Source organism: Flavitalea plasmicola (assembly GCF_030546645.1).
Taxonomy (GTDB): domain Bacteria; phylum Bacteroidota; class Bacteroidia; order Chitinophagales; family Chitinophagaceae; genus Puia.
On the sequence record NZ_JAUOTO010000008.1, the window covers coordinates 230686 to 287659 of the forward strand.

The following is a 56974-nucleotide window of genomic DNA, read 5'->3' on the forward strand; positions in this document are numbered from 1 at the left end:
CACGGTCATCGCGGCGCATTTCCTCGCTCATGGCCTCGCGTAGAGCCTCCCTGAAAGCAATTTGTCTCATTCGTAAAGATTTATGATCGACGGATTTTTCATCCATTTCGAGTCGCAAAATTATTGGTTGCCAGGCATATTATCAAATCAGTATTACGCCATTTGGATCCATGGTCCACTTTAGCTTTATTTTGTATATTTCCATGAGAATTTCAAAAAACCATGCAAGCCACCATTGAGCACCTCGGAAAGATCGTCAACAATTACAACCGGCGACTGGAAGCCATCCCGGAAGAAGAATACAGCCGGAAACCCGGTCCCGGAAAATGGAGTAAAAAAGAGATCCTGGGACACCTGGTCGATTCGGCTCAGAACAATATCCGCCGCTTTGTCGTAGCCCAATATGAAGACCTCCCCCGGATCGGGTATGACCAGGATAAATGGGTCGCCCTGGCCGATTACCAGCACTACCCTACCAAAGACATCCTTGCATTATGGAGGTTGCTCAACAGGCATATCTGCCGGATACTGGCAGGCATCACCCCGGAAGGTGCATTACGGAAGTGCGCAATGGGAAATGATCAGCAGTACACCATCAAATGGCTGGCGGCAGACTACTGTAATCACCTCCTGCACCATTTGCACCAGATACTGGAGCTCGATCCCATCGCATACCCGTAAATAGCTGCAAGCGACAAGCTTCAAGCTACCAGTATCGCCTAACTAAGTCCTGGCTTGCAGCTTGTAGCTAACAGCTTGCAGCTTAAGAGGCTTGCTCAAACACCAATATAAAGCTGGTACCCTCTCCCAGCTGGGAATTGACGTCGATCGACGCCCGGTGAGACTGCAAAATATTCCAGGTGGCGGCCAGGCCCAGCCCAAATCCATTGGTCTTGGAAGTAAAATAGGGCTCGAAAATGCGGGAAATATTCTCGTCAGGGATCCCCGCTCCATTATCGTTGATAAATACCTTGTAATAGGGGCCGTCCTCCCGGATGGTCACGATGATCCTGCCGGCCTCCTTCGGGACAGCCTCGACAGCATTGATGACGATATTCAAAAAGGCGATCTTTAACTTCTCAATATCGGCCATGATGTAAGCAGGCTGATCGGGATAGCTCAGCTCCAGCCCGATGCCTTTCAGGGAGATCCGGTCCGAGGCCGCCGCCAGGGTCGTATCGATAATAGCCTGCAGCGGCGCTTTTTGCAGCGAGATCTCCGCCGGACGGGATAAATCCAGTAATTCAGAGATCAGTCCGTCAATCCGGCCGCAATTCCTTGCTATGATATCCAGGTAAATATTCGCGTCCTCACTGTTGAGCTCCGGCTTCAGCTGTTCCACGGACAAATTGATATTCGTAAGCGGATTCCTTACCTCATGGGCCAGGGTCCGAAGCAGCGTAGCGGTACCCCGCAGTTTCTCGATCTGAAAAGTAGCTCGCTCGATCCTTTTTAAATTGGTGATATCATGTATGATCCCCTGAAAGTAAGTCCCCCCGCTGGAATCTGTTTGCCTCGAAATGGATAGTATACAATTCCTTTTCTCCTTGGTGCGGGTCAGCAATTCCACCTCTTCATCCTCTACCTCTCCCGTCTGGTGCAGCCGGGCCTTCAGCAATGCAGCGGCATCCTTCCTGGCAAAGAGATAATAGAGGCTCAGTTGCTGCAGGTCTTCCTTATTATATTTGAACAGGTCGCAGGTGGCGCCGTTCGCATCTCTGAATACCAGGCCCTCGTCCCCCAGGAAAACAGCATCTTTTGAACGTTCGAAAATGTTCCTGAATTTACGCTCATTGGCTTTCAGGGCCTTAATATTGGCGCTGCGCTCCAGGGCATAGCGGATGCTTCGTTCCAGCTTCTCCGTATTGATCTCCGACTTTACCAGGTAATCGACTGCGCCGATGGTCATAGCCTGTACATCCACCTCACGGTTGCCGATGCCGGTAAGCAACACCAGGGGATCTTCACAGCCCAGGGAAATGGCGTCCCGCAGCAGCTCCAACCCTGTCCTGGCCCCCAACAAATAATCGATGAAATAAATGTCATAGCGGCCCAGCTCGATTCGCTTCAGAGCTTCATCATATTCATAGCACCAGTCGATCAGGAACTCCTTTTCCGGGATGTCCCTGATGCACGCCTCTATAATAAGATAATCATCCTCGTCATCTTCAACGATCAGAACACGCGTCGGTAAACCGGATGGCAGCATACTATCCTTTGAATTAGCTGTTATATCTATATCTTTATTAATTCTTTCCAAAATAAACAAATTTTCCTACGCCAATATTTCTCTTTTTACCGTATTCAAAGGCAACGACACGATGAATACCGCCCCCTCTCCTGGCTTACCCCTGGCAGAAATAAATCCCTTATGCTTTTCCACGATCTTTTTACATAGGGCCAGCCCGATGCCCGTACCCTCATATTCAGCGCTGGGATGCAGCCGGCGGAACATGTCGAAGATCTGCTCGGCATACTTTTGATCAAACCCAATGCCATTGTCCTCGATCAGTATCCTGCAATACCTGGGGTCCGGATCCTTGGCGCCGGACGACATCACCTCGTGTCGTATGTGGATCTTCGGAAGCTCCTGCTTTTTGCTGTATTTCAGTGAATTATTGATCAGATTGGAAAAGAGTGGCACCATCAGCACTGCATTCACAGGCAGGACAGGCAAAGGATCCAGAATTATCTCCGCTTTTTTTTCCCGGATCGGACCGTCCATCTCCGAGATCACTTCTTTCACCACCTCGTTCAGGTCCACCTCCTGGAAGGATTCCTTTTCCCCCGAGATCTTGGAAAATCGCAAAATATCGTTGATAAGGTCCTGCATCCGCTTGGACACTTCCTGGATACGGGAAAGATACATCTGCCCATCCTTATTCATGTTCTGCCGGTGGTCGCTCAGCAGCCGGTCGCTGAACATCCGTATCTTCCGTAAAGGAGCCTGGAGATCATGGGAGGCCATAAAGGCAAAAAGATCAAGGTCCTTATTGGCCGTCTCCAGGCGCGCAATATTCTCCAGCAGCTCCCGGTTCAGCTCGATCACCTTCTCTTCAGAAACCTTTCTTTCATGGATCTCCAGTTCCAGGCTCTTATTGATAGCCACTAACTTCTGTTCCTGCGCCAATAACCGGTGGTTCTTCCGGTAGAGGTCCACAAAGACGCTCACCTTAGCCCGCAACAGCTCAGGGTTGACAGGCTTGTAGATATAATCGACGGCTCCCGCCCGGTAGCCTTTGAAAATGTTCTCCTCTCCATAATTATTGGCCGTGATAAAAATAATGGGGATATGACGGAGCCTTTCCCGTTCGTAGATCAGCGAAGCCGTCTCGAAACCATTCAGGTTGGGCATCTGCACGTCCATAAGGATAAGGGCGAAGTCGAAATCGGACAGTAATATCTTCAGGACCTGTCTTCCTGAATTGGCCTTGACAATCCGGTATCCATCCGGCTCCAGCACCGTCTCTATAGACAGCAAATTGTCCTCCCGATCATCTACTATTAAGATCTTAGGCTGCATTCACTGGTTTTTATGATTATTTGTAGAACCACACCCGCATTAAAGACAACAATTGATCGATCTTCAGAGGTTTGGTGATATAGTCTGAAGCGCCTGCCTCGATACATTTCTGGCGGTCGCCTTTCATAGCCTTGGCCGTCACGGCTATGATTGGCAGCGTGGAATTCTTATGTTCCCTCCTGATCTTCTGCGTCGTCTCATAACCATCCATCTCCGGCATCATGATATCCATCAGCACCATGTCGATCTTTTGCTTGTCGTCATTGATGATGCTGATCGCCTCTTTTCCGCTTTCCGCCGTTGTCACATTCATGTTATATCTTTCAAAAACGGTGGTAAGCGCAAACAGGTTGCGAACATCATCATCCACCACAAGGACGTTTTTCCCCGTGAGAATATCATCCTTCATCCGGATATGCTCGATGACCTTTCTCTTCTCGGCAGGAAGGTCCTTATGGTTGATATGCAGCTGCAGGATCGTCTCTTCCAGAAGTTGCTCCAGGGAGTTGACCCCCTTCAGCAGGATCGTATTGGAGCTGCGATTCAGATGATGCAACTCCTTTTTATCGAAATCCTTCGCGCTGTACACGATGATGGGCGTGAGCTTTTTCTTGATCTCGCTGACCTGGTTGACCAGGTCTATGCCGGAGATATCCGGCAGCGTATAATCCAGGATGATACAGTCATAGTCCTTGATATTGGTCTCCTGCAGCGCCTTCTTACCCGTGGTAGCCAAGGTTACATCGATATTCTCGCCTTCCAGCATCCGGGTGATCTGGGAATAGTCCACTTCGTTGTCTTCCACTACCAGGATCTTTTTAGTCTGCTTGGCAGCAAAGGAAACAATGTCTTCAAACAGCTCGTTGAGGGCATCGTTCTCCAGCGGCTTGAGCAGGAAGCTCCTGGCTCCCCGCTTCAGCGCCAGCATTTTATTCTCTTCCCCGGAAATAAGGTGAATGGGGATATGCCGGTAGTTCAGGTCGTTGCGGAGCAGGTCCAGCACCTTCCAGCCGCTGGTATCCGGCAGCTTCACATCCAGGGTAATGGCAATGGGCGTAAAGCGATTGATAAAATCAAACACCTCGATGTAATTTGTCGCCACAATGGCCTTCAGCTGGTAGCTGTGCGCCTTTTCAATAATGATCTTCCCGAAACGAAGGTCATCTTCCACGATTAGCACGATCTTGTCCCCCGCCTGGATGGAATGCCTGTCGTCACCCGCGTCATTGATCATTTCGCTGACGATCGTCATCTTACCCGCATCTTCATTCGTCACACGGAGGGAATTGAGGAGGGTATCGATCTCTCCGCTGTCATTTCCCAGCTGCAGCTGGTGATAGGCGTTCAGATTGTCGGAAGTTTCTTTGGAAATAACGCCCGGTGCGTTCTCAATCGGTACAAAGAGCGTAAAAGTGCTGCCTTTGGAAGGCGAGCTCTCCAGCTCGATGGTGCCTCCCAGCAGCTCGGCCAGCCCACGGCTGATGGAGAGACCCAGGCCCGTACCCCCGTATTTACGGCTGGTGGAACCCTCGGCCTGCTGAAACGCTTCGAAGATGATGTTCTGCTTTTCCTGCGGGATGCCGATGCCCGTATCGCTGATGGCGAAAGCCACTACTTTCTCCGCATTGTCCAGGTTGGCATTGCCTTGCTTCCAGTTATTGTCGGCCTGGTAGATCCTGAGCTTGACCTCTCCCTTCTCCGTAAATTTGAAGGAATTGGAAAGCAGGTTCTTCAGGATCTGGTTGAGACGCTGCAGGTCCGTCTCCATCGTATGCGGCAGGCGCGGGTCTGTCTCGATGGTGAACCGGAGATGCCTTGCCTCGGAAATGGGCTTGAACGTGGTCTCCACAAAAGAAGCGATCTCTCCAAACCGGACAGGAGAGATATTGGCGGAAATAAACCCGGACTCGATCTTGGAAAGGTCCAGGATATCGTTGATCAGCTGAATTAGGTCATCCCCGCAGGAGTGGATGGTCTTGGCATAACGGATCTGCTTGTCCGTAAGATTACCCTCCGCATTCTCATACAGCTGCTGCGCAAGGATCAGCAGACTGTTCAACGGGGTCCGCAGCTCATGTGACATATTCGCAAGGAACTCCGACTTGTATTTGGAGGTCAGGGTCAGCTGCTCGGCCTTCTCCTCCAGCGACCTCCTTGCTTCTTCCACTTCCTTGTTCTTGGCTTCCACCTCATTCTTTTGTTTCACCAGCAGCAGCGCCTTGTCCTGCAGCTCGTCGTTGGTCCTTCTCAGCTCCTCCTGCTGGATCTTCAGCTCTCCGGCCAGTGACTGGGATTGTGCCAGCAGCTCCTCCGTACGGGTGTTGGCTTCAATGGTGTTCAGCACGATCCCGATACTTTCCGTCAGCTGGCTGAGAAAGTCCAGGTGGGTCTCACTAAAGGCATCCAGCGATGCCAGCTCGATCACGGCCTTTACCTTGTTCTCGAAAAGCACCGGCAGGATGATGAGGTTGGCAGGCTTGGCGCGGCCCAGGCCGGAGCTGATCTTGATATAATTGCCAGGCACGTTGGAAAGGATGATCCTTTCCTTTTCAAACGCCACCTGCCCCACCAGCCCTTCGCCAATGAAGAACTCCGTGGGAATATTCTTTTCGGATTTGTAACCGTAGGCGGCAAAGAGCCGCAGCTTGTCCACCCGGGTGTCTTCATCCTGCTTGAGGATGTAGAAGGCGCCATAGTGGGCAATCACCACCTGCGCCAATTCCGAGAGGATCCGTTGTGTCACGGTATTGAGATCCTTCTGCCCCTGCAACATTTGGGTGAACTTGGCCAGGTTGGACTTGAGCCAGTCCTGTTCCTGGTTACGCAGCGTGGTCTCCTTCAGGTTCGCGATCATCTGGTTGATGGTGTCCTTCAACGCTTCCACCTCACCCTTCGCCTCCACACGGATGGTACGGGTAAGGTCACCCTTGGTCACCGCTGACGCCACTTCGGAAATGGAACGCACCTGCGTTGTAAGATTCTGAGCCAGCTGGTTCACGTTCTCCGTAAGATTCTTCCATATCCCGGAAGCGCCGGGCACACTCGCCTGGCCGCCCAGCCGCCCCTCGACCCCCACTTCACGGGCCACCGTCGTCACCTGGTCGGCAAAAGTGGCCAACGTATCGATCATCTCGTTGATGGTATCCGTCAGCTGCGCCACCTCGCCGCGCGAGACGATGGAAAGTTTCTGCTTTAAGTTGCCCGTAGCCACCGCCGTTACCACTTTGGCGATACCACGCACCTGGTTGGTAAGGTTGGAAGCCATCATGTTCACCGAGTCAGTAAGGTCCTTCCAGGTCCCGGCCACACCCCTAACTTCCGCCTGCCCGCCCAGCTTACCTTCCGTACCCACCTCACGGGCCACACGCGTCACCTCGAAGGCAAAGGAGTTCAGCTGCTCCACCATCGTATTGATCGTATTCTTAAGGTCCAATATCTCCCCTTTTACGTCGATGGCCACCGTCTTGGAAAGATCACCCGATGCCACGGCCTTGGTCACCTCGGCGATGTTGCGCACCTGGGCCGTCAGGTTGCCCGTCATCTGGTTCACCGAGTCGGTGAGATCCTTCCAGGTCCCGGCCACACCCGGTACGAATGCCTGCCCGCCCAGCTTTCCATCCGTACCCACTTCACGGGCCACACGTGTTACTTCAGAAGCAAAGGCCCGCAGCTGGTCCACCATCGTATTGAGGGTCTCCTTCAGCTGCAGGATCTCACCGCGTACGTCCACCGTGATCTTTTTAGACATGTCCCCATTGGCCACCGCAATAGCAACCTCTGCGATATTACGTACCTGCGCCGTCAGATTTCCAGCCATCTGGTTCACAGAGTCCGTAAGGTCTTTCCACGTACCGGCCACGCCCGGCACAAAGGCCTGACCGCCCAGCTTGCCTTCCGTACCCACCTCACGGGCCACACGCGTCACTTCCGAGGCAAAGCCCCGGAGCTGATCCACCATCGTATTAATGGTATTCTTCAGTTCCAATATTTCCCCTTGCACGTCCACCGTGATCTTACGGGAAAGGTCTCCGTTGGCCACCGCCGTCGTTACTTCTGCAATGTTACGTACCTGGGACGTCAGGTTCGAAGCCATCTTATTCACCGAATCCGTCAGATCCTTCCAGGTCCCTCCCACACCCGGTACGTCCGCCTGACCACCCAGCTTTCCTTCCGAACCCACCTCACGGGCCACACGCGTCACTTCCGATCCGAAAGAGTTCAGCTGGTCCACCATTGTATTAATGGTATTCTTCAGCTCCAATATCTCCCCCTTTACATCCACCGTGATCTTACGGGAAAGGTCACCCTTTGCCACCGCCGTCGTCACCTCGGCGATGTTACGCACCTGCCCGGTGAGGTTGCTGGCCATTCCATTCACCGAATCCGTTAGGTCCTTCCAGACACCCCCTACCCCTTCCACCGCCGCCTGGCCGCCCAGCTTACCCTCAGAGCCCACCTCACGGGCCACACGCGTCACTTCCGAAGAGAAGGAGTTCAGCTGGTCCACCATCGTATTGATCGTATTTTTCAGCTCCAATATCTCCCCTTTTACATCCACATCGATCTTACGGGAGAGGTCACCCGTGGCTACCGCCGTCGTCACCTCCGCAATATTGCGCACCTGGGACGTCAGGTTCGAAGCCATCTTATTCACCGAATCCGTCAGATCCTTCCAGGTCCCCCCCACGCCCGGCACGTCCGCCTGACCGCCCAGCTTACCCTCAGAGCCTACTTCACGGGCCACACGGGTCACCTCGGAAGAGAAAGAGTTCAGCTGGTCCACCATCGTATTGATCGTATTCTTCAATTCAAGTATTTCCCCTTTCACGTCCACCGTAATTTTACGGGAAAGATCCCCCTTCGCCACCGCCGTCGTCACCTCGGCAATATTGCGCACCTGCCCGGTGAGGTTACTGGCCATCCCGTTCACGGAGTCCGTAAGGTCCTTCCAGGTTCCCCCTACCCCTCTTACATGCGCCTGACCGCCCAGCTTGCCTTCCGTACCCACTTCCAACGCCACACGCGTCACTTCCGAGGAGAAGGAATTCAGCTGGTCCACCATCGTATTGATCGTATTCTTTAGTTCCAGTATCTCCCCTTTTACATCCACCGTGATCTTCTTGGAAAGATCCCCTTTAGCCACCGCCGTCGTCACTTCCGCAATATTGCGCACCTGCGCCGTCAGGTTGCTCCCCATCCGGTTTACCGAGTCCGTAAGGTCCTTCCATACACCGGCCACGCCTTTTACCTTGGCCTGTCCGCCCAGCTTGCCCTCCGAACCCACTTCCAACGCCACACGCGTCACTTCCATGGAAAAAAGGTTCAGCTGCTTCACCATATCGTTCACCTCCTTGGCAATGCGGGAGAACTCTCCCTGTAAAGTGTGACCGCCGATCTCCAGCGGCATCTCCTGGGAAAGATTGCCTTTCGCCACAGAGCTGATGACATGCGCAATCTCAATAGTGGGATGCACCAGGTCGGAAATAAGGGCATTGAGACTGTTCACGCCCGTGGCCCATGACCCCTTGGCATTAGGCACTTCTATCCGCTGGGTAAGCTTACCCTGCTTGCCAATGGTATTACCCGCCTTGGTAAATTCCCGCATCATCTCCTCGTTGAGAGAAATGATCTCATTCAGCGTGTCGCAGATCTTACCTTTCACACCTGTCTCGTCAATAGGCATACGAACACTGAAATTACCATTGCGCACCTGCATGAGGATGCGCAATAGCTCCTTATCGTTCAGAAGGGTTTCTTCCGGTGAGCTTTCCACCCATTGCAAAGCGGCATCTGCATCGCCATTACGGGATTGCGGTTTACGGGAGACGTTTTTGTTTTTTTTAACTTCCTTGGTATTTGTACCCATAGACAGGATATTTTGATTTAACGATCAAATTTATGGTTTATCGATCTAAAAAATATCGGTGTTTCACCTTATATTGTATCATAGTTTGGCAAGGTTCTAGTATAGGACTATGCAGAATTCACCCCCTTAGAACATCAGCCTGGATTTATCAACGTTTAGACTCATGATTATTTATGAAAAGCAACGAACAACCTCTTATTTTCATTGTTGATGATGATCCTGATGACCGACAGATCATCCTCGACGCGTTCCTGGAGAATAGTCCTCAAATCGACTATGTCTTCATCGAGAATGCCGAAACGTTGCTGGAGAACCTGCATTCTGACGAATCCGGGTTTCCAGCCCTTATCCTATTGGATCTGAACATGCCCGGGATGCTTGGGCTCCAGGCGCTCAAGGAGATCCGAAGCAACAAAAAGTTCAGTCAGATTCCCATTATCGTGCTTACAACCTCCACCCTGCATCAGGACCGTAAGACATCTTACGAATTAGGTGCCAGTTGTTTCCTTCACAAGCCCGATTCCTACGGCGAGCTGGTTGAGATCACAAATTCCATTGTAAAACTCTGGCTACACGAAAATTAATTTTTTTTCCCAGGAGGCTCGGTAAACGTAAGATTAAAAAAGTGTGGAAATATTTCCACACTTTTTTAATGCCCTAAACATTCTAATCCCAATATTTTGGTTCCAAGAGCAGAAACTGCCAGGAATGAGTTTTGAACCTCCTGATAAGGAACTCACCGTATTGCACCTCATTTAAATCGACAAAACATGAAAACGATCAAAAGATGTAAGCGTTATCTGCCGCTTTTCTTCGCATTATTTATGTTGCCGGCGTTGAACCTGCATGCAGCCGACGCCTCAGCCCCGAACTATGAAGTTCCTTCCAGAGAAGTCATTGCCCATATGACAAAAGAGCAAAAAGAAGCTCGCCTGGAAGCAATAAAGGCAAGAGTGGACGAGATCAAGGCAATGGATAGATCCATGCTTTCAAAAGATGAACGCAGGGCCCTTCGCAAAGAGCTGAGAGGCATGCACAAGGAAGCCAAAGTGATCACCGGCGTCTACATCTCCATTGGCGCGCTGATCATCATCATCCTGCTGCTGATCATTATCATTTAATTAAAAACCTCCCGGCCGTGCCGGGAGGTTTTTTGAAGGCGTCCTCAAATATCCGTCAGGACCTGGTCCCCGTGATCCTTTATAGAGATCTTTCTTATAAAATTATCGTATCCCTCCTCATCGTCGTGGTTGCTATAGACGCCATAAGCGTCCAGGCTGTAGCCGATGAGATGATCATTGGCTTCTATAATATATAAGATCGAAGAGTCGGAAGGATTCGATTCGCCCTCAAATCGATACGTCCTTAGTATCGACAGCTCCTCCGGCTGATAGGTCTTGCCTTTCCCTGCTGTAAATCCCTCGGGTGTCCATCGGAACTCATTATCAGCCTTACGCAGGCGCAGCTTCTCCAGCACAGTGGACAAGGTGGCCATGTCATCTTTAACATTTGCATCTGCCATACGAATTGGTTTTAGATTACCGGTTTAAATGCTCCAGATAATGGCGTTCAAAAGCCATGCCCCGTCTATTCATCCCTTCCCGCCGTCCAGACGTCAAAGAGATTTCCTCCCCGCCTTTCCGGCAGCTAGCTTTGGAATAATAAAACAACCATCATGCAAACACTGCTTTATAAGACTTCCAGACCCGCGCCACCACCTGTCCGCACCCCCTTGGAACCAGCCGGCCGCCTCCTGTATATCGACAATCTTCGCTGGGTGATGATCATGCTGGTGCTAAGTATGCACGCAGCAGTGACCTATAGCCACCTGGGAAGCTGGTATTTCATGGAAGACACCCACGTGAGCCTGCCCGAAACTTTTGTATTTGGTACTTACCAGGCCTGGCTGCAGTCATTCTTCATGGGCTTCCTTTTCTTCATTGCCGGCTTTTTCGTTCCACGCGCCTACGATTCAAAAGGGGCGATCAGATTCTTAAAAGACCGGGCTTTCCGGTTGGGCCTGCCCCTTCTTTTGTTCGTATTCCTGCTGCAGCCCGTTGCCATCTACTGCATTTATCTCTTCGACAGCCCTTCTTCCGGTGTTACTTTTAAAGGTATCTACAGCCATTATATCAGCGATGGCCGGTGGATGGGCGGCACAGGCCCCCTATGGTTCTGTGAAGCGCTGCTCATCTTTTGCGCCGTCTATACCCTTTATAGAGTGCTGCGGGGCAGGATGGGCACGGTGGGGTCATCCGCCAGCAAGATCCGCCGGCTACCGGGAACCAGCCTCATTTGGGTATTTATCGCCCTTATCGCGGGGTCATCCTTCCTCGTAAGGATTCCCTGGCCCAACGGCACCAATTTCTACAACCTTCAGTTCTGTTATTTCTCCCAATACGTTTTTTTCTTCAGCGCCGGCATTCTGGCCTATAGACAGGACTGGCTAAACAGATTCCCTTCCAGCATGGGTAAATACTGGGGGCGGGCCGCCCTATTCGGAGGATTGACTTTGTGGATCGCAGGGATCATCCTGGGTGGAGCCCTGAAAGGTGATCTGGCGCCTTACCAGGGCGGCCTTCACTGGCAGAGCCTTCTGGAATGCTGCCGGGAGCAGCTGGCAGGCGTAGGCATCTCTATCTTTCTCCTCCTCTGGTTCCGGGAACGCTTTTACCGACAGGGAAAGCTGGCCGGCTTCTGCTCCAGGAACGCATTTGCCGTATACGTGTTCCATACGCCTGTGCTGATAGCGCTCAGCAAGATGATGGTGGGCCTGCATTGGCCGCTGCTGCTGAAATTTCTACTGTTGACCCTGCTCAGCATCCTGGTCACCTATGTCCTCAGTGCGGTATTGCTGAGAAGGATTCCCTTGCTGAAAAATATCCTTTAACTTGTGCATATGCAGAACCGATTATGGAAATATTTTTTTCCTCCTTTGTATGGGATGATCGTCTATTTCACCATCCGCCTCCTGCTGGACTCCGTCACGGGTATGAAGTTCTGGGAAAGAAAAAGATGGGGACAGACTTCGTTGGAAGTAGTCTATTGCGTCCTGATCAGCTACCTCTTCGTATGGGTCTTCCAAAGCCTGTTCCGCTGGTTTGATAAACGCTGGCCCCACGAACGATACAGCAGCCGCAGGATCATCCGGGAATTACTCTACGTATTCCTGGTAAACTTCGTCTTCCAGAATGTATTTCTGACGACCTTCTGCGCGCTGACGGATGATGGCGCCCAATGGTACGACATCGCGGATATCAATACGATCCCTCTCCTGTATGTGCTGATCTATTACGGCATCATGCGCAGCCGTACCTTCCTGAAAGCTTATATTGACGGAAAGATCCAACTGGAAAAGATCACCAATGACAAGCTGCAGACGGAGCTGAAGTTCCTGAAAGCGCAATACCATCCTCATTTCCTTTTTAATGCATTGAACACCATCTATTTCCAGATGGATGAAAATGTTGGGGAAGCCAAGAAAAGCGTGGAGAAATTTTCGGAGCTGCTGCGCTATCAGCTATATGATCAACAGCAGACTGTACCCGTCAGCCAGGAAATACGGTATCTCCGGAATTTTATCGAGCTGCAGGAGATCCGTTCTTCGGAAAAACTGCGGCTCGACGTTCGCTTCGACGGCAAATTGAACGGACAGCAGATCTATCCCCTGCTGATGCTGCCGCTGGTGGAGAATGCATTCAAATATGTCGGAGGTGATTATTGGATCCGCATCGAAGCGACGGTCGATGAGAACCAACTTCTCTTCAGCGTAGCCAATGCAGTCCCGGAAAAAGTACCTATCCCGACCGAAAAGGCCGGAGGCATCGGACTGGAGAACCTCCGCAGGAGGCTGCAGCTGCTGTATCCGGAAAAACATCGCCTGCACATAGAAAAAAAAGACAATGAATTCCTTGCCAATATCGTCCTAAATTTAAATGCATGAACGACAAGATCAAATGCGTCATTACTGACGATGAGCCTTTTGCCCGTAAAGGTTTGCAAGGGTATATGGAACAGATAGATTTCCTGGAGTTGAAAGGCATGTGCGAGAATGCCCTGGAGCTGAATTCACTTCTTAAGAAGGAGCCCGTGGACCTGCTTTTCCTGGACATCGAAATGCCTTATGTCACAGGCATCGATTTCCTGAAAAATATTACGGCGCCTCCGAAGGTCATTTTCACGACAGCCTATGAGAAATATGCCTTACAGGGATTTGAGCTGGAAGTGCTGGACTACCTGCTGAAACCCATTTCATTCGAACGGTTTATGCGGGCGGCCAATAAGGCTTTCGACTATTTCCGGGGGCTGCAGGCCCCGGCGGCAGGGGCGGATTATATCTTTGTCAAGGCGGATAGCAAGCTGGAAAAGATCCACTTCTCTGATATCCTTTTTGTGGAAGCCCTGGAAAACTATGTAGCCATCCACACCGGGGAACGAAAGATCATCACGCACCTGACGCTTAAGATGCTGCAGGAAAAGCTGCCGGCAGGAGCCTTTATCCAGCCGCATAAATCGTATGTGGTCTCCATCGGGAAGATCAACTCCATCGAGGGGAATATCCTCCACGTATCCCAGCACCAGGTACCCATCAGCAAATATCAGAAGGATGAGATCATGGAGAAGATCGTTAACAGTAAGTTATTGAAACGGTAGGCCTTACCCGGGCATTCTATTTGCGGCTGATCCATGAAATCAGGTTTTTATGAAGAATCTATATTTTTCGGCCCTGATGTCCTGCGGTCTGCTGACAGCCGCAGCCGCTTTCGGCCAATCCGATCTCATGGTATTTAGAGAGAACAATCTGGTGATCATCCGCTGGCGGGCGGTCAATGAAAGCTTTACCACCCACTATACTGTCGAACGTTCCACCGACAACGTGAATTTTGAACCATTACATGATGTAGTGGCGCAAGGAGGCGATGATGGCGACTATTCCTACCAGGATGGTGACAGCTATCCTTCCGCCATCGTGAATTATTACAGGCTCAAAATAGTTGACCAGGACGGCAACGCCACTTATTCTCCTGTCGTGGGAACGGACAGGCCGGGTAGAAAACCACCGGTACTGCAGCCAACGGTCCTGCATATGGGCGGGACGCTGCATGTAGCGGATACGTACTATTCCCAGCCGCTGAGCATTAATTTTTTCAACCAGGGAGGCGTACGGGTAGGCAGCTTCATGGTCAACGGAACTGCCTTCGACATTCCCATCTCCGGCTGGAACAAAGGCATCTATTTCTATCGTATTTCCGATGCCACGCATCCCTTGATCGATGCGGGAAAGATCCTGGTCCTCTAAGATTTACTATCTTGGGAAGGAAAATCAATGTTTGCCAATATGAGCAGGTTTTTCCTTCTATTATTACTTACGTGTTTCCCGGCCATCCGCACGCTCTTCGCCCAATCATCCGTCATCGACCGGAAGATCGAAGCCCTGCTGAAAAAAATGACGCTGGATGAAAAGATCGGCCAGCTCAATCAGTACAATGGGGACTGGGAAGCCACCGGTCCCGTTACAAAAGACGTGGACGATAAGCTGGAAGCCATCCGGCAGGGGAAGGTGGGTTCGGTGCTGAACATTATGGGCGTGGCCCATACCAGGGCCTTCCAGGAGGCGGCCGTACAAAGCCGTCTTAAGATCCCATTATTGTTCGGACAGGATGTCATTCACGGGTATAGCGTCACTTTTCCCATTCCGCTGGCCGAAGCCGCCAGCTGGGATCTCCCGGCCATCGAACGATCGGCACGCATAGCTGCTACGGAAGCAGCCGCGGGTGGTGTGCACTGGACCTTTGCGCCGATGGTGGACATAGCCAGGGACCCCCGCTGGGGACGGATCATGGAAGGCGCCGGCGAAGACCCTTACCTGGGCGCTTGTATAGCCCGGGCCCGGGTAAAAGGTTTCCAGGGCAATGGCCTTGGCAACCTGGATGCGGTGATGGCCTGCGCCAAGCACTTTACTGCTTATGGAGCCGCCATCGGCGGACGTGATTACAACAGCGTGGACATGAGCCTGCGCACCCTGTGGGAGATTTACCTGCCTCCCTTTAAAGCTGCCCTGGACGCAGGGGCCGCCACCTTCATGAATTCATTCAACGATCTCAATGGCGTCCCCGCCACTGGTAATAGCTACCTGATGAGGAATATCCTTAAGGGGCAATGGCATTTTTCAGGCTTTGTCGTCAGCGACTGGGGCTCCGTCGGAGAAATGATACCGCACGGTTATGTGGCCGATAAAAAAGAAGCGGCGCGGGTCGCCCTCACGGCAGGCTGCGACATGGATATGGAAAGCAGAAGCTACATCGCAAATCTACCCCGCCTGGTGCAGGAGGGTAAGGTCCCTGTCAGCCTGATCGACGATGCCGTACGGAGGATCCTCCGGAAAAAATTCGAGCTGGGCCTTTTCGAAGACCCTTTCCGCTTCAGTGATCCCGCCCGCGAAAAAGCCGTCCTCAATAAAAAAGAGCATGTGGCAGCAGCCCGGGACATGGCAGAGAGAAGCATTGTCCTGTTAAAGAACGAGGGCCATCTGCTGCCTTTGTCCGGTGAGCTCCGGTCCATCGCGCTGATTGGCCCCCTGGTGCGATCTAAGAAGGACATGAAAGGCTTCTGGTCTCTCGACGTAGGGCCGCTGAACGATGTCGTCTCCCTGTATGAAGGGATGCAGCAGCAGGCGGGTAACACTATATTGTCGTATGCGAAAGGCTGCGATATCACGGACACCAGCCGGGCTGGTTTTGCCGAAGCCCTTTCAAAAGCCCGGGAAGCTGACGTCATCATCATGGCTGTGGGTGAAAGGGCCGATATGACAGGCGAAGCAAAAAGCAAGGCAGACATCCACCTGCCCGGCGTGCAGGAAGAGCTGATCAAAGCCGTACTGTCTACAGGACGGCCGGTCGTTGTGCTGCTGATGGCCGGTCGTCCCATGATCTTCAACTGGACCGCAGAACATGCACCCGCTGTCCTGTATACCTGGTGGCTGGGCAACCAGGCAGGCAACGCCATTGCAGATGTGCTCTACGGGAAGTATAACCCCTCCGGCAAGCTGCCCGTCAGCTTCCCCCGGGAAATAGGTCAGATCCCTCTTTATTATGATCATTTCAATACAGGCCGGCCGGCTAAAGATGAAAAGGACCTCAACTATGTTTCGGCCTATACCGATCTGTTAAACACCCCCCGCTATGCTTTCGGTTACGGCCTAAGCTACACCGATTTCAAATACAGCAACCTGCAGCTGGACAAAAGCTCCCTGCACGTCAATGGATCCATCTCCGTCTCCTTCGATCTGCAGAACACTGGTAAATATGCGGGGGAAGAGATCGTGCAGCTTTACCTCCGGGATATTGTTGCGCAGCCGCTGCGGCCCGTGAAAGAATTGAAAGATTTTACCAAACTGCGGCTAAACCCCGGAGAGATAAAAAAAGTCAGCTTTACCATCGACAGGAGTAAGCTGGCCTTTTACAATGACAAGCTGGAATACATCACCCAGCCTGGCAGGTTTCAGCTGATGATCGGCAGCGCATCAGACGATATAAGACTGGAAGCAACGTTCCAGCTGCTTCAATAAGAGCTGGCCTACTGGGTTTCTCAAAGCTGGCTCCCGCCCTTATTCCGCCAATGCGCTAAGTTTGGAAGATAAACCCTGCATATGAACAATATTTTCGCTTGCGACGGGACCCAAGCTTTGCTGAAAGGCAGCACCGTCTGCCTGGAACCCGCACAGGAAGAGGATCGCGAGCTCATCCGGCCGCTGGCAAAGGACCAACGTCTTTGGGAGTTTACCAAGACCCTCCTGATCGACGACACGTACGACAGGCAATTCGATCTTTATTTTGACGAAGCATTGCGACTCCCGCAGTTGGGCGGCCAGGCTTTTGTCATCCGTACCAACAATACCATCATCGGCATGACACGCTTCTTTAATGTCGAATGGAAGGACAGACGATTGGAGATCGGCCATACCTGGTATATTCCCGCAGTATGGGGTAAGGTCTATAATAAAGAATGTAAGCTGCTCCTCCTGCAATATGCCTTCGAACACCTGGGTTTTTTCCGGGTCGAATTCCGGGTAGCTCACCAGAATATACGTTCCCAACGGGCAGTAGAGAAGATCGGGGGCCTGAAGGAAGGTGTGCTGCGGAAATTTGCCATCCGCAATGACGGGTCCCGGCGCGATACCGTTGTCTTCAGCATCATCGATGACGAATGGCCCGAAAAAAAGAAGAGGTTGCAGGAAATGGTGCAGGCGGCGCTATAAAGGCTTTCTCATCCACCAGTCCGTCTGCGTATCGCTGCCAAGGATAAAAGGATGATCGCCGAATTTTTCAAATCCCCATTTGGTATAGAAGGCAATGGCCCGGTGGTTATGTTCCCATACCCCCAGCCATAACCATTTTTTCCCTTTTCCCCTGCCCAGATCTACCGCGGATTGCATAAGGGCGCTGCCCACTCCCTTCCCGATCGCCGATTGCTCAGCATAAAGACGTACGAGCTCAATGGCCGGCCCCTGCCCCATTTCCGGCGGCGCCTCATGCTCCAGCAATCGCGCATATCCCACAGGGTTAGTACCCAGGTAAGCCAGCAGGAAAATATTGCCGGGTCTTCCGACTTCGGCCATGAGGGATTCCCTGGTAAACTGGGTCTCCATATATTGCGCGATATCCTCGGGTGTATTCTGCGCCGCAAAACTGTCATAAAAAGTTCGCCTGCTCATGTCGGCAATGACTGCTGCGTCTTCGACTGTAGCCTGTCTTATCTGTATGGTTGATTCCATGGTTATGCAATCTAAGAAAAAAATCCCTACTGTCCTTTCGTATCCAGTATCACCGGAGCGCTGCCCTTGCCCATCACGATGATCTTTGTATTGGGGGATTTGGCGATCTCCAGCTGCGCCTTGATGCTCTCATACTGCAGCTGCCGGTCGGTCAGGCTTTCACTAATGATTTTCTGGTAATCTGCGATGCCCTGGGCCTCCACTCTTTTCCTTTCAGCCTCCTGTCTTTCTTTCTGCAATACGAATTGCATCTTCTGGGCATCCTGCTCGGCTGTGATCTTTTGCTCGATGCTCGTCTTGACGGCCTGAGGAAGCGTAATGTTGCGAATAAGTATCTGTTCCAGCAACAACCCCCTGCGGTGGAAATCGTCTTCAATACTCTTGTTGATCCGCGTCTGAAACTCATCTCTTTTGGTCGAATAAAGGGAGACGGCATCATAGTACACGGCGTTGTCCCGGATCTTGGTACGGGCGAGTGGCCTGACGATCTTATCTGTATAATCGGTCCCCGTCTGCCGGAGGATCTCGGGAGCAGCCGAAGGGATCACTTTATACAATACTGTAAGGTCGATAACGACTTCCAGCCCATCCGCGCTCAGCACCCGGATGGCATCATCACCTTCTTTTGCGCCTTCGTTGTGAATGGCGCTCATCGTATAGTTCTGGGTCTTGGTGTCCATATGCACGACATTCACCAGCGGATTGATGAAATGCAGACCACTGGGAAGAACGTTGTTCTGTACACTGCCGTATAACACCTGGACACCGATCTCCCCGGCCCCTATCTGAACGATACAGGCAGCCAATACACCAATAAGAGCAATGCCAAGTCCCGCCAGGCGCAGGATACGGGCATAAGGAGATAAAGAAGAAGGACGGCGTAACGCGAGGGCTCCCACGAGGAAAAAGATAAGCCCCAAAATAAGGAGTGCCATAAAAAAGGGTTTGGAGTAGTAAAATTACAATGTCCGGTAACGGTAGGCCCGAAGGAGTGTCCAACGGTCCCTAACCGTGATATTCCGGCGTAAACCCGATGCGGATGGTATGCCATCCATCCCCGTTGACGTATGACAAAGAGAAACCATAGTTGTCGCAGATCTGACGTACGATGGCCAGTCCTAATCCCGTGCCCTCGGATTGGGAGCTCTTCGTAAAGCGGTCGAAGATACTGGCAGGATCGAAGGGCAATGGAACGCCGGTATTGCTGATGCGCAGCTCATGCGGCCCCAGCTGAATGTTGATGGCGCCCTTTTCCTCATTATGCCGGATCGCATTGACGAGGAGGTTGCTCAGCAGGATATCGGACAAATAGGCATTCATTTGTACCAGGCAGGGCTGAAGGCCGACACGCAATGTCAGATGTTTATCCTGTATAAGGTCTTCCAGCTGCACCAGCTTTTCACTTATGAGCGTGTCCAGCGCCACCGGCCCTGCCTGAACGAATTGATGGTTTTCTATTTTCGTTAGCAATAGCAGGGATTGGTTCAACTGGCGCATCCGGCTGACGGCGTCATACATTGCCTGCAGTTGCCGGAGATGTCTTTCTTCCAATCCCTGGTCCTGGATCATCAGGTCCAGCTTGGAATTTATAATTGCCAGCGGTGTCTGCATCTCGTGGGAAGCATTGTCCGCAAATTCCTTCAACATTTCGTAATCTTTTCGGATCGTTCCCGTCATATGGTCCACCACGCGCTGCAGGTCCTGGAATTCCCTGATAGAGGTAGGCGCATGATGCAAAGGCTCCCTGTTGGTAAGGTTAAACTTTTTCAACGCTTCCAGGGTCTGATAAAAAGGCTGCCAAAGACGGCGTATCAGCAGGCGGTTTGCCAGGAAAAGGATCCCCAGCAGCAACAGGATCATCCCCGCCGTAACAAACATGATCCATTGCAGCATTTCCTCTGTTTCCACTTCCGACTTCCTGACAGACACGGTATACACCCGACCGCCCGCACTGACGGGGAAAAGCAGCTGACGAAATGGCCCGCGCTCATTATTGCGGTAGGGATCCCGCCGGGAAATATGCTGAAACTGGCGTTCGACTGCCTTGTCCGCCGGCTCAAACGCTATCTGCTGGTCGCGGTAATTGGCCGGTTCCGGCAGCTGGTCCTTCAGCCGCACATAATTCAGTATCTCCGCTTCCTCCACTTTCAGCGTATCGTCCAATTGATGAATGAGCACCGTACGGATGATGAAATAGTAGCTGACGCTGCCTAATGCCAGCGCCAGGATGCTGGCAAGAAAGTTAATGCGGCTGTAATGCGTGAATAGCTTCACGGAACCTGCAGTTTATATCCCATACCATACACGGATTGAATATAATCCCCGGCGCCCGCTTCCACCAGCTTGCGGCGCAGGTTCTTGATGTGCGTATATATGAAATCGTAATTATCCATTGCCCCTGTATCATCGCCCCACAGATGTTCGGCAATGGCGTTCTTGGAAACCACCCTGCCCTTGTTATAGGCAAAATACAACAGTAGCTGGTACTCCTTCCGGGTTAGGTCCAGCGGTCGGCTATCCACCATGACCGCCCGGGCCTGGATATCGATCAGTATGTCCGCCAGCCGTATGAAATTGCTCCCTGCCGAATGCCTCCGCCGGATAATGGCAGCCACGCGGGCCCCCAGCTCCGACAGGTGAAAAGGTTTGGGCAGATAGTCGTCGGCCCCCAACTTAAGCCCTGACACCTTATCTTCCAATGAGTTACGAGCAGAGATGATCAATACGCCATCTCCCTTATGATTGGATTTCAACTCTTTGAGCAATTCCAGGCCATTCCCATCCTGGAGATTGATATCCAATAAAATACAATCGTAATCATATTGCTCTATCTTTGCGAGTGCGCCCATATAGGTCTCGGCCTGGTCGCAGACGAAACTTTCCTGTTCCAGATAACTGCTGATGCTGTCGGACAAGGCCTTTTCGTCTTCCACAATCAAAAGCTTCATATCAGCAAGTTAAGATTTTCCACAGTAAGGGCCGGAATGTGCAAATTATTCGAAGGCTGACCCTCGTTTTTCATTATTTATCATTACCTTTGCAAGCTCTTTAAAAAGCACTCATGAGCAGCCGCCGGGAATTTGAAATAGCGTTTGTGGGCCTTAAGGCTGGTATGCATGAGTTTAACTATCGGATTACCGATAAGTTCTTTGAGGCTTATCAGCAGCAGGACTTCCGTAATTGCGACGCCAATGTGAATCTGTACCTCGACAAGAAGAACAGTTTCATGCTCCTGAAGTTCGAGATAGGGGGCCGGGTCGAAATTGCCTGTGACCGTTGTGGCAACATGCGCCCGCTGGATCTCTGGGACGAGTTCAACATACTGGTCAAGCTGGTGGAAGACCCGGAGATCATGAATCAGCAGGAGGAAGACCCGGATGTATATTATATATCCAAAGGAGAAAGCCACCTGCATGTATCCGATTGGATCTATGAATTCATCAACCTTAGTATTCCCATGCAGCGCATGTGCAATGAGAAGGAAATAGGCGGCCCCTATTGTAATAAGGAAGTGTTGGAAATGCTGAAAAAGCTGGATAGCGAAAAAAACCAGGCCTCCAACCCCCTGTGGAAAGGGTTGGAAAAGTTCAGGAATTTAGATAAGTAATTAGTTAAGTGTACATAAATTTGATTTGATATGCCAAATCCGAAACGGAGACATTCCCAGCAGCGGAGTGCAAAAAGAAGGACACACTACAAGGCTGAGAAAGTAACCTTGAGCAAGGACAGCACCACCGGAGAGACCCATGTACGCCATCGCGCACACGTAAGTGAGGGAAAGTTGTACTACAAAGGAAAAGTAGTAGCTGAGAACTCACCGGTCAAGTAGACAGCATGAATATTGGCTTAGACATGATGGGAGGGGACTTCTCACCGCTGGAAGCAGTCCGGGGTGTACAACAGTACCTGAAAACTGCTCCGGCCCCCGTCAAGCTGTACCTCGTGGGAGATGAGAACCAGATCAATCCCCTGCTGGAGGAGTATGCCATTCCCGCTACGTCGGTGAAAGTGATCCATGCTCCACAGGTGATCGAAATGAACGAGCATCCCACGAAGGCCCTGAAGGAAAAACAGCAATCCTCCATTGCCGTTGGCTTCCACCTGCTGGCCTCCGGCAAGATGGACGCCTTCATCAGTGCCGGCAACACCGGCGCTATGCTGGTAGGCGCACTCTACAGCCTAAAGCCCATCGAAGGTATCCAGCGCCCCACGATTTCCACCATCTTACCCAAGACGAATGGCGGCACGGGCGTCCTGCTGGACGTAGGACTGAATGCCGACTGTAAGCCAGAGAACCTTAACCAGTTCGCGGTATTGGGCTCCCTGTATGCCAGGCACATCTTAGGCATCGAACAGCCGCGGGTAGGCCTCCTCAACATCGGCGAGGAAGAAGGTAAGGGAAATATCCTTGCACAAGCCGCCTATCCCTTGCTGAAAGAAAATAGCCAGATCCATTTCATTGGGAACATCGAAGGACGCGACCTGTTGCTGGACAAGGCGGATGTAATGGTCTGTGAAGGCTTTACGGGCAACGTGATCCTCAAGATGGCCGAGTCCCTCTTCGGCATCAGCCTCGAAAAACATATCCGGAGCGAATACTTCGACCGGTTTGACTTCGAGCTGTATGGTGGCACTCCCCTCCTGGGCGTAACAAAGCCAGTGATCATCGGCCATGGCATATCCCGCAGCAAAGCCTTTCTGAATATGATCGTACTGGCGCAAAAAATGATCGCGACCGATCTGCTGGGGAAAATGAAGGAGAGCTTTCTTTCCTGACGGAGGGTAAAGCATGAAAGACTTCATCACCTACCTCAAAAATTATCTCCGTCAACTTTCCCTCCAAAGCGTACTCTTTACCGTTTTTTTCACAGGTGCGCTGGTCGCCTGTAATTATACTTTCGGCATCGAAAGACGGATCAGGGACCTTAAGCCCTGGTATCTTTCCCTCTCCAGCTTTTTCTTCTTTTATAGTTTTGTCTTCTATTTCACCTGGGGACTGGTGGGCCCTCCGCGCATGGCAACACGTACATCCCGGAGAAATTTTCTGCTCATCCTGCTGGCAGCCCCGCTGTACTTTTCCTTAAAGATGATCCATTGGGACCTGTCGCCTTTCCTGCCTGCATGGCGGTACCCATGGGACAAATATGCGCTCATCATACTACAGCTGCCCGCCAAACTGCTGCTGCTCTGCATGCTGCTGGGGTACTGCCGCAAAATCCTGAAACGGGATGATACTTCCATCACCGCTCAATTCGGCGTGACCATTGAGAACTTTAGGGCAGGCCCTTATTTCCTTCTCCTGGCATGCCTGCTCCCCCTCATAGCCCTTGCTTCTACCCGGCCGGACTTTCTTCATACCTATCCTAAAGTAAAAAACATCGCTTTCATCAATGCATATACCCCTTCTCCCCTGCCCTGGCAGCTGCTGTATGAGATATCCTACGGCCTGGACTTCTTTTCCATCGAACTTTTCTTCAGGGGACTGCTGGTAATAGGACTATCCCGCTATGCAGGAGAGAAAGCCATCCTTCCCATGGCCGTCTTCTATTGCACGATCCATTTCGGCAAGCCGCTGGGAGAATGCATTTCCTCCTTTTTCGGAGGCATGATCCTGGGCGTGATCGCCATGCGTACACGGACCATCGTCGGCGGCCTCATCGTACACCTGGGCCTGGCCTGGCTCATGGAGATGGGCGGATGGCTGGGAATAGAAGTACTGGGCGGGATCTGAAAAAAAGCTACCAACCTGTAAGCCGGATCCTGTTCCCCGCCGGAGGCGGGGTGGTCATCATTTATCTGGCCCCTGCATTACTGCAGGGATCTTGCTGCCTACCCTCCGGCATCGGACGGGCCGCCCTCAATCGCCGGTATACGTGGCATTTCAGCATGCAAGGTTTACCCGCCCCGGCAATTACTTGCCGGCGCCGTGGGCTCTTACCCCACATTTTCACCCTCATCCGCCGTAGCGGACAGTTATTTTCTGTGGCACTCTCTATTGGCGCTTGCGCGCCACCCGGCCGTTAGCCGGTGCATTGCCCTGTGCTGTCCGGACTTTCCTCCCCCTTTATGTGAACAAAGAGCGCGATGACCCGGTTGGTAGCCCTACAAAGATATATCTTTAATGAATGATACGCCTATTAGTCATCTGCCTGTTATCCGCCCAGATCTTACAGGCACAGAAAAAGTATGTGTTCCAACGGCCGGAGATGGGCTCTCCTTTTACCATCACGCTCTACAGTACTGACTCTGCGTCGGCAGCAGCTGCTGCGGAAGCGGCTTTCCATAAAGCCGAAGAGCTGAATGCCCTTCTCAGCGACTATATCGACAGCAGCGAGATCAATCGCCTGAGCGCCGCCAGTGGCCAGCATCGATGGATACCCGTCTCTCCTGCCCTTTTCGATATCCTCCAGCGCTCGATGCGGGCAGCCCGGCTCAGCGGAGGCAGCTATGATATCACCATCGGGCCCGTTGTGCGTCTATGGCGCCAGGCCCGTAAGACACACCAGTTTCCGGATTCTGCGACGCTCAGGGAAGCACTGGCAAGAACAGGCTACCAGTATCTCCGCCTGGATACCGTCACCCGGTCCGTATGGCTGGAGAAAAAAGGAATGCAGCTGGATGTAGGCGGGCTGGGAAAAGGATTCGTGGCGCAGGCAGCGATGGACCTTTTGGAACAACAGGGTTTCCCCATTGCAATGGTCAATGCAGGAGGTAAGATCGTCGTGGGGCAGACACTCCCCGGAAAAGCAGGCTGGCTCATCGGCATCAATGCGCCCGGAGAAAAAGAGACCCTCCTGCCCTCATTCCTGCTGCTGAAGAATATGGCAGTGGCGACCTCCGGCGATATCTATCAATACGTCGAGCTGAACGGTAAACGCTATTCGCACATCGTCGACCCTGCGACAGGCATCGGTCTCACCCGGCGGCGGAACGTTACAGCGCTCGCCGGGGATGGCACCACCGCCGACTGGCTGGCTACCGCCTGCAGCGTCCTCCCCTGGAGAAAGTCCCTCCGCCTGATCCGGATGCTCCCCGGGACCGCCCTGCTGGTCACAGAAATGAAAAATGGCAAAATATCCAGTAAATCCTCGCCAGGTTTTAGAAATTATCTACAGAAATAGTATGTAAATTGAGGGCATGAATCCCTTATTGATTGCCTGCCTGGTTTCTTTATTCGCCGGCAAGGTTGACCATCTTTCTGCAAAAGCTTCTTTTAGCGCAGAACGAATCGTAGATTCGTTATCACCGACATCAGATCACTCCGGAAAACGGGTTACATTTTCAGGAGAACCCGTTTTCCGGACTTATACACAACAGATAGCCGGCACTTCTGTCGCCTTCGTCATGGCGCCCATACCGGGCAATGGAAAAATTGACTCCTTCTGGATGGAAGAGCATGAAGTCACTTACGAAGAATATGTCCTCTTCCAGGACGAGGCGATGGACAAAGCGCCCATACCCGATGGGATCACCCGGCCAAGCCCTCCCTATATAGACTTTACGCTGGGCATGGGCAAGACCGGCGGCTTCCCTGCCAACAGCATGAGCCAGTATGCCGCCATCATGTACTGCAAATGGCTGTACAAAAAAACGGGCGTATTCTACCGGCTGCCTACGGCCGCCGAATGGGAATATGCCTGCCGGGCCGGATCGACCGCTGCCTATCCTTTTGGGGATGACGCAACGCTGCTGCCCCAATTCGGCTGGTTCAACAACAACAGCGGCAATAAATACCATGCAGTAAAAGAGCTGCGCCCCAATGCCTGGGGACTTTATGATATGCTGGGCAACGTTGCGGAATGGACGCAGGACCCGCTCACCCTGAAAGGAGGCAGTTTCCATGATCCTGCAGAACAGCTGCACTGTGAGACCATCCTCCCTTATGACCGCAAATGGAATGCGCGCGACCCGCAGATCCCCAAAAGCAAATGGTGGAATGCAGACGCGCCATTCATCGGCTTCCGGATCATACGACCCATGCAGCAGCCGGATGCAGCGGCAGCGGAAGGGTTTTACGACAAGCTATTGATCAGAAAATAACCATTGTCATTCATTTGTCATTCATTTTAAATTGCAGTTATTATGGATCAGAAACCAGGTTCACCTTATCGCACCAGAAGGGAGTTCGTTAAAGCATCTTCCCTGCTGGCAGGCAGCATCCTCACCGCACCATTGATCTCGCAGGCTAATTTCTTCTCAGGCGCGCCCGGCGCCATCAGGGTCGCGCTCATAGGCTGCGGCGGCCGTGGCACAGGAGCCGCGGTACAGGCCCTCAGCACCAAACAAAATGTACAGCTGGTAGCCATGGCAGATGCCTTTAAAGACAGGCTGGACACCAGCTACAACAACATCCTGGAAGCCCTGGAAGATAAAAAGTCCCGGGTGCAGGTGAAGGAAGAAAATAAATTCACCGGGTTCGACGCCTATAAAAAGGCCATGGCCCTCGCCGACGTGGTGATCCTCGCCACACCTCCCGGCTTCCGCCCCATCCACTTCGAAGAAGCCGTCAACCAGGGCAAACAGGTGTTCATGGAAAAACCCGTGGCCACCGATCCGGCAGGCGTACAACGGGTACTGGCAGCCGCCGAAAAAGCCAAAGCCAAAAAGCTCAACGTCGTGGTGGGGCTGCAACGCCGCTACCAGGCCTCCTACCGCGAGCTGATCAAACGCGTACATGATGGCGCCATCGGGGAAATAACGTCCGCCCAGGCCTGGTGGAACAACGACGGGGTCTGGGTACACCCACGTCAGGACGGCTGGACGGAAATGGAATACCAGATGCGCAACTGGTACTATTTCGTATGGCTTTGCGGCGACCATATCACCGAACAGCATATCCATAACCTCGACGTCATCAACTGGGCCATGGAAGCCTACCCCGTACGGGCCCAGGGAATGGGGGGACGCGAAGTGCGGAAAGGAAAGGATTACGGCCAGATCTACGATCATCACTTCGTGGAGTTCCAATATGGCAACGGCGTCATCCTCAACAGCCAGTGCCGGCATCAGAAAGGTACCATGAGCAAAGTGGACGAGCTCCTCATTGGTACCAAAGGCCGGGTCTACTGCGACGCCGCCCGCATCGTGGACAACAAAGGGAATGTCATCTATCAATTCGATAAGAAGACGGAGAACCAGCCCTACCAGAATGAACATGACGAACTGTTCGAAGCTATTGCAAAAGGGGAATATAAATTCTGGGACGCAGAAAGAGGCGCCCGGAGCACCATGACATCCATCCTGGGTAGAATGGCTACCTATTCCGGCCAGAACGTGGAATGGGATAAGGCTATCAACTCAGGCATCAATATCATGCCGGCAGCTTACGCTTTCGATGCGACGCCGCCTGTTTTGCCGGATGCCAGCGGGCTCTATCCGGTGCCCGAGCCGGGCCAGACGAAATTCTTTTAATAAAAAACGTCCGCCAGCTGGCGGACGTTTTTTTTATTTATTTAAAACTATCACTCTCCCTATACGCCTGTATCAACGCCATCTCCCCCTCCTTCCCCGGATGGGCATTCCCATGCTCCATGCCCAGTACACCCCGGTAGCCCTTCTCATAAATATGCTTAAAGATATTCTTATAATCCATCTCCCCCGTGGTAGGTTCGTTGCGCCCGGGGTTGTTTCCTATCTGGAAATAGCCGATCTCACTATACGTAAGGTCGATGTTGCGGATGATATTCCCTTCGTTCCGCTGCATATGATACATATCGAAAAGGATCTTGCAGGATGGACTGTTCACCGCCTTGCAGATCGCATAGGTCTGGTCGGAATGACGGAGGAACAGGTCCGGCGTATCGCTTAAGGGTTCCAGCACCATGACGATCTTGTGCGGCTCCAGGATCTCCACGCCCCTGCGTAAAGCATCGATGACATTCCCCGTCTGGATGCCCATCGGCAAATGCCTTTCGAAATCACCCGGCACCACGGTGGTCAGCACTCCTCCGCATCGTTTGGAGACTTCCACCGCCTCGCGGCATCCTTTCAGGAATATTTCCAGGTGCTCGGGTTTACCCGCAGCCAGCGTATTGGCGCCATTACCACCCTTATCCAATACGAAAACCCCCATCGCCATGCCCAGCCTGGCCAGGGTATCCCCTATCTTCTGTTGTTGCTCGGGCGGCCTGCGGGCCATGCCATTGTCTTCAATGCTGCGGAAGCCCTGGTCGTAGGCGAATTTGATCTGATCGATAAAGTCGGCGCCGGCGCTGTTACGGAACATACCGTCGTGCGTACCGTAATTAAGATTGAAAGGCTGACCAGCTGCTGATTTCCTGTTCTTCTCGGCCAATACACTGGCGCCCGACAGGACGGAGGCGCCGGCAAGCAATGAATGCCGGATAAAATGTTTGCGTTCCATAGATCGTTTTATGATGGACTAAGCTAGGGATTTTTTCAGAAAACCCGGTCTCCGAAAGGCTAATACTGAAAGAATATCTCCGTAGCCCCATAGCCATAACGGGGATGATAGCGGTTGACAAAGCTTTTCACCCTCCGTTTTGCCCTCAGCAGCTCATGGATCTCGTCACGGAGCTTACCGGAACCTACGCCATGGATGACGATCATGGAAGGCAGGTGATGCGCAAGGGCCAGGTCAAAGTACTTCTCGAAGGTCTGCAGCTGTAAGGTGAGGATCTCGAAGTTATCCAGGGATGACCATTTTTCGGTGAGTTTTTCAATATGAAGATCCAGCTCCGAACGGGCCGGCTCCAGGTGCTGACGCGCCCGGGAAGCTTCGTAGATCCGGAATCCGGAACCCGACAGGATGCCCGTGTCAACGACGGATTCCTCCACCTCTTTATTGGGATAAGTCTCGAAAAGCGGAAAGGAAAAAGTAGCCTCGCCCTTCTTTTTTATTTCCTCGATCCGGCTGAACACCTGTTTTGCCCTCGGCTTAAGCGAAGTCTCGTAATGATCCGCCTTGCCCTTATCCGGCGTGAGAAGGGAAAACTCACATTCGAAAACAGGGTTGTCATTGAGATTGGCAAAAGGAATATCATGGATATAGAAATCCTGGAAAGGATGGATCTGGTTGTCCAGGTCGAATTCACTGCTTCCAAAATAGTTCAGGTGATAAGAAAAATGATACCCTGCCTGCGTGTTGTTCACCAGGTGGACCTTCAGGCTTTCCACGACATCGTCCCCGAATTCGTCGTTGTCGAATACAGGCAGAAAGGTCAGCCACACACCATCCGCCAGTTTGGCGATACGCTCCTTTTTCTGGTTGGGCTGCAGTTTCTCCGGAGGCAGCTGGTCGACATATTTTTTTGGCTTCTTATCCGGCGGAGGGATTTTTTTTTCCGAGAACCGCTTGAAATAAGGGAAATCCAATTGATCGGTGTAAGCGGGAAAACGAACGCCACGAACGTCCACCAATACCATTTTGTCATTGAGGATCTCTACTACTTCCCCTTCATCGCTGGAATGCTGGATAACAACCTTGTCCCCTACCTGGAATTTCATGCTGCGAAGCTACGAAATTTTCAATCGGCTCCGCCGGTATCCATAGAGGAAATAGATCACCAGCCCAATGCCCATCCACACAAAGAACCAGATCCAGGCAATGGCGCCGATCTCGATCAGCAGGTATGCGCAGAAAAGCACACCCAGTACGGGAATGACAGAATATTTCTTCACTACAGTGGCAATGGTCGCTACGCCAGCCAGCAGGGTATAAATGATAAAGAGGACCTCCTGAAGATCCACACCGCGGAGATGCTGCAGGGCATTCTCCAGCCGGTTGCGAAAAAGGAACAGGAACAGCAGGTAGAGAATGGGCACGATCCATTGCCCGTTGATATAAGGCAAGCGGAAACCCTTTTTCGTACTACCCTGGATACGGGGAAGGAACAGTACCCCGCCCGACACCAGCACGAAGGCAAACAGGGTCCCGATGCTCGTCAGCTCCGTCATCAGGGAGCTTTCCAGGAAGAGCGTGGGTATGGCCACCAGCAGCCCGGTGATGATGGTGGAGAACCAGGGCGTTTTAAACTTGGGATGGATCTTCCCGAAAGCTTTTGGCAACAGGCCATCCCGGCTCATGCTCATCCATATGCGGGGCTGGCCCAGCTGGAATACCAGCAGCACGCTCGTAGTGGCGACCACGGCGCTGACGGAGATGAAATAACCGATCCATTTCTGATGGACCTCATTGAAAACAAAGGCCAGCGGATCGGTGACATTCAGCTTGAAAAAAGGTACCATCCCCGTCAGCACCAGTGCAATGAGAATATACAGCACCGTACAGATCAGCAGGGAATACAGCATACCCTTGGGAAGATCCCGCTGGGCATTGGTACACTCCTCCGCCGTGGTGGAGATGGCGTCAAAACCGATGTATGCATAAAAGACCGCCGACACCCCCTTCAATACCCCGGTGAACCCATTGGGCAGAAAAGGATTCCAGTTGGCTGTCTTGACAAAGAAAAAGCCGATGATGATCACGAGTATAATAACGGCGATCTTGAACATCACCATGAAATTGGTGGTCTTCTTACTCTCGGAAATACCGATGTAGGTGATGACGGAGATGATACATACGATAAAGAAAGCCGGCAGGTTGACAAAGATATGTTTACCCATGATGACGGGAGCGGAATTCCAGGCATCGATGGCCTCACGCCGCGCCTCGTCCAGTGGCAGGTGCGCAGCAAGGGCCTCCTGTGCTTTAAGATAAGCCGCATGCGCCGTGCTGGGATCTATCACCGTCCAGCCGGGAAGATGGATATTAAAACCTTCCAGCAGATTGTTGAAATAGCCGCTCCAGGAGATGGCCACGACGATATTGCCGATGGCGTATTCCAGGATAAGGGCCCAGCCGATGATCCAGGCCACCAGCTCGCCGAATGAGACATACGCATACGTATAGGCGCTGCCGGCAATGGGGATACGGCTGGCAAACTCAGCATAGCAAAGCGCGGAAAAACCACAGGTAATGGCCGTGAGTACGAACAGGAGGGCGATGCCCGGCCCGCCATTATAAGCTGCCGTACCGATGGTGGAGAAGATGCCCGCCCCTACGACGGCAGCAATCCCCATAAAGGTCAGATCACGTACGTTCAACACTTTTTTTAATCCCCCGCCACCATGGCCATCCGAGATCCCTTCCGCCGCATCCTTTTGAATTTTTTCCAGTGACTTTTTCCGCAATAATGAATTGGACATCCACCAGTAGTTTGATTACGGGCGGTAAAATAAGGAAAAAGGTTTACATTTACCCTTTACTCTTCTCCCTCCACCCGGGAATAAGTCGTCATCCTTTGTCACGTCTTAAATTTCCCGGTCATGAACATACCCATCAGCTATTTTCCCCGGTCGCTATCCCCTGCGCTGAATGATGCTTACCTGGAACGCATCCGGGCACGCTCCTTTGCTCCCCGTCAATTCCTGCTGAAAGCCGGCGAGGTATGCAGGCATATCTATTTCGTGGAATCCGGACTGCTTCGATCCTACTATCGCCGGGGTAACAAAGAGATCACTTCCTGTTTCGCGCAGGAAGGCGCATTCTGCTGGTCCGCGGAAAGCTTCCTGTGTCAGAAGGAGGGGATAGAATACATGCAGGCGGTGGAACCATCCATCGTCTGCATGCTTAGCTATGACAGCCTGCGCTGTATCTGTCTTGACTTTCCTCAGTTCGACCTACTGAAACAGGAAGTGACCACAAGGCACCTGCTGGACTGCGAAAGTAAAATGCAGGCCATGTGGATGCAGCAGTCTCCCCAACGGCTGGCCTGGTTTGTCCGGCGGTTCCCCGGGCTGCTGGAAAAGGCCAGGGGTAAACATGTTGCCTCTTACCTGGGTATCACCGAGGTGATGCTTAGCCGCCTGCGGCATCTTCCAGCTGATGACGGATAAACCGATGCATCAGCTCCTCTTCGACCTGCAGCACATCCGCCAGCCGTATGATCTCGTTGTAAGTAAATTCCTCCGGATGGACCGCCTTGCCGGCAAGACACTGGGCGGACAGCTGTATCAGCTTGCCTAGCGCAGGAAGAGGAAAGAGAAGGAAAATATCTCTAAAGCTGCGGATACAGCCGCATTCCAGGCATCTTCTTATGAAAGCGACCCGCGCTTCGTCCGTGCTGTCTTGCAATTTTTAGCTGAATATACCGGAACCGCCACGGGAAGCCGCGGCCTGATAAGGCCACTTCCTAATATTCCCTTTGGACGAGAAAAGCGGCCAGTTGCCGCAAAGGCTCTTTGCGGCGGTCAAGGACGGCGATATCCTCCAGTTGCTGATGAGCAGCCTCCATGTACTGCTCCTTCAATTCCCTCGCCCACGCATCGACGCCGCAATCTTCGAAGATCTGTAACATGCCTTCCACCTTCGTAGCTGCGTCGGCGTTTGTAAGCCGGATCATCTCCCGGCGCTGCGCATCCGTAGCCACTTCCAGCGTCTTGATAAGCAGGAAAGTCTTTTTCCCCGCCACAATATCCCCTCCCACCTGCTTGCCGAATTTTTCCGGGTCGCCGAATGCATCCAGGTAATCGTCCTGTACCTGGAAAGCCAGGCCCAGGTTCTTCCCGAATTCATAGATATGTTGCTGGTTACCCAGACCTGCGCCCCCCAGGATGGCGCCGATCCGGAGACTGGCAGCCAGGAGAACCGAAGTCTTGAGCCCGATCATCCGTTGGTATTCCTTCAGACCCACCCGTTCCATACGCTCAAAGTCCATGTCCAGCTGCTGTCCCTCGCAGACCTCCCTGGCCGTCTGGTTATAGATATGCATGATAGGACGGATATGCTGCGCCTGGATCTTGCTGAGATAATCATAAGCTACCACCATCATCACATCACCCGTCAGCAAAGCCGTTGAAGCGCCGTACTTCTCATGTACCGTGGGCTTGCCCCGCCGCAAGGGCGCTTTGTCCATGATATCATCGTGTATAAGGGTGAAATTGTGGAAGAGCTCAATGCTGGCCGCCAGATGCCAGGCATCGGGATCGATGTCACCAAAAAGCTCGTTGCCCATCAGGCAAAGCACGGGCCTTATCCGCTTGCCGCCAATGCCCAGGAAATAATTGGCAGGCTCATATAAAGTGGCGGGATGAGAAGGAAAATGCTGCGCCTGGAACCTGGCCGTGAATTCCGCCGATAAAGCTTCAAAACTGTGCATGGACGGCTATTTCTTTTTCTTTTTTGGTTTCTTTTCTTTTGCCTTTGCTTTCACCGCCTCCACGTCCTTAACCCCCGTCATTTCCCCGGCTCCTGCGGTGACGATCACCCACTCATAGTCCAGCTGCCGTTTGGCAAGATTGGCGGCCACGACCTTGATCGTGACTTTGTCACCCATCCGGAACTGCCGGCCACTGCGCCGCCCCACCAGGCTGTAGTCGCTTTCGACATGCCTGAAATCATCATATTCCAGCAGACTGTTGAGGCTCACCAACCCTTCGCACTTATGTTCGAGGGTCTCTACCCAGAAGCCAAATGAAGCCACCCCGCTGATGACCCCTTCAAACTCCTCACCCAGAAATCCCTGCATATACTCCACCTGCTTGTACTTGTTGGCGGCCCGCTCGCTATCCATAGCCGCCCGTTCCCGCTCGCTGGAATGCCGGCATTTGGCCTCCAGCTTCTTATCTATCTCTATTTTTTCTTGAAGACATTCGTATAATATTCTATGAACCAGCACGTCAGGGTATCTTCTAATCGGAGAGGTAAAATGGCAGTAATGCTCAAACCCCAATCCATAGTGACCAATGTTCTCGGTGGTATAAATAGCTTTTGCCATCGTCCGGATACCCAGCTGCTCCAATACATGCTGCTCCGGCCGCCCTTGCACATCCTGCAGCATCTGGTTAAAGCTGGCAGCTATCGCCTCCGGAGATTTCAGATCGAATACATGCCCATACTTTTTCGCAAATTCAATAAATGGAAGAAGCTTCTCCTTATCCGGCGTATCATGCACCCGGTAAGGAAAGGGTATCGGCTTCTTGTTCACTTTGATCTTGCCCACGTTTTCTGCCACCGTACGGTTGGCCAGCAGCATAAACTCTTCCACCAGCTGATGCGCCTCCTTGCTCTCTTTCACCATAATACCGATGGGCCGGCCTTTGTCATCCAGCTTAAAGCGGACCTCAGTGGAAGAAAAATTGATAGCTCCCTTCTTAAATCGCTGCTTTCTAAGTCGTTGCGCGATATCGTTTAATACCTCCACTTCTTTTTGATATAGGCCATCCTTCTGCTCGATGATCTCCTGCACTTCCTCATAGGTGAAGCGATGGTCCGAATGGATCAACGTCTTTCCGATCCAATAATGCTTCACCTCTCCTTTGGGGGTCATCTGAAAGATAGTGGAGAACGTCAGCTTATCCTCATGGGGACGCAGCGAACAAAGCTCATTGGAGATCCTTTCCGGCAACATGGGGTTGACACGGTCCGGCAGATATACGGAAGTGGCGCGGGTATATGCCTCCTTGTCCAGGGCCGTCTCGGGCTCTACATAATGACTTACGTCGGCAATATGCACGCCTATCTCCCAATTACCATTTTTCAGGGTACGGATGGAGATGGCATCATCAAAGTCTTTGGCATCCACAGGGTCGATGGTAAAGGTGAGGATATCCCGCAGGTCCTTGCGGATCTTTATCTCCGACGAGGGGATCAGATCCGGCAATCTTTCGGATTCCTCCAAGACGGGCTCGGGGAAGAAGATAGGGAAGCCGTTTTCCAGCAGGATCTCCTTCATTGCCTTGTCATTCCCATCCTCTTTGTCCATGATCTGGATCACTTCTCCCTGGGGCTTCTTGTTCTTCTCCCACTCCACGATCCTTACGATGACCCGGTCATTATTCACGGCGCCATTTAACTTTGAAAGCGGTATATAGATATCCGGCATGGGCTTATCCGTCTCTGCAATAAAGAACGCAAAGGACTGGCTCAGCTCGACATGCCCAAGGAATTCCATTTGCTTCCGGACGGCTACCTCGACCACTTCCCCCTGCTGACGGCCGCTGCGGTTTGGATTTCCGGTCAGCCGGACCCGTACGGTATCGCCGTGCAAGGCAGTATTAAAGTCAGAAGGGCGGACCAGGACATCCTGCTCCCGTCCTTCAATGATCACAAAGCCCATCCCGGAACGGGTGACGTCCAGCCGGCCTGTCAATAGATCAGGGGATTGCTCACCGGTTCTTTTCTTCTTTTTCTTCTTCGTCTTCATGTAGTCGATATTAGATAATTACTCAAACATGCACGCCGGCCTCGACGGATGGTTTGAAATTGGTAATGAATTTAATGATTAAATCAGTAAAACGCGGTTGCTCGCTGAATAAAAACCGCGGCTCGATAGGCAGCACATAGAAAGGCCATACCTCCAGTTCCTGCCGGAACTTGATCAGGCGGACAGCGTCCTTCTCCGTGGTCAGGATGATCTTATTCCGTTCTGCCATACTGCTGAAGCGGCGGATCATATAGTGCAGATCATCGATAGTGAAAATATGATGATCGCTGTAAGCCAGCTCAAAATAGCTCCCCGCCTTTTCACCCAGCCATTTTTTCAACGGCGCCGGATTGGCGATGCCCGTCACCAGCAGCACTTCCATCTGGTCGTTGATCACCATCGTATCCCCTTTCGTTATATGATAAGGCAGACCGTACTGAATCGAGGAGAAGAACACCTGCTGATGCTTCAGCGGGTTAATTTCCAGGATAGTGTCCCTTCGCTGGTCCTCCGAAAGGTCCTCAGGACATTTGGTGACAACGATCAGGTCGGCGCGCCGGTAGCTCCCCGGAGCATCCCGCAGATCGCCGCTGGGAAGCCACCAATCCCTGGTAAAAAGATTAGCGTACTCCGTGAGCAGGATATTTAGCCCGGCCCTGACCGCCCGGTGCTGAAAAGCATCGTCCAGGATGATAGCACGGGTCTTGGGACGGTCATGCAACAGCTGCGGAATGGCCACGATCCGCTCCTCTCCCACCGCCACCGCAACATCAGGGAATTTACTGTGGAACTGCATCGGCTCGTCGCCAATGTCAAGCGCGGTGGTCTGCCCACCGGCCAGCGCATAGCCCCGGGTCTTCCGTTTATACCCCCTGCTGAGCACAGCCACCGGAAACCTGTCTTTAAGCGTCCGAATCAGCAGCTCCACCATCGGGGATTTGCCCGTTCCCCCCACCGCCACATTTCCGACACAGATGATCGGCAGGTTGAAGGAGGTGGAAGAAAAGATCTTTCTGTCATAACACCAGTTGCGGAGCAAGATGATCAAAGCATATAAAAGAGAGAGGGGAAATAAGAGTATCCGAATAGGCTTAAGCAGCGGAAAATTAAAGTTCATAGTTATTGTTCACCCCCTAAAGGTACGTAAAAAATTCAGGCTGAGGCTAAAAGACATGCCTCCAGGCGGCCCCGGATACGCTCTGCCTGCGCTGCGACAAATGCTTCGTCAGGATCCTGGCGGAAAGGGATCGTTGCAATAACGGGTAATGCAGACCACGCCGCGATCTCCCGTTCATAATCAAGATACTGATCATTGAAGATCCAGCCGGCGACATCCAGGCCATTCGCCCTGCAGACAGCGGCCGTCAGCAATGAATGATTGATGCTGCCCAGGTAGTTACGGCTTACCAGTATCACGCGGGCATCCAGCCGCTTCACCAGGTCAAGGACGAACTCTTCCTCATTCAGCGGTACCAGCAGCCCTCCCGCACCTTCCACCACCAATGGACCGTCCGCCGGCATCGCTTCCACTATCCGGTCCAGGCTGATCCGGATCCCTTCCCTGCGTGCCGCAATATGCGGCGAAGCCGGAAAAGCCAGCTTGTAAGTTTCCGTCAACACCCTGGGATCGCTAAGCCTTCCAGCCACCCACTCCGTGTCCGTCCCCTGGTCAAACCCCGCCTGCACAGGCTTCCAATAGACAGCACCCAACGCCTCGGTGACAATAGCCGCCACCACCGTCTTGCCGACATCCGTACCTATACCTGAAATGAAGATAGGCTTCATAACTTATTGACAAATATGGAGAAAATTGTCGTTCCGTAGTTTCGTTGTGTCACAAACAAAGGGTAGGCTTCGTAGTTATTGCGGGGAGTATGCTCCAGGACAAACCACCCCTTTTCCCGCAACAGCTTCTTCTCCACTACCAGCCTGGGCAGCTCATCGATAGTGGCCAGCGCATAAGGCGGTCCCGCAAAAATGAAGTCAAACTGCTCCGTGCACTCCTGCATATACTTGAATACATCCATGCGGATTACCTTACAAAACGGTTCCAGTCCCAGCTCATGTACACTCTTCCGGATAAAGCTGAACATGGCAGGATCCTTCTCCACCACTGTCAGATCCTTTACCCCCCTCGAAGCCAGCTCATAGCTGATACTGCCCGTCCCCCCGAAAAGGTCGAGGGTACGCAGCCCCGCCAGCTCCAGGTTGTTCTCCAGGATATTGAACAACCCCTCCTTGGCGATATCCGTCGTGGGACGGGTAAAAGGCATCCTGGCAGGAGGATGTACCCTCCGGCCCCCCAGCTCACCTCCGATTATGCGCATACCGCCATTTTCAATATTGATGAGAAATAATGCAAGGGCAACTCCTTCAATTCATCCGTTACTTTGATGCTCTCGTCGATCATTTCGAAACTAACCTGAAGAAAATATTTATGTAACTCTTCGCTAAGGGCTGACTGCCTGTCTATTAGACCGCCAACTAGCACCTTTATTTTCAACGGGTCGATGTCCAGTTGACGGCAGGCGTTCAGTAAGTGGTAAACCACATCCCTGGCATCCTGGTAAGGAAACGTCTGCATCAGGTGCACCTTCCCCTTTTTAACCAACAGCGCCACCATCTTGTCAGGATAGAAGATCACTTTGAGACAATCCTGCCCATCGCTCGAATCAAACATCTTATAGCTCTTCAGCAGCAAACTGTAGTAATGCCAGTATTTGCCGGCCGTGAATTGCTGTTGCAGCAAATGATGCAATTCAGGAGAGATCCGGTATACATTGAACAATTCCCACCAGGGTATTTTCTCCGAGAGCACCAACCCCTTCTGAAGATTGCCATGCAGCATATCGATGACCTCCTTATTCGTGTCCATACTGAACAAAGGCTCGGGCACCAGGCTGCTCTCCGGGAAGTTATAGATCAGCAGGGTCTCTTTCACCGTCCTTTTGAACAAAGGCTCTCCTTCCAATATCTCCCGCAGCGTCTCGGTCAGCGGCTTGTTCTTTTCCTGGTCCAGCTGGAAGTATTTCACCACCATCGGTCCCATATTCCGCTGGTTCAGCAATGTATAGGTGAAAGAATGCGCATTGACCTCGACAAGCAGGCGACACTGCAGCAGATCCTCATCCGGGATCTCAGGAACTTCTATTTGAAAAGCTGGTTTTAGCATAGTTATAAGTGCTGCAATAATACTTAAAAGAAGTTTATCTTGCACTCCTTTTTTCATTATGGCGACAAAGGTAAACTATAAGGTTTCAATCACTACCAGGGACATCCTGCGCATGGCCTTGCCCATCAGCCTGGCCATCCTCGTGCCACAGATCAACTTTATCACCAATAATATCTTCTTGGGACACCTGGATGAGCATGCCGAATCGCTGTCCACCGCTGGTATCACCGGTGTCTATTATCTGCTGTTTGCCGTCATAGGCCAGGGATTGAACAACGGCCTCCAGGCCCTCATCGCACGGAGGGCGGGGGAAGATCGCATCGGGGAGATCGGTAAGCTCTTTTCACAGGGGATGATCATCGCCATGGGCCTGGCCTTCACCGGCATCCTCCTCACCTGGTTCCTTGCTCCCGCCGTCCTGTCTTTTTCACTGAGATCACAGGAACTGCGGGACCAGGCGGTACATTTCCTGCGCATCCGCATCTGGGGCCTGCCCTTTCTCTACATTTATCAAATGCGCAATGCCCTGCTGGTAGGCACCAACCAAAGCAAATACCTCGTATATGGTACGCTGGCGGAAACCATAGTCAACATAACCCTGGACTACGCATTGATCTATGGTCACCTGGGGTTGCCCGCCCTTGGATTCAATGGCGCCGCTTACGCCTCCATCGCCGCAGAAGCGGCCGGTATGTTAGTAGTGTTTCTCGTCATCAACGCAAAAGGAGTAAGCAAACAATTACAGCTGTACAAACACTGGCGCTTCGATGCCGCCAATACGCGGCTCATCCTTGTCCAATCCTCCCCGCTTGTGTTCCAATACTCCCTCAGCATCATGGCCTGGGTCTTTTTTTACATCCTTATCGAGCATCATGGCCGGCAGGCGCTGGCCATCAGCAATACCATGCGTAATATCTTCGGGCTCTTCGGTGTTTTCACCTGGGCCTTCGCTTCCACCACCAATGCCATGGTGAGTAATATCATCGGGCAGAAAATGGAAGACCGTGTCATAGAGCTCATCCACAAGATCCTGCGGCTAAGCGTTGGCTTTGCGGTGATCGTGGCGCTCCTGCTGAATATCTTTCCTACCGCCTTCCTCGCGGTGTATGGCCAGGACGCATCTTTTACAGCCGCCGCCATTCCCGTCATACGAGTGGTGTCCTCCGCCCTGGTAATGATGTCTTTCGCCACCATCTGGCTGAATGCCGTCACCGGTACGGCCAATACCCGTATCAACCTGCTGATCGAGCTGATCACCATCGTTTTCTATTGCTGCTATGTGTACCTGGTGCTGGAGCGGTGGAATATGTCCATCCTGTATGGCTGGATGTCGGAATGGGTGTACTGGCTTTCGCTCTTTGTTTTTTCTTACCTGTATATCCGCAGCGGGAAATGGAAAGGAAAGATCATCTGACGTGCTCAGCCGTCGAATTTCTTATGGAGGGTCATCCCCGCCTTGCCTTGAAAATTACCAATGGGAGCCTGTAATTTGTAAATGGAAATGATCACTTCCCGGATAAAAGGATATTGTACCTTGATCTTGCCGATGATCTCGTCCGCGATCTTTTCCAATAATGGGGAGGGTTGATGCATCCGCTGCTTGACGATGGCAAACAAGGTGACGTAATTGACGATCGTATCCAGGCTCTCAAATGGACGGTCCTTTTCATCGTAGAGCACATCCAGGTGCACTTCGAAGGTATTGCCCGTCGCCAACTCTTCCTTGAATACCCCGTGATTCCCTGAAAAGATCAGGTTATGTAGCCTGACTGTAACCATAATGGTTTTTTGTTTTAGCCTGGTCAGGCCAGGCCCTTGGCAGATAAATACCGTTCTGCATCCAGCGCGGCCATACAGCCGCTGCCGGCGGCCGTCACGGCCTGTCTGTATATCTTATCCTGCACATCCCCCGCTGCAAATACCCCTTCCACATTCGTACGGGAAGTGCCGGGCACGGTCTTTATATAGCCGGCTTCGTCCAGTTCCAGGAAATCCGAGAAGATCCCGGAATTAGGTTGGTGACCGATCGCTACGAAAAAGCCGCTTAAAGGCACCACCTGCTTCTCTCCCGTCCTGTTGTTGCGGATCCGCAGACCCTCTACCCTGCTCTCCCCCAGCACCTCGTCCGCTTCGCTATTCCAGTAGACTTTAATGTTGGGCGTTTGCTGTACCCTTTCCTGCATGATCCGGGACGCACGCATCTTCTCGCTGCGGATCAGCATATGAACGTTGGTAGCCAGCTTGGACAAATAGAGCGCTTCCTCCGCTGCCGTGTCACCGGCGCCGACGATAGCGACCTCCTTATTGCGAAAGAAAAAGCCGTCGCAAACCGCGCAGGCGCTGACCCCATATCCATTGAGCCGCTGTTCGCTCTCCAGCCCCAGCCATTTGGCGGTAGCCCCGGTGGCAATGATCACTGCGTCCGCCTCTATCAGTTTCTCCTCGTCGATCCAGACCTTGAAAGGCCGAACGGAAAAATCCACCTTCGTAGCCAATCCATACCGTATGTCAGCACCCATGCGGGTGGCCTGCTTTTCAAAATGCACCATCATCTCGGGCCCCTGGACACCGTCCGGATAGCCGGGATAATTCTCTACTTCCGTAGTGATGGTCAGTTGCCCCCCGGGCTGGATGCCCTGGTAGAGCACGGGCCGCAGGTTGGCACGGGCCGCATAAACGGCAGCCGTATAGCCCGCAGGACCTGAACCTATTATAAGACAATGTACTTTTTCACTTTTTGCAACATCCATGCTCATACAAAATTTAGGGATAGCAAATGTAACCCGAAATAGGGAAAATGAATGTCGTTTGCATGACCTCTTGCCTGAGTGTGAATAATATGTTTACTTTCCAGACTAAACGGTATGCCAGTGAGACACTATAACAATTACGCTGCTCTTCCTCGTACAGGGTCGTCATCGGCTTTGATATCTGTAAGTCGGAAAAATGCCATAAAAACAAGACCCCGGCGAATACCGGGGTCTTAATGAAAGGAAAATATCGGTGGATTATCCCAAATATGCTTTCAATGCATTGCTGTAGCGGGCTTTCTGCAGACGCTTAATAGCCCTTTCCTTGATCTGGCGAATGCGTTCCTTGGTCAGATCATATTTCTGCCCAATTTGCTCGATGGTAACACCATTCTCGCCATCCAGGCCGAAATATGCATTCACGATCTCAGCTTCACGGGGACTAAGCGATTTCAGCACACGGCGGATCTCCGCACGCAGTGAATCCTTCATCACATCGTCATCCGTTTCATCCCCACCTTCCAGCAAATCACCCATCGCCACATCTTCAGCCTCGTGTACAGGCGCGTCAAGCGAACTGTGACGGGTGTTGCTTTGGAAAATGTTGTTGATCTCCGTTTCGCTCATTTCCAATAACTCGGCTAACTCCTCTGTACTGGGCTCCCGCTCATGTTCCTGCTCGAAAGCCATATACGCCTTATTAGCCTTGTTGTACGTGCCAATTTTGTTTTGAGGCAGGCGGACTAATCTGCCCTGCTCTGCCAACGCCTGCAGGATGGACTGGCGGATCCACCAAACCGCGTAGGATATAAACTTGAAACCTTTGGTCTCATCAAAGCGTTGAGCCGCTTTAATTAAGCCGAGGTTGCCCTCGTTGATCAAATCACTCAGCGATAACCCCTGGTGCTGATATTGCTTTGCCACAGAAACCACGAAGCGCAAGTTGGCCTGCACCAACTTATCCAATGCCTTCTGGTCGCCCATCTTGATCCGCTGGGCGAGCACAGTCTCCTCCTCAGGAGTAATCATCGGAATCTTCGAAATTTCCTGCAAATACTTCTCAACCGCCTGAGAATCACGGTTCGTAATCTGTGTAGCAATCTTAAGTTGCCTCATATCAAATAATAAAAGATGACAAAAATACTGTCGGGTACTTAATTAATCAACAAGTATTGGACCAGGAGGGTTCACGAAAGTTGCAAAATAAGTGCAAAAGATAAGTTAAGCATCATTCCGTCCAGAACCGTTTGCAAAAATAGTCACGGAAGTTGGTACTTCATAGCGTTGGGGAATAAAAAAGGGGATTTTAATCTCTTTTTTTGATTTTTAAGTTGCGCCGTGTAACAGTAATGCCCCTTTCCAATTCTACCAAATCTTTTGCAGATAACAGATCCCGGTAGTTGTACACGATTTATTAACATTTCAGGCGGCGGAATGGTTCGGGAGAAAAAAAACCTGTCAAAAGTTTTATAACTAAACAAATAGTTATATTTTTATCGGCATAACTAAAAATTTAGTTGCAAAATGAGCTCCTACAAGCCGCTTACAAAAGCCGAAGAACAGGTGATGCAGGTCCTATGGCGACTGGGAAAAGGGTTCCTCAAAGACATCATCGACGAGACCCCGGACCCCAAACCCCATTCCAATACCATCGCCACCCTACTCAGGATCCTGGTAGAGAAAGGATACGTTCAATACGAAGTGCTGGGCAGGAATAATTATTACCAGCCACGGATCACCAAGGCGGAATACGGTAGAAAAAGCGTCAACCAGCTCGTCAAAGGCTATTTTGAAGGCTCTCCTGCCAAGCTGGTATCCCAATTTGTTAACGACAATAAACTAAGCCTGGAAGACCTGGAAGCACTGTTACAACAGATCCGTTCGTCCAGAAACAACTCATTATGAACTTTTTATTCAATAATCCGGCACTTTTATACGCACTACGTATCATCCTGATCTCGGCGGTGCTGTTTGGCTATTACCGGCTGCTCCTCCGCAACCGCAGCTTCCATCAATTCAACCGGTGCTTCCTGCTGGCAATCCCCCTGCTGTCCCTGGTCATTCCTTTCCTGCGCCTCCCCCTGGCCGGATACCTTTGGCCGGCAATGCAGGACCTCCCTGCACAGGCAGCCGCGTCTGCTGTCTCCAGTGGTGAATGGAAAGAAACAGATACGCTGATGCGGCCTTCGGCCCCAGGGTGGTCAACCCTGCCTTCCTGGCAGACACTCGCGCTCATAGCCTATGTCCTGGTGGTCATCCTCCTCTTGTATCAATTCTTCCGCCAGCTCCGTTATATCCATCAGCTCACGAAAAAATACCCGGGGAAAAGAATGGGTGATATTCATTTTTTTGGCACCCATGAGCCAGGCACCCCCTTTTCTTTCCTGAAGAATATTTTCTGGAACGATCAGCTGGATCTCCATAGTGTCACGGGCAAACAGATACTCCGCCACGAACTGAACCACGTACGACAAAATCATAGCTTCGACCTCCTGCTGCTGAAACCGTTGGCGGCAGTGGGTTGGTTCAATCCTATTTTCCATCTTGTATACCGTGAAATAAGAGCCGTCCACGAATTTCTGGCCGACAACGATGCGATTTCCGAAGGCGACCGGTATCAATATGCGGAATCGCTGCTGTGGCAGACCATCCGCCATCCGTCTCCTTCTCTACTGCATCCTTTTTTTCAATCACCCATAAAACGTCGGATCACCATGATCATCCAATCAAAAACCATTCGCCCCACCCTGCTTGGCCGGGTAATGAGCCTCCCGCTCCTGTTCCTCTTATTCAGTGCTTTTGGCAACAAACATCACCCCTACGCAAATGTCCGGATCATTACAAATGACCGGCCCATTACGGTCGTCATCGATGCGGGACATGGAGGCATCGACCCCGGCGCGATCAGCAAAAATGGCATAGAAGAAAAGAGCCTCAACCTGGCCATCGCTGCAAAAATAAAAAAGCTCAGCACAGAATATAATATACGCGTGCTGATGACCCGTGAGAACGATCAGCTGGCGGGCGGCAAATCCACTGCATACGAATCCTTATGCTACCGCGCTGACATGGCCAACGAGAATAAAGCCGATCTGTTCATCGCCATCCACACGGACATGCTCGCCTCGAAAGACGTCAGAGGGTTTAGTATTTTCGTTGCAAAAGACAATGCGCATTATCCCCAATGTGTTGCGCTGGGCACCGCGCTGACAGAGAGCTTAAAGAAAAGCTACCCCACCGAAGCCGCGCTCAAACAAAGAAAGGAACATATTTATGTGCTTGACAAAACGGAGATGCCCGCCGTATTGCTGCTATGCGGAAATATCAATAGCGAAAAAGACCTGGCCTACCTCAGCAAAGATGACCACCAGGAGCTCATTGCCAGAAATATATTACAGGGAATACGTAATTATGCCGCCAGCCAGGTCAGTAAATAATTTCTTCATTTCCTGCTTTCAGCAAAAGACTCTTCCTGTCGGCTGCTTCCACGCGGCCGACAATTTTTCCTTCAATGCCTAACTTTTTTGCAACCTGGATCATGTCCTCCGCAGCCCTGGCATCCGTGAAGATCTCCAGGCGGTGGCCCATATTGAATACCTGGTACATCTCCCGGTTATCCGAACCGGAAGCCCGCTGTATCAGCTGAAAGATTAAAGGAGCTTCGAAAAGATCGTCCTTGATGATTTTGAAATTGCCGGGCAGGTATTTCATGCATTTGGTCTGACCTCCGCCGCTGCAATGTATGAGTCCGTGGATCTTGTCGAACTGTTCTGTCAGCAGCTGCTTCAGCAAAGGAGCATAGGTGCGGGTAGGACTCAGCAGCAGGTGACCGATATCCGTAACGACGGCCGAACCCGGCACATCTATCTTGTCCGTCATCAAATGAGGCCCTATATACACGACATGCTCGTCAAGGCTGGTGTCGTAAGATTCATGGAACCTCGCGCCATAGGTCTTGTGCAACGTGTCGTGACGGGCGCTGGTGAGCCCATTGCTGCCGATGCCGCTGTTGTATTCCGTCTCATAAGTGGCTTGCCCGTAACTGGCAAAACCTACGATCACATCTCCCGCCCCTATCCTGTCATTGGTGACCAGCTTGTCCTTCGGCCATCTTGCCGCCATCGTGCCGTTGACGGCAATGGTCCTTACCACGTCTCCCACATCCGCCGTCTCCCCACCCAGATACCGGATGCCGACGCCAAATGGCTTCAGCTCGTCGAAAAACTCCTGCGAGCCATTGATGATGGCTTCCAATACTTCACCCGGTATATTCTTTTTATTCCGGTCGATCGTGGAGGAGAAAAGAAAATTATCATGGATACCCACGCACAACAGATCGTCCAGGTTCATGGCGATAGCATCCCGGGCAATACCTCTCCACACAGAAAGGTCCCCCGTCTCTTTCCAGTACAAATAAGCCAGAATACTCTTGGTGCCTGCACCATCCGCATGCATGAGATTGACCCAGTCTTTATCCCCTCCCAGGTAGTCCGGGTAGATCTTGCAAAAAGCATTCGGGTAAAGGCCCTTATCCAGCTTTTCGGTGGCCTGGTGAACTTCTTCTTTCTGGGCTGAAACTCCCCGTTGAGCATACAATGACATAGTGCGGCGAAGGTAATAAGATTTATGGCAATTGAATAAATCCATATAGATTTGCAGCCATCCTGGCCACAAAACCCAATGGCTATCCAAGATGCACATATATAAAAATACAGACCTCCTGCCTGCTTTTCGCCGTGCCGTCATCACTATCGGGACCTTCGACGGCGTCCACACCGGACACCAGCAGATCCTGGAACAATTGCGGCAGGAGGCGGCCCGTATCGATGGCGAAACAGTCATCATCACCTTCCACCCGCATCCCCGCAAGATCGTCAAAGGCGCTACGGCGGACATCCGCCTCCTCAATACCCTGCGGGAAAAGATCGAGCTCCTGTCCTGGAATGGAATAGATCACCTGGTCATCGTCCCTTTCACGGAAGCTTTCTCACAGCTGACCGCGGAGCAATACGTAAAAGAATTCCTCCTGGAGAAATTCCATCCCCATACCATCATCATCGGCTATGATCACCAGTTCGGGAAAGGAAGAAAGGGCGATTATCACCTGCTGGAAGATTTCAGCCGCCAGGAAGGGTTCAGGCTGCAGGAGATCCCCGTACACCTGCTGAATGAGATCTCCGTCAGCTCCACCCGGATACGGGAAGCCATCACCAGGGCAGACCTGGATACAGCCAATCGCCTGCTGGGCTATGACTTCTTTTTTGCCGGTCGTGTGGTGGAAGGCAATAAGCTGGGCCGCACCATCGGCTATCCCACCGCCAATCTCCAGGTAGAAGACGCTGAAAAGCTCATTCCCGGAGACGGCGTATATGCCGTCGAAGCAGCGGAAATACCCGATTGGGAAGACGACAGCACAGCGGCAGCCGCTCCCGGTAACAGCGCCACCCGTTGGAAAGGGATGATGAACATCGGGATGAGACCGACCGTAGACGGCACCCGCCGGGTCATTGAAGTAAATATCTTCGATTTCAACAGTGACATATACGGCAGGCTGCTCCGCGTCTTCGTGAAAAAACATCTCCGCGGGGAACAAAAATTTGCGGGGCTGGATGCTTTGAAGCAACAACTGGCAAAAGACAAAGTAGCAGCGGAAGAAAGCCTCAAGCTGCTAGCTGATAGCTACAAGCCAGGAACTTAATAAAACTCACTTGCAGCTTGTAGCTTGTAGCTTGCAGCTCACAGCTAAGACATGATCTTCACCGCCAGCTCCTTCAGCAACGCCCCATCCTCCGTACCCGCGCTGCCAACCCCCACGCTTTTCAGATTATAGGCATGCAGCAGCAATAACCCCTGCTCGATACCCGCATAACTGTAATTCCGGGCCGCCGCCAGGTAGTCCTTTACAAAATAAGGATTGACGCCAATGGCGGCAGCTACGCTCTTCTCATCCGATGCGGATTGCCCGAAGACCATATATGCCTTGCTGAAGAAATTGTAGAGACTGGGCAGGATCAGCTGGATCGGGGCGGCTTTGGGATTGCTCTCGAAATACTGGATGATTCGGATGGCCTTGACCTTGTCTTTCTTCGCAAAAGCATCCTGCAGTTCAAACACATTGTATTCCTTGCTGACGCCTACATATTTCTCGATGTCATCCTCCGTGATGTTATTCCTGCCGGTGAGGTTCACCAATAGCTTGTCCACCTCATTATCTATCCGGCTCAGATCATTGCCGATGTGATCCACCAGCAACAGCAATGCTTTCTGGGTGATGGTATATCCCTTCGACTTCACCAGCTCGCCGGTCCAATCAGGCAGCTGATTGTCATACATCTTCTTCGTGGTGAAAAGCTCTGCTTTATCCTTCAGCAGCTTAGCCAGCTTGCTGCGGCCATCTACCTTTTTTTCTTTATAGGAAACGACAAAGACCGTGGAAGCCAGCGGCTTTTCAATATAAGCCTCCAGCTTGTCGATGTCGCGCATCTGCTGCGCCTCCTTCAACAGCACCACCTGCCTTTCAGCAAACATGGGATAGCGCCGGCAGGCATTGATTACCGCCGTCCAATCTGCATCCTTGCCATAAAAGACGGTCAGGTTAAACCCTGCTTCGGCCTCGGAAAGGATATGATGCTCCGCATACTGTACCAACTGATCGATGTAGTATTCTTCGTCTCCTTCCAGCCAGTAAACAGGTTTGAATTTCGATTTTTTCCAGTCCCCAAGAATTTTTTCGACAGACATCCTATAGAATTTGTTCGATAAATGTACATAAATCTATAACAATCAATGCCTCCAACACAATAAAATGATTTTGGCACGGTTTTAGACTAATGGAGAATTAGAACCCAAAAATAGTATTCTCCAATTAGTAATCTTTATTTCATAACTATTGAAAAAACAATAAACCATGAGTACGACAACCAATTATCCATCAGCGACTCCCCAAAGTCAACCTCCTAAAAAGGACTATAAGAACCTGGTGATTGGCTTATTGGCCGCCGGTTTCTTAGGTACCTGGGGTTATTTGCTCTGGAACAATAACAAACAGGAGCAGGTGCAAACCCAACAGCAAGCTCAAATTTCTAAAGTAACAGACGAAAAAGGACAATTACAAAAGAATTTCGATGACGCGCTGGTAAGATTGGACTCCCTCACCGGCACCAACAACAAATTACAAGGCCAGCTGGCTGAAGGTAATGGCCAGATCGCCAAGCTGAAAGGCCAGATCCGGGGTCTGTTGAACAAACAGCATTTGTCCGAGGCCGAAAAGAAGAAAGCCGAAGACCTGATCAAGGAACTGAATGACAAGGTCAGCAGCATGGAACAGCAGATCGCTCAGCTTACGCAGGACAACCAGCAGCTGACAGCCGATAAGACGGCGCTCACCGCTGACAAGGAAAAGCTGACCACGGACCTGCAGACCACCACTACGGCCAAGCAGGACCTCGAAAAGAAAGTAGACGTAGCCTCTACCCTGAATGCTTCCAACATCTCTGTAACGCCGATGCACGAGCGTAAGGATGGCAAGGACAAAGAAACCACCACAGCCCGTAAAGTAAACAAGCTGGTAATTGGTTTCGACGTATCAAATCGTATCGCTCAGACAGGTCAGACCGATGTGTATGTTTGTATCACCGGTCCTGATGGCAAGCCCATCTCCGTACCTGCACTGGGTTCCGGCACTTTCTCCACCCGCGATGAAGGAGATAAGGTCTACACCGCTAAGGTTCCTGTAGATTTCGAATCCGGTAAGTCCAAGTCTGTACAGTTTGCCTGGAAACAGAACAGCGAGTTCTCTAAAGGCAACTACAAGATCGAGATCTACCACAATGGTTTCAAGATTGGAGAAGGCACTCGCGAGCTGAAGAAAGGTGGCCTGTTTGGCTAGAATAGGAGATCTATGAAAATAATATATCCAGAGAGGCTGTCCCGTAAGACAGCCTCTCTCTTTTTATAGCAACGCCCGCAATGCCGCCCGGCCCGTATGCACGACCCTCGTCTCGCCAGCCTTTCTCCCCTCGTACTGAAGGCTTAGCTCCAGGCTGCTGCCCAGTTTCTTCGTGAGATCAACATTCCACAAATAGTTCTTACCAGGTAAAAGCCCCTCCAGGATCACATAAGAAATGGATGAAGTAGTGCTGGCATTGCCATCCTTGATCTTGTAAGCGATCTCATTATAGGTGAATTTCGACTGGATGGAGGTGCTCTGGACGATGTTATATTTAAAATCCACATTGTAGGCCCCGGATGTATATTTCTGTCCCCCGAATTCCGGCTCGTTCAGCTTGGAACTAAACTTATAGCCCATGCCGATGCGTAAATTGGCGCCCCGGGTATAAGTGAGGCTGGGTTCGGAAGACCATTGCCGCAGGTGATAATTGCTGCTGTCGAAGTTCTGGCCGGTGTTGCTCAGCTGATTGGTCCCCTGCCTGAAGACTGTGGTCAGCGCAAGGCTCCGGCTGATATTCATCCGTATGCGTGCCATCCATTCGATCAGCTGGCGTGTCTCATATCCATAGGTCAGCAGTGTTTTAGCGCCATTGCGGGTATTGGTAAGATCGACGCCCCACCGGGGATCCGTCCTGTTGAATGAAAAAGTGTTGACGACGATCATCGTGCGGGTGATCAGGGACGTATCATCAATAGGAGCCTTAAATGGGTTGAGCTGGACAAAACCCTTGGCCTGTTGCTTCTGCGTCAGCTGCATCGAAGATTGAAGGATGATCCTGGCCAGCAATTTATGGAGAGGGACATCGTTCGCCGGGTTGATCACACTTCGCGGATTAAGGGTTACACTATAGTTAAATGTGTTGTAATTTGCCTTTATGTAATCGTTGCTGGGAGTATACACCCTTATATATTGCGCCTGGTCCTGGAACTGCGCCAGCACAAATTCAGTCAGCTGCTGGATACCATCTTTATTGACATCGATCCATGCATACAGCCCCGTCCCCGCCGGGACCTGCAAATAGGTGAAGTTCTTTTTCTGTTCCTGCCCCGACCCTACCTCATACAGGACATTCCCTCTCAACAATCCTTTCCATTCATTGACGAGGTATTCCGCACGGCCAAGCAGACTGTTATCCTGGGTTTGGGTGGTTAGCCCGGTACGGACGATCTGCAGGTTGCGGTACGTGGCATTCAGATGGAACTGGTGATGAGGGTTCTTCAGGATATCGGCGGACAAATTGAACGTCCTGCTCCGGTCGCCGATGAGAAGGGATTTGCCGTATGGATAGCTGTTTTCACGGGTGGCGAAGGTCAGGCCCCAGTGATCCGGCTTATCCGCGGGTGACCGCAAATAAGCCTGCAAGGTCTGGAAAGAAAAGCTCGTTGCAGTCACCGTATCAGTCTGCTTGTCCCTGTCCACGTTGCGCTCCATGGAATAAGTCGCTCCGATCACGTAATGCTTCAGGCTGATCAGCTGCTTGGAGACATCAAACGTCGGACGCAGGTAATAGCCTGAAAAATTAGTGCTGTCGCTTTTGGTAAAACTCAGCTGGTCGCTTAACCGCCAGCCGTGAATGTCCTGCTTGACCGTAACGATATGACGCATGCCGGTGAAGCCATCTCCCCGTTGATAACGCGCGACGTCATAACGGACGGAGTTCAGCTTTTTATCGCTCAGCATTATTCCCGCATTATATATCCTTTCCGTAGCGGCCGCCACATTGAGCGCCAGCCCCCAATCACGGAAGAACTCCACGGGACGCAACCGCTCTAAAGGCTTGAAATTGGCTTGTACATATTCATAGCCCAGGTTGGTGGTCAGCCGCCGGCCCTTCGCAGCCGGCCCCATGGGCAGCGAGTTGGAAAACAGGAATCTGGCCGCATACCCGTCGTCATTGGCCTTGTCGATGGAAGAAAGCGTGTTGACGTCATAATGACTCTTAGCGACTTCAGCGCTGAGCACCGTATTCTTGTTCGGCGTGTATTCAGCGCCTGCCGTCATGACCCGCTGCGTCTTGGGCGTCACCAGGAACTGGGCCGCCTCGTAAGAACCCTGCATTTGCCCGTTGACAGGCGCCACCCACAGGAAAACATTCCCATTCACGCCATTGAGGTCCTGCACATAATTGCCATAACCGGCGCCTACATTCGCAAAAGAAAGGTTATATAACGTAGTGCTGCCATCAGTGGAAAAAACATAGATGGAATCATGCACGATGACACCCGCGGCATTCTTATAGGTAGTATCCACCTTCTTGTATAGCACCTTGCCTGCGGCAAAAGTGTCGATCGTAGATACGGGGTAAAAAGCCCGGTTGATGCTGTCGCCCAGCCGGTTGAGGAATTTGTCCTGGTCGGGCGTCAGGCTTTGATTAATAGGGGAATTACGGGAATCACTGTTGCTGAACAAGCCCATCCTGAGTTTCAGCTTGTTGCTGAGCACGGCCTCATCATAAAGATAAAGGTTGACATTGAGATAATTCCGGTCTGCATATTCAAACTCCACTTGTATGCGGGCGTCCTGGGTGATCATGCGATTAGCCGTAAACGTTATCTCCGCCGTATTGTAATTGATGATGTAGTCCTGGTCTTCCCCCCTTTGCATCATCTGCCCGTCGATATATACCTTTTCCGTACCGGCCAGAACGATGAAGTACAGCTCGCCATTGGCGCCCTGCAGCTTGTAGGGTCCCTGGTTGCCTTCCTGGCCCTGGAAGATATTACGGGTGAACTTGCCTTTGGCAATGGCGGCACTGACCAGGGTCTTATTCGAAAAGTTCCTGGAGATCTGGTTGTTCGTCTCGAACGAGGCGCCCTGCATCCGCTTGTAAAAGTTGAGAAAATAGTTTTGATTTTGCCTTAGATCGATGTCTCCCATGGTGAGGGCCCAGGTCTTCTTTTTAAATTGCAGGAAGATCTTATCAAACTCATTCAGGTCGGCAGTGGTTCCATCCGGCTGAATAGGAATATTGTTGTCGGTGATGGCCGCTGAGATCTCGATGCTGTCGGCCAGATAGCCGCTGATCTGCAGGTTTAGATTGGAAGTCACCACGGCATCCTGGCTGTTGCCGAAAGTAATGCTTCTGCCAAAGCTGCCATTGTAGTTGATATTGCCGAAATTGAAGAAATTGTCGTCATTTGATCTGGCGCCGCCATTAAAAACATAAGGATGGGCAATGAAGTTATTCTCGACGCTGTCATAGTTGAAGTGCCGGGCAGGGGCATTGAGCCGGTAAGGCAGGCTTCGATAGACCACCAGGATGCTGTCCGCCCCCTTTGGCGGATGTTTCCAGGAAAGGGTGGCATTCACCCAATCCACCGTATAGTCCGAATCACTGACGTCCTTTGGGAAAAAAGCTCCGGGAACAAGACTGGCTGAATCGATGGGTATGCGCCCTTCCCTGACTGGAATGAATTTGCGGTGGAGGTTGGACAGATTGGCTAAAGTAGGGCGGGCGGAAGGCCGTGCCGGGGCAGCTCTGGAGGCCGGACGGGAACGTCTCAGGGGATCGACAGCTGCCGGCGGTCTCGCCGTATCCAACCTGCCGGAATCCCTCACCTGTCCCACCGGATCTCCCCCCAACCTTACGGTATCCCTGCGCGGGCCAGCCGTATCTGGCAAAGGAGGGCCATTCGGGGGCTGTTGAGCCATCGCTGAGAAGGATACGCCGCACCAAAACAATATGAGTATAAGCAGCCTTACGATCAACAACCTAGGGTTTCCTTTAAAATGCTTAAAGTTAGGAATTATTGTATGGCCCGCTTCCCCACCGCTTTAATAAACCTTTAACGGCTATTCATGCCGCGTTTACCATGCGATCACTGTCATTCGTCAAACCCCAAACCCACCTGCTATGAAAAAATGGCAATTACCTATTATCCTGTTTGCCGGCTGCGTGCTGCCCGGCTGTTTCCGTTCCCTGCCCCAGCAAGCTTATCTCACCAGCGCCCTCCATGGCAACGCCAATGACTATCACCCTGTGCCCCAGGTACAGGACAGCGCACAAAGGGCATTTTACGTCCATGGCGCCTTCGTTTCAGGCAGCGCCGGCATTCAACTAAAAGACAGGGTAACAGCCTTCCGGGGCTCATTCACCGCAGCCCATCACGGCAGGTTCTGGCAGGCCTACTATGGCGGGGACCTTACCTTGGGCAGTTACGACATAAGGAAGTGGGACACCGCCACCACCGCTACTTATCAGCACCCTGCTCCCCTCTATAATGCAGCTATCCTGAACAGGCAGGCGGGCGGTAAATTCTTCGGAGGCGTCGGCCTCCATGGCGGCGCCAATTTCACCATTCCGATGGGGATCGCGGAATGGCGTATCGTGGGCGTAGAAACATCATTGTACCGGGAGTTCGGAAATTACCTGACAGTCCGGAGGAAATTGCCGGATACCGCGGCATCGCTGATCGTACGAAATCCTTTTTACGGCACCATCGGCCTGAGCTCTGAATTCGTGATAAAATGGCCGGATGGAGAATTTGGCTGGCGCATTTCCGGAGGCCCGGTAATAGGATACCCCTACTCCAATCCGGAAATCTACGACAATGCGTCTGACAGTTACCTGCATTACTGGTATTTTTCTACGTCCACCCATGTCACCATCAGCAGGTATACAGGGTATCTTCAGACGAATTTCGCCGCAAAAGCCTTTTCCATAGGCATGGGCCTGCACTATCGGCTTAGCGAGCCCAGGATCACCAGGCGCAGCCCTGCGCATAGACGGTATCGTTCTTATAACCTTTGAAACGGCCTATACTTTCGCCAGGGCCTCTTTGGGATACAGCTCCTCGCGGAGCTGCTTGACCCGGGCGTCTTCCAGGTATTCATCGAAAGACATCAGGCGGTCTATGATCCCCCCTGGCGTCAGCTCGATCACGCGGTTGGCCACCGTTTGCAGAAATGTATGGTCATGAGACGTCAGCAGCACGATACCTTTGAAATTGCTCATGCTTTCATTGAAGGACTGGATGGATTCCAGGTCCAGGTGGTTCGTAGGCTCGTCCAGGATCACGACATTGGGATCCTGCAGCATCATCCGGCTAAGCATGCACCGCACTTTCTCGCCGCCGGAAAGGACCGAGGTCTTTTTCAGCACCTCATCCCCGCTGAACAGCATTTTACCCAGGAAGCCGCGGAGAAAAGGCTCATCCACGTCCGTCACATGGGGGGGAACAAATTGGCGAAGCCAATCCATCAGGTTGATATCCTTCCCCTTGAAAAATTCACTGTTGTCGTTGGGCAGATATGCCTTGGTGACTGTAGTTCCCCACTCGATCTTACCGTGGTCCGCGGCCAGGTCCCCGTTGATAATATTGAAAAAGCTGGTGAGAGCCAGGTGATCCTTGCTGACAAAAGCGATCTTATCCCCTTTATTGACGCTGAAAGTGACATTGGAGAACAGCGTCCTGCCGTCTTCCGCCTTCTTGGACAGCTTTTCTACATTGAGGATCTGGTTGCCTACCTCCCGGAGCTGCTTGAAAATGATACCGGGATAACGGCGGTTGGAGGGCTCGATCTCCTCGATGGTGAGCTTTTCCAGGGCTTTCTTACGGGAAGTAGCCTGCTTGGATTTACTTGCATTGGCGGAGAAGCGGGCGATGAACTCCATTAAGGCAGCTCTTTTATCTTCCGTCTTCTTATTCTTATCCGACATCTGGCGGGCCATCAGCTGGGAAGATTCATACCAGAATGTATAGTTGCCCGTGAAGATCTTTATTTTTTGCCTGTCTACGTCGGCCACATGCGTGCACACCGCATCGAGAAAGTGACGGTCGTGGGACACCACGATCACGATGTTCTCATAGTCGGCCAGGAAATTTTCCAGCCAGTTGATCGTCTCTACGTCCAGGTCATTGGTAGGTTCGTCCAGAATAAGGATATCCGGGTTCCCGAACAGGGCCTGCGCCAGCAATACCCGCACTTTCAGGGCGCCGGGCAGCTCCTTCATCAGGTTCCCGTGGAAAGACTCCTTTACACCCAGGTCGCTCAGCAGGGCGGCAGCATCACTTTCCGCGGTATACCCCCCCATTTCGCCAAACTCACCTTCCAGTTCCCCGGCCCGGATGCCATCCTCTTCGGTGAAATCAGCCTTGGCATAGATGGTGTCCCTCTCCTGCATAGTCTCCCACAAATGCCTATGCCCCATAAGGACGGTGTGCAGGACTGTATTTTCATCGAAAGCGAAGTGGTTCTGGTTCAGCACCGCCATACGCTGGCCCGGAGCGATCTCGATGGATCCCTTGCTGGGCTCTATCTCGCCTGAAAGTATCTTCAGGAAAGTGGACTTCCCGGCCCCATTGGCGCCAATAACCCCATAGCAATTGCCTTTAACGAAGCTGAGGTTGACCTCATCAAACAAGACCCTTTTACCAAACGAAAGGGTCACATTATTCACTCTGATCATGCGGTAACGTAATTGAAGGCGCAAAGGTACGATACATTGCGCCAATTTCAGCACCAAAAGCTATGGATCTCCTATTTGTCCGAAGTAAGTCCCGCTATGCCATATTCCGTATTCAGCCGGGCGATATTCGTGATCGATATCTCCTTGGGACAGACCGCTTCGCAAGCCCCGGTAGAGGTGCAGCTGCCAAAGCCTTCCTTATCCATCTGGGCCACCATGGCCTCCACCCTGGTCTTACGCTCGGGACCTCCCTGCGGCAGCAGGGCCAGATGGGAGATTTTCGCTGAGACGAACAAAAGTGCCGAAGAATTCTTACAGGCGGCCACACAAGCTCCACAACCGATGCAGGCGGCGGCGGCAAAGGCCGTATCAGCCTTGTCCTTTTCAATCGGGATCGCATTGGCATCGACGGCATTGCCCGTATTGACGGAAATATACCCGCCAGCCTGGATGATCCGGTCGAAAGAGCTGCGGTCCACGACCAGGTCCTTGATCACCGGAAATGCATTGGCCCTCCAGGGCTCTACGACAATCGTATCGCCATCTTTGAAAGCCCGCATATGCAGCTGGCAGGTGGTGGTCCCTTCCCAGGGACCATGTGGCCTTCCATTGATATACATGGAGCACATGCCACAGATGCCTTCCCGGCAATCATGGTCGAAAGCGATGGGGTCCTTGCCTTCCCTGACCAGTCGCTCGTTGAGCACGTCAATCATCTCCAAAAAGGACATTTCCGAAGAAATATCGTTGACGGAATAGGTCTCAAAACCGCCTTTTTCCTTCTTGTTCTTTTGCCTCCAGACTTTCAGCGTGAGATTCATCGTGTAATGTTCCATATATATGAATTGCTATGTGGTACTTTTGTTTTTCAGATAATTCAGGTAATCTTTTTGCTTGATCCGGACCTTATGGGCCGGGTCATAATTATACCAATAGATCCAGGCCCTGACATCCTTTCCTGACCGGAGCCTTACCGTATGCTTCTTACGCACGAACTCCGTGGGGACCGAAGAGTTGCCAGCCGGGATACCCTCGTATTTATCAAGAACCCGGAATACCTTCTCCGGATCATTCAGCAGGAACACATCCCCGATGACTTCCGGTCCCTTATTGTTCTTTATAGCCCCGGGATATCGCCCCAGGTCATAAAGAGCCGCGCCGATCTTCCCCTGACCCACATATTGCAAAGCATCCTTGACCCGCTCTTTCAGCTTCAGATCGTAGTTCTTACGCAAAGTGCCATATGTGAACAGATACTCCTTCATAAGAGCGCTAATAAAGCTTTCAATTTTGAAAACCCATACTGGTCGATCCATTGCTGGCAATCTGCATCCGACTTTATCTTCCTGAGATAATAATTGAATA

General features: G+C 51.9%; 52 protein-coding genes and 1 other RNA gene (2 of these 53 running past the window's edge). 23 read left to right on the top strand and 30 right to left on the bottom strand.

Annotated elements, in window-relative coordinates:
• A protein-coding gene (locus Q4E93_RS28755; protein ID WP_303591281.1) for a pyruvate dehydrogenase complex E1 component subunit beta crosses the window boundary here: on the bottom strand, positions 1 to 106 show its 5' portion. Its footprint begins 917 nt before the window's first position; 106 of the gene's 1023 nt are visible here — the first part of the coding sequence; it begins with the start codon at positions 104 to 106; the stop codon falls past the left edge of the window.
• 116 nt (positions 107 to 222) lie between these two features.
• Here Q4E93_RS28755 and Q4E93_RS28760 point away from each other — a divergent pair, with 116 nt between their 5' ends.
• Entirely contained in the window at positions 223 to 681 is a 459-nt protein-coding gene (locus Q4E93_RS28760; protein ID WP_303591283.1) for a DinB family protein, read from the top strand.
• Positions 682 to 763: 82 nt separating this feature from the next.
• Here the strand turns inward: Q4E93_RS28760 and Q4E93_RS28765 are convergent, their stop codons facing one another.
• Genes Q4E93_RS28765 through Q4E93_RS28775 form a run of 3 tightly spaced genes read right to left on the bottom strand, consistent with a single transcriptional unit; the run spans position 764 to position 9389 of the window.
• On the bottom strand, positions 764 to 2260 hold the full coding sequence (locus Q4E93_RS28765) for a hybrid sensor histidine kinase/response regulator (protein WP_303591285.1): 1497 nt from the start codon (positions 2258 to 2260) through the stop codon (positions 764 to 766).
• Between the two features lie 15 nt (positions 2261 to 2275).
• Entirely contained in the window at positions 2276 to 3523 is a 1248-nt protein-coding gene (locus Q4E93_RS28770) for a response regulator (RefSeq protein WP_303591287.1), read from the bottom strand.
• Between the two features lie 16 nt (positions 3524 to 3539).
• Positions 3540 to 9389, bottom strand: coding sequence for a HAMP domain-containing protein (locus Q4E93_RS28775; protein ID WP_303591289.1), 5850 nt, complete (start codon positions 9387 to 9389; stop codon positions 3540 to 3542).
• Between the two features lie 173 nt (positions 9390 to 9562).
• Between Q4E93_RS28775 and Q4E93_RS28780 the strand changes: the two genes are divergently transcribed.
• Complete coding sequence (locus tag Q4E93_RS28780) at positions 9563 to 9973, top strand: response regulator (RefSeq protein WP_303591290.1); 411 nt, start codon at positions 9563 to 9565, stop codon at positions 9971 to 9973.
• A gap of 186 nt (positions 9974 to 10159) precedes the next feature.
• Entirely contained in the window at positions 10160 to 10510 is a 351-nt protein-coding gene (locus tag Q4E93_RS28785; protein WP_303591291.1) for a PH domain-containing protein, read from the top strand.
• 44 nt (positions 10511 to 10554) lie between these two features.
• On the opposite strand, the gene Q4E93_RS28790 is transcribed toward Q4E93_RS28785, so the two are convergent.
• Positions 10555 to 10911 (bottom strand): hypothetical protein, encoded by a 357-nt coding sequence (locus Q4E93_RS28790; RefSeq protein ID WP_303591293.1) that lies wholly within the window; start codon positions 10909 to 10911, stop codon positions 10555 to 10557.
• Between the two features lie 153 nt (positions 10912 to 11064).
• Here Q4E93_RS28790 and Q4E93_RS28795 point away from each other — a divergent pair, with 153 nt between their 5' ends.
• The 6 genes from Q4E93_RS28795 (at position 11065) to Q4E93_RS28820 (ending at position 17646) form a co-directional block, all read left to right on the top strand.
• Positions 11065 to 12279 carry an acyltransferase family protein gene (locus Q4E93_RS28795; RefSeq protein ID WP_303591295.1) on the top strand — a complete coding sequence of 405 codons (1215 nt, stop codon included), beginning with the start codon at positions 11065 to 11067 and terminating at the stop codon, positions 12277 to 12279.
• Positions 12280 to 12288: 9 nt separating this feature from the next.
• Complete coding sequence (locus tag Q4E93_RS28800) at positions 12289 to 13332, top strand: sensor histidine kinase (protein ID WP_303591297.1); 1044 nt, start codon at positions 12289 to 12291, stop codon at positions 13330 to 13332.
• The gene (locus tag Q4E93_RS28805; RefSeq protein WP_303591298.1) at positions 13329 to 14042 is read left to right on the top strand and encodes a LytR/AlgR family response regulator transcription factor; all 714 of its coding nucleotides are present in this window, start codon (positions 13329 to 13331) and stop codon (positions 14040 to 14042) included. Before Q4E93_RS28800 ends, Q4E93_RS28805 begins: the two co-directional genes overlap by 4 nt.
• Before the next feature lie 49 nt (positions 14043 to 14091).
• Positions 14092 to 14688, top strand: a complete 597-nt coding sequence (locus tag Q4E93_RS28810; protein WP_303591299.1) for a hypothetical protein — start codon at positions 14092 to 14094, stop codon at positions 14686 to 14688.
• A 39-nt stretch (positions 14689 to 14727) separates the two neighbouring features.
• On the top strand, positions 14728 to 16956 hold the full coding sequence (gene bglX / locus Q4E93_RS28815; RefSeq protein ID WP_303591300.1) for a beta-glucosidase BglX: 2229 nt from the start codon (positions 14728 to 14730) through the stop codon (positions 16954 to 16956).
• Positions 16957 to 17037: 81 nt separating this feature from the next.
• Positions 17038 to 17646: a GNAT family N-acetyltransferase gene (locus tag Q4E93_RS28820; RefSeq protein WP_303591301.1), complete on the top strand. Its 609-nt coding sequence runs from the start codon at positions 17038 to 17040 to the stop codon at positions 17644 to 17646.
• Here the strand turns inward: Q4E93_RS28820 and Q4E93_RS28825 are convergent.
• The 4 genes from Q4E93_RS28825 to Q4E93_RS28840 form a co-directional block, all read right to left on the bottom strand.
• A complete protein-coding gene (locus Q4E93_RS28825) occupies positions 17641 to 18162 on the bottom strand; it encodes a GNAT family N-acetyltransferase (protein WP_303591303.1) in 522 nt (173 codons plus the stop codon). The genes Q4E93_RS28820 and Q4E93_RS28825 overlap by 6 nt on opposite strands.
• A 26-nt stretch (positions 18163 to 18188) precedes the next feature.
• A complete protein-coding gene (locus Q4E93_RS28830) occupies positions 18189 to 19097 on the bottom strand; it encodes a prohibitin family protein (protein ID WP_303591306.1) in 909 nt (302 codons plus the stop codon).
• A 70-nt stretch (positions 19098 to 19167) separates the two neighbouring features.
• Positions 19168 to 20436 (bottom strand): sensor histidine kinase, encoded by a 1269-nt coding sequence (locus Q4E93_RS28835; RefSeq protein ID WP_303591307.1) that lies wholly within the window; start codon positions 20434 to 20436, stop codon positions 19168 to 19170.
• Positions 20433 to 21110, bottom strand: coding sequence for a response regulator transcription factor (locus tag Q4E93_RS28840; protein ID WP_303591308.1), 678 nt, complete (start codon positions 21108 to 21110; stop codon positions 20433 to 20435). The genes Q4E93_RS28835 and Q4E93_RS28840 overlap by 4 nt, the downstream gene beginning before the upstream one ends.
• Before the next feature lie 113 nt (positions 21111 to 21223).
• Here Q4E93_RS28840 and Q4E93_RS28845 point away from each other — a divergent pair, with 113 nt between their 5' ends.
• From Q4E93_RS28845 to Q4E93_RS28860, 4 genes are read left to right on the top strand one after another with little or no spacing between them, the layout of a single operon-like run.
• Entirely contained in the window at positions 21224 to 21769 is a 546-nt protein-coding gene (locus tag Q4E93_RS28845) for a YceD family protein (protein ID WP_303591309.1), read from the top strand.
• Between the two features lie 30 nt (positions 21770 to 21799).
• Entirely contained in the window at positions 21800 to 21991 is a 192-nt protein-coding gene (gene rpmF / locus Q4E93_RS28850; RefSeq protein ID WP_303591310.1) for a 50S ribosomal protein L32, read from the top strand.
• A 5-nt stretch (positions 21992 to 21996) separates the two neighbouring features.
• On the top strand, positions 21997 to 22938 hold the full coding sequence (gene plsX, locus Q4E93_RS28855) for a phosphate acyltransferase PlsX (RefSeq protein WP_303591311.1): 942 nt from the start codon (positions 21997 to 21999) through the stop codon (positions 22936 to 22938).
• Between the two features lie 13 nt (positions 22939 to 22951).
• Positions 22952 to 23893, top strand: coding sequence for a CPBP family intramembrane glutamic endopeptidase (locus Q4E93_RS28860; RefSeq protein ID WP_303591313.1), 942 nt, complete (start codon positions 22952 to 22954; stop codon positions 23891 to 23893).
• Between the two features lie 2 nt (positions 23894 to 23895).
• Here Q4E93_RS28860 and rnpB read toward each other — a convergent pair.
• Positions 23896 to 24263: RNase P RNA component class A (rnpB, locus tag Q4E93_RS28865), an RNA gene on the bottom strand.
• A gap of 24 nt (positions 24264 to 24287) precedes the next feature.
• On the opposite strand from rnpB, the gene Q4E93_RS28870 reads away from it, so the two are divergent.
• The 3 genes from Q4E93_RS28870 to Q4E93_RS28880 are packed head-to-tail and all read left to right on the top strand — an operon-like array spanning position 24288 to position 27573.
• Positions 24288 to 25283: an FAD:protein FMN transferase gene (locus Q4E93_RS28870; RefSeq protein WP_303591314.1), complete on the top strand. Its 996-nt coding sequence runs from the start codon at positions 24288 to 24290 to the stop codon at positions 25281 to 25283.
• 16 nt (positions 25284 to 25299) lie between these two features.
• A complete protein-coding gene (locus tag Q4E93_RS28875; protein WP_303591316.1) occupies positions 25300 to 26202 on the top strand; it encodes a formylglycine-generating enzyme family protein in 903 nt (300 codons plus the stop codon).
• 42 nt (positions 26203 to 26244) lie between these two features.
• A complete protein-coding gene (locus tag Q4E93_RS28880; RefSeq protein ID WP_303591318.1) occupies positions 26245 to 27573 on the top strand; it encodes a Gfo/Idh/MocA family protein in 1329 nt (442 codons plus the stop codon).
• A 37-nt stretch (positions 27574 to 27610) separates the two neighbouring features.
• Here Q4E93_RS28880 and Q4E93_RS28885 read toward each other — a convergent pair whose 3' ends face one another.
• From Q4E93_RS28885 to Q4E93_RS28895, 3 genes are read right to left on the bottom strand one after another with little or no spacing between them, the layout of a single operon-like run.
• A complete protein-coding gene (locus Q4E93_RS28885) occupies positions 27611 to 28525 on the bottom strand; it encodes a hydroxypyruvate isomerase family protein (protein WP_303591320.1) in 915 nt (304 codons plus the stop codon).
• Positions 28526 to 28584: 59 nt separating this feature from the next.
• Positions 28585 to 29628, bottom strand: coding sequence for a Smr/MutS family protein (locus Q4E93_RS28890; RefSeq protein WP_303591322.1), 1044 nt, complete (start codon positions 29626 to 29628; stop codon positions 28585 to 28587).
• A gap of 9 nt (positions 29629 to 29637) precedes the next feature.
• Positions 29638 to 31329 carry an amino acid permease gene (locus Q4E93_RS28895; protein ID WP_303591324.1) on the bottom strand — a complete coding sequence of 564 codons (1692 nt, stop codon included), beginning with the start codon at positions 31327 to 31329 and terminating at the stop codon, positions 29638 to 29640.
• 120 nt (positions 31330 to 31449) lie between these two features.
• On the opposite strand from Q4E93_RS28895, the gene Q4E93_RS28900 reads away from it, so the two are divergent.
• Positions 31450 to 32019 (top strand): Crp/Fnr family transcriptional regulator, encoded by a 570-nt coding sequence (locus Q4E93_RS28900; RefSeq protein ID WP_303591325.1) that lies wholly within the window; start codon positions 31450 to 31452, stop codon positions 32017 to 32019.
• On the opposite strand, the gene Q4E93_RS28905 is transcribed toward Q4E93_RS28900, so the two are convergent.
• Genes Q4E93_RS28905 through Q4E93_RS28935 form a run of 7 tightly spaced genes read right to left on the bottom strand, consistent with a single transcriptional unit; the run spans position 31982 to position 38499 of the window.
• The gene (locus Q4E93_RS28905) at positions 31982 to 32257 is read right to left on the bottom strand and encodes a hypothetical protein (RefSeq protein ID WP_303591326.1); all 276 of its coding nucleotides are present in this window, start codon (positions 32255 to 32257) and stop codon (positions 31982 to 31984) included. The genes Q4E93_RS28900 and Q4E93_RS28905 overlap by 38 nt on opposite strands.
• Positions 32258 to 32315: 58 nt before the next feature.
• Positions 32316 to 33281 (bottom strand): polyprenyl synthetase family protein, encoded by a 966-nt coding sequence (locus Q4E93_RS28910; protein ID WP_303591327.1) that lies wholly within the window; start codon positions 33279 to 33281, stop codon positions 32316 to 32318.
• 6 nt (positions 33282 to 33287) lie between these two features.
• Positions 33288 to 35327 (bottom strand): ribonuclease R, encoded by a 2040-nt coding sequence (gene rnr / locus Q4E93_RS28915; RefSeq protein ID WP_303591329.1) that lies wholly within the window; start codon positions 35325 to 35327, stop codon positions 33288 to 33290.
• 22 nt (positions 35328 to 35349) lie between these two features.
• Positions 35350 to 36444, bottom strand: a complete 1095-nt coding sequence (gene lpxK, locus Q4E93_RS28920; RefSeq protein ID WP_303591331.1) for a tetraacyldisaccharide 4'-kinase — start codon at positions 36442 to 36444, stop codon at positions 35350 to 35352.
• Positions 36445 to 36479: 35 nt separating this feature from the next.
• A complete protein-coding gene (bioD, locus tag Q4E93_RS28925; protein WP_303591333.1) occupies positions 36480 to 37112 on the bottom strand; it encodes a dethiobiotin synthase in 633 nt (210 codons plus the stop codon).
• Entirely contained in the window at positions 37109 to 37654 is a 546-nt protein-coding gene (locus Q4E93_RS28930) for an RsmD family RNA methyltransferase (protein WP_303591335.1), read from the bottom strand. The genes bioD and Q4E93_RS28930 overlap by 4 nt, the downstream gene beginning before the upstream one ends.
• Entirely contained in the window at positions 37645 to 38499 is an 855-nt protein-coding gene (locus Q4E93_RS28935) for a DUF3822 family protein (RefSeq protein WP_303591336.1), read from the bottom strand. The genes Q4E93_RS28930 and Q4E93_RS28935 overlap by 10 nt, the downstream gene beginning before the upstream one ends.
• Positions 38500 to 38557: 58 nt before the next feature.
• Between Q4E93_RS28935 and Q4E93_RS28940 the strand changes: the two genes are divergently transcribed.
• On the top strand, positions 38558 to 39913 hold the full coding sequence (locus Q4E93_RS28940; protein WP_303591337.1) for an MATE family efflux transporter: 1356 nt from the start codon (positions 38558 to 38560) through the stop codon (positions 39911 to 39913).
• Between the two features lie 5 nt (positions 39914 to 39918).
• Here the strand turns inward: Q4E93_RS28940 and Q4E93_RS28945 are convergent, their stop codons facing one another.
• From Q4E93_RS28945 to Q4E93_RS28955, 3 genes are all read right to left on the bottom strand, one after another.
• On the bottom strand, positions 39919 to 40278 hold the full coding sequence (locus tag Q4E93_RS28945) for a dihydroneopterin aldolase (protein WP_303591340.1): 360 nt from the start codon (positions 40276 to 40278) through the stop codon (positions 39919 to 39921).
• 23 nt (positions 40279 to 40301) lie between these two features.
• On the bottom strand, positions 40302 to 41249 hold the full coding sequence (trxB, locus tag Q4E93_RS28950; protein ID WP_303591342.1) for a thioredoxin-disulfide reductase: 948 nt from the start codon (positions 41247 to 41249) through the stop codon (positions 40302 to 40304).
• A 258-nt stretch (positions 41250 to 41507) separates the two neighbouring features.
• A complete protein-coding gene (locus Q4E93_RS28955) occupies positions 41508 to 42365 on the bottom strand; it encodes a sigma-70 family RNA polymerase sigma factor (protein WP_188927610.1) in 858 nt (285 codons plus the stop codon).
• Positions 42366 to 42773: 408 nt separating this feature from the next.
• Between Q4E93_RS28955 and Q4E93_RS28960 the strand changes: the two genes are divergently transcribed.
• Complete coding sequence (locus tag Q4E93_RS28960) at positions 42774 to 43154, top strand: BlaI/MecI/CopY family transcriptional regulator (RefSeq protein WP_303591349.1); 381 nt, start codon at positions 42774 to 42776, stop codon at positions 43152 to 43154.
• Positions 43151 to 44686, top strand: coding sequence for an N-acetylmuramoyl-L-alanine amidase (locus Q4E93_RS28965; protein WP_303591351.1), 1536 nt, complete (start codon positions 43151 to 43153; stop codon positions 44684 to 44686). The genes Q4E93_RS28960 and Q4E93_RS28965 overlap by 4 nt, the downstream gene beginning before the upstream one ends.
• On the opposite strand, the gene Q4E93_RS28970 is transcribed toward Q4E93_RS28965, so the two are convergent.
• On the bottom strand, positions 44676 to 45851 hold the full coding sequence (locus tag Q4E93_RS28970) for an AIR synthase related protein (RefSeq protein ID WP_303591353.1): 1176 nt from the start codon (positions 45849 to 45851) through the stop codon (positions 44676 to 44678). The two genes, Q4E93_RS28965 and Q4E93_RS28970, sit on opposite strands and share 11 nt — an antisense overlap.
• A 91-nt stretch (positions 45852 to 45942) precedes the next feature.
• Between Q4E93_RS28970 and Q4E93_RS28975 the strand changes: the two genes are divergently transcribed.
• Positions 45943 to 46947 carry a bifunctional riboflavin kinase/FAD synthetase gene (locus tag Q4E93_RS28975; protein WP_303591355.1) on the top strand — a complete coding sequence of 335 codons (1005 nt, stop codon included), beginning with the start codon at positions 45943 to 45945 and terminating at the stop codon, positions 46945 to 46947.
• 44 nt (positions 46948 to 46991) lie between these two features.
• Here the strand turns inward: Q4E93_RS28975 and holA are convergent, their stop codons facing one another.
• Complete coding sequence (holA, locus tag Q4E93_RS28980; protein WP_303591357.1) at positions 46992 to 47990, bottom strand: DNA polymerase III subunit delta; 999 nt, start codon at positions 47988 to 47990, stop codon at positions 46992 to 46994.
• Between the two features lie 166 nt (positions 47991 to 48156).
• Here holA and Q4E93_RS28985 point away from each other — a divergent pair, with 166 nt between their 5' ends.
• Entirely contained in the window at positions 48157 to 49137 is a 981-nt protein-coding gene (locus Q4E93_RS28985) for a hypothetical protein (protein ID WP_303591358.1), read from the top strand.
• A gap of 63 nt (positions 49138 to 49200) precedes the next feature.
• On the opposite strand, the gene Q4E93_RS28990 is transcribed toward Q4E93_RS28985, so the two are convergent.
• Positions 49201 to 52851, bottom strand: coding sequence for a DUF8818 domain-containing protein (locus tag Q4E93_RS28990; RefSeq protein WP_303591359.1), 3651 nt, complete (start codon positions 52849 to 52851; stop codon positions 49201 to 49203).
• 202 nt (positions 52852 to 53053) lie between these two features.
• Between Q4E93_RS28990 and Q4E93_RS28995 the strand changes: the two genes are divergently transcribed.
• Positions 53054 to 53950, top strand: coding sequence for a hypothetical protein (locus tag Q4E93_RS28995; protein WP_303591360.1), 897 nt, complete (start codon positions 53054 to 53056; stop codon positions 53948 to 53950).
• A 6-nt stretch (positions 53951 to 53956) separates the two neighbouring features.
• Here the strand turns inward: Q4E93_RS28995 and Q4E93_RS29000 are convergent, their stop codons facing one another.
• The 4 genes from Q4E93_RS29000 to Q4E93_RS29015 form a co-directional block, all read right to left on the bottom strand.
• The gene (locus Q4E93_RS29000) at positions 53957 to 55609 is read right to left on the bottom strand and encodes an ABC-F family ATP-binding cassette domain-containing protein (RefSeq protein ID WP_303591361.1); all 1653 of its coding nucleotides are present in this window, start codon (positions 55607 to 55609) and stop codon (positions 53957 to 53959) included.
• 71 nt (positions 55610 to 55680) lie between these two features.
• Positions 55681 to 56445, bottom strand: coding sequence for a succinate dehydrogenase/fumarate reductase iron-sulfur subunit (locus Q4E93_RS29005; protein WP_303591362.1), 765 nt, complete (start codon positions 56443 to 56445; stop codon positions 55681 to 55683).
• Between the two features lie 12 nt (positions 56446 to 56457).
• A complete protein-coding gene (locus Q4E93_RS29010) occupies positions 56458 to 56874 on the bottom strand; it encodes a gamma-glutamylcyclotransferase family protein (protein ID WP_303591363.1) in 417 nt (138 codons plus the stop codon).
• Positions 56871 to 56974 carry the end of a DUF4760 domain-containing protein gene (locus Q4E93_RS29015; RefSeq protein WP_303591364.1) on the bottom strand. The gene runs 328 nt beyond the window's last position, so the window shows 104 of its 432 coding nt (coding positions 329-432); its start codon lies off the right edge, out of view — the gene reads right to left on this strand; it ends in the stop codon at positions 56871 to 56873. The genes Q4E93_RS29010 and Q4E93_RS29015 overlap by 4 nt, the downstream gene beginning before the upstream one ends.

What these genes read in the sequence shown, in the direction of transcription:
- Q4E93_RS28875 (WP_303591316.1), top strand. Translation starts at nt 25,300, where the DNA reads ATGAATCCCTTATTGATTGCCTGCCTGGTTTCTTTATTCGCCGGCAAG.
- Q4E93_RS28955 (WP_188927610.1), bottom strand. Translation starts at nt 42,365, where the DNA reads ATGAGGCAACTTAAGATTGCTACACAGATTACGAACCGTGATTCTCAG.
- Q4E93_RS29005 (WP_303591362.1), bottom strand. Translation starts at nt 56,445, where the DNA reads ATGGAACATTACACGATGAATCTCACGCTGAAAGTCTGGAGGCAAAAG.
- Q4E93_RS28985 (WP_303591358.1), top strand. Translation starts at nt 48,157, where the DNA reads ATGAGTACGACAACCAATTATCCATCAGCGACTCCCCAAAGTCAACCT.
- Q4E93_RS28975 (WP_303591355.1), top strand. Translation starts at nt 45,943, where the DNA reads ATGCACATATATAAAAATACAGACCTCCTGCCTGCTTTTCGCCGTGCC.
- Q4E93_RS28965 (WP_303591351.1), top strand. Translation starts at nt 43,151, where the DNA reads ATGAACTTTTTATTCAATAATCCGGCACTTTTATACGCACTACGTATC.
- Q4E93_RS28760 (WP_303591283.1), top strand. Translation starts at nt 223, where the DNA reads ATGCAAGCCACCATTGAGCACCTCGGAAAGATCGTCAACAATTACAAC.
- rnr (WP_303591329.1), bottom strand. Translation starts at nt 35,327, where the DNA reads ATGAAGACGAAGAAGAAAAAGAAGAAAAGAACCGGTGAGCAATCCCCT.
- Q4E93_RS28960 (WP_303591349.1), top strand. Translation starts at nt 42,774, where the DNA reads ATGAGCTCCTACAAGCCGCTTACAAAAGCCGAAGAACAGGTGATGCAG.
- Q4E93_RS28910 (WP_303591327.1), bottom strand. Translation starts at nt 33,281, where the DNA reads ATGCACAGTTTTGAAGCTTTATCGGCGGAATTCACGGCCAGGTTCCAG.
- Q4E93_RS28930 (WP_303591335.1), bottom strand. Translation starts at nt 37,654, where the DNA reads ATGCGCATAATCGGAGGTGAGCTGGGGGGCCGGAGGGTACATCCTCCT.
- Q4E93_RS28805 (WP_303591298.1), top strand. Translation starts at nt 13,329, where the DNA reads ATGAACGACAAGATCAAATGCGTCATTACTGACGATGAGCCTTTTGCC.
- Q4E93_RS28870 (WP_303591314.1), top strand. Translation starts at nt 24,288, where the DNA reads ATGATACGCCTATTAGTCATCTGCCTGTTATCCGCCCAGATCTTACAG.
- Q4E93_RS28790 (WP_303591293.1), bottom strand. Translation starts at nt 10,911, where the DNA reads ATGGCAGATGCAAATGTTAAAGATGACATGGCCACCTTGTCCACTGTG.
- Q4E93_RS28935 (WP_303591336.1), bottom strand. Translation starts at nt 38,499, where the DNA reads ATGCTAAAACCAGCTTTTCAAATAGAAGTTCCTGAGATCCCGGATGAG.
- rpmF (WP_303591310.1), top strand. Translation starts at nt 21,800, where the DNA reads ATGCCAAATCCGAAACGGAGACATTCCCAGCAGCGGAGTGCAAAAAGA.
- Q4E93_RS28845 (WP_303591309.1), top strand. Translation starts at nt 21,224, where the DNA reads ATGAGCAGCCGCCGGGAATTTGAAATAGCGTTTGTGGGCCTTAAGGCT.
- bioD (WP_303591333.1), bottom strand. Translation starts at nt 37,112, where the DNA reads ATGAAGCCTATCTTCATTTCAGGTATAGGTACGGATGTCGGCAAGACG.
- Q4E93_RS28995 (WP_303591360.1), top strand. Translation starts at nt 53,054, where the DNA reads ATGAAAAAATGGCAATTACCTATTATCCTGTTTGCCGGCTGCGTGCTG.
- Q4E93_RS28940 (WP_303591337.1), top strand. Translation starts at nt 38,558, where the DNA reads ATGGCGACAAAGGTAAACTATAAGGTTTCAATCACTACCAGGGACATC.
- Q4E93_RS28795 (WP_303591295.1), top strand. Translation starts at nt 11,065, where the DNA reads ATGCAAACACTGCTTTATAAGACTTCCAGACCCGCGCCACCACCTGTC.
- Q4E93_RS28945 (WP_303591340.1), bottom strand. Translation starts at nt 40,278, where the DNA reads ATGGTTACAGTCAGGCTACATAACCTGATCTTTTCAGGGAATCACGGG.
- Q4E93_RS28900 (WP_303591325.1), top strand. Translation starts at nt 31,450, where the DNA reads ATGAACATACCCATCAGCTATTTTCCCCGGTCGCTATCCCCTGCGCTG.
- Q4E93_RS28830 (WP_303591306.1), bottom strand. Translation starts at nt 19,097, where the DNA reads ATGGCACTCCTTATTTTGGGGCTTATCTTTTTCCTCGTGGGAGCCCTC.
- bglX (WP_303591300.1), top strand. Translation starts at nt 14,728, where the DNA reads ATGAGCAGGTTTTTCCTTCTATTATTACTTACGTGTTTCCCGGCCATC.
- trxB (WP_303591342.1), bottom strand. Translation starts at nt 41,249, where the DNA reads ATGGATGTTGCAAAAAGTGAAAAAGTACATTGTCTTATAATAGGTTCA.
- Q4E93_RS28770 (WP_303591287.1), bottom strand. Translation starts at nt 3,523, where the DNA reads ATGCAGCCTAAGATCTTAATAGTAGATGATCGGGAGGACAATTTGCTG.
- holA (WP_303591357.1), bottom strand. Translation starts at nt 47,990, where the DNA reads ATGTCTGTCGAAAAAATTCTTGGGGACTGGAAAAAATCGAAATTCAAA.
- Q4E93_RS28810 (WP_303591299.1), top strand. Translation starts at nt 14,092, where the DNA reads ATGAAGAATCTATATTTTTCGGCCCTGATGTCCTGCGGTCTGCTGACA.
- Q4E93_RS29000 (WP_303591361.1), bottom strand. Translation starts at nt 55,609, where the DNA reads ATGATCAGAGTGAATAATGTGACCCTTTCGTTTGGTAAAAGGGTCTTG.
- Q4E93_RS28775 (WP_303591289.1), bottom strand. Translation starts at nt 9,389, where the DNA reads ATGGGTACAAATACCAAGGAAGTTAAAAAAAACAAAAACGTCTCCCGT.
- Q4E93_RS28820 (WP_303591301.1), top strand. Translation starts at nt 17,038, where the DNA reads ATGAACAATATTTTCGCTTGCGACGGGACCCAAGCTTTGCTGAAAGGC.
- Q4E93_RS28990 (WP_303591359.1), bottom strand. Translation starts at nt 52,851, where the DNA reads ATGGCTCAACAGCCCCCGAATGGCCCTCCTTTGCCAGATACGGCTGGC.
- Q4E93_RS28780 (WP_303591290.1), top strand. Translation starts at nt 9,563, where the DNA reads ATGAAAAGCAACGAACAACCTCTTATTTTCATTGTTGATGATGATCCT.
- Q4E93_RS28785 (WP_303591291.1), top strand. Translation starts at nt 10,160, where the DNA reads ATGAAAACGATCAAAAGATGTAAGCGTTATCTGCCGCTTTTCTTCGCA.
- Q4E93_RS28880 (WP_303591318.1), top strand. Translation starts at nt 26,245, where the DNA reads ATGGATCAGAAACCAGGTTCACCTTATCGCACCAGAAGGGAGTTCGTT.
- Q4E93_RS28895 (WP_303591324.1), bottom strand. Translation starts at nt 31,329, where the DNA reads ATGTCCAATTCATTATTGCGGAAAAAGTCACTGGAAAAAATTCAAAAG.
- Q4E93_RS28840 (WP_303591308.1), bottom strand. Translation starts at nt 21,110, where the DNA reads ATGAAGCTTTTGATTGTGGAAGACGAAAAGGCCTTGTCCGACAGCATC.
- Q4E93_RS28825 (WP_303591303.1), bottom strand. Translation starts at nt 18,162, where the DNA reads ATGGAATCAACCATACAGATAAGACAGGCTACAGTCGAAGACGCAGCA.
- Q4E93_RS28970 (WP_303591353.1), bottom strand. Translation starts at nt 45,851, where the DNA reads ATGTCATTGTATGCTCAACGGGGAGTTTCAGCCCAGAAAGAAGAAGTT.
- Q4E93_RS28885 (WP_303591320.1), bottom strand. Translation starts at nt 28,525, where the DNA reads ATGGAACGCAAACATTTTATCCGGCATTCATTGCTTGCCGGCGCCTCC.
- plsX (WP_303591311.1), top strand. Translation starts at nt 21,997, where the DNA reads ATGAATATTGGCTTAGACATGATGGGAGGGGACTTCTCACCGCTGGAA.
- Q4E93_RS28860 (WP_303591313.1), top strand. Translation starts at nt 22,952, where the DNA reads ATGAAAGACTTCATCACCTACCTCAAAAATTATCTCCGTCAACTTTCC.
- Q4E93_RS28800 (WP_303591297.1), top strand. Translation starts at nt 12,289, where the DNA reads ATGCAGAACCGATTATGGAAATATTTTTTTCCTCCTTTGTATGGGATG.
- lpxK (WP_303591331.1), bottom strand. Translation starts at nt 36,444, where the DNA reads ATGAACTTTAATTTTCCGCTGCTTAAGCCTATTCGGATACTCTTATTT.
- Q4E93_RS29010 (WP_303591363.1), bottom strand. Translation starts at nt 56,874, where the DNA reads ATGAAGGAGTATCTGTTCACATATGGCACTTTGCGTAAGAACTACGAT.
- Q4E93_RS28890 (WP_303591322.1), bottom strand. Translation starts at nt 29,628, where the DNA reads ATGAAATTCCAGGTAGGGGACAAGGTTGTTATCCAGCATTCCAGCGAT.